The organism is Bradyrhizobium sp. TM239 (assembly GCF_036247985.1).
GTDB classification, from domain to species: Bacteria; Pseudomonadota; Alphaproteobacteria; order Rhizobiales; family Xanthobacteraceae; genus Bradyrhizobium; species Bradyrhizobium ottawaense.
The window spans coordinates 688469-744415 of sequence record NZ_BTIR01000005.1 but is presented as its reverse complement, the minus strand read 5'-3'; the positions used below and the strand labels follow the sequence as shown (position 1 = coordinate 744415).

Below are 55947 nucleotides of genomic sequence, written 5' to 3'. Positions count from 1 at the left end.
CGGCTGTTGGAAAGTCTGGCAGCCCGAACGGGTTCAGCAGGGAGAATGTCATGAATAAGACCGTCATTGCCGCCTTAGCGCTCGGTGCCGTTGCTTTTGCAGGTCCGGCCAGCGCCGAAAAGCTGAAAGCAACGCTCGACGGCAAGTCCGAGGTGCCGGCAACGACCAGCAGCGGCACCGGAACCGCCGATCTGGACTATGATGCCGCCAGCAAGAAGCTGTCCTGGACGGTTACCTATTCCGGGCTGTCCGGCCCCGCCACCGCCGCCCATTTCCACGGCCCCGCGGAGGCCGGCAAGAACGCCGGCGTCGCCCTCGCGATCCCGAATGCGACCGCCAGCCCCGTGAAGGGCGAAGCGACGCTGACCGACGCGCAGGCTGCCGATCTGCTCGGCGGCAAGCTCTACGTCAACATCCACACCGCGGCCAATCCGGGCGGCGAGATCCGCGGTCAGGTGACGAAGTAAGCCGCGACGCTGCTTCGTTGCGTGAAGGCCGGGCGCAGGAGGGGCGTCCGGCCTTTTCGATTCTGGCCGCGCCTAAAGCGCGATGCGATCAGGATGAATCGTCATCGCGCTTTAGGTTGTTGTTTAAGCATGATCTTTTCGGAAAACCGCTGCGCACTTTTCCGGATCATGCTTTAAGCCGCGTTCAGCGCCTGCGTGAGGTCGGCGATCAGGTCGGAGGGGTTCTCGATGCCGATCGAGAGCCGGATCGTGGAATCGAGCACGCCGATTTTCCGGCGGATGTCGGCCGGAACGCCGGAATGGGTCATGGTCGCGGGCAGGCTCGCGAGCGATTCCGTGCCGCCGAGACTCACCGCCAGCTTGAGGATCTGCAGCGCGTTGAGGAATTTGACCGCAGCGTCCTTGCCGCCGACGATGTCGAACGAGAAGGTGGATCCCGCCCCCAGGCATTGCCGCGCGAACACACGCCCGGCCGGCGAGGCCTCCTCGTGATGACCGAGATAGTGGACCTTGGCGACCTTGGGGTGATCGCGCAGATAATCCGCCACGAGGCGCGCATTGGCATCGGCTTTTTCCATGCGCAGGCTCAGCGTCTCGAGCGAGCGGTTGATCATCCAGCAGGAATGCGGATCGAGCTGGGTGCCGATGGCGCCGCGGAGCGCCTTGATGCCTTTCATCAGCGCCTTCGAGCCGAGCGCGGCACCCGCGATCAGATCGGAATGACCGCCGACATATTTCGTGAGCGAGTATAGGGAAATGTCGGCGCCATGCTCGATCGGCCGCTGAAATACCGGTCCGAGCAGCGTGTTGTCGCAGGCGATGATCGGCGTGTGTCCCTGGGCCTTTCCGATGGAATCGGCAATGCGGCGGACCATGGCGACATCGACCAGGCCGTTGGTCGGGTTGGCCGGGGTTTCGATCAGGATCATCGAAACGCGGCCCTTGCCCATGGCCTCCTCCGAGGCCTGCTTGACGGCGGCTTCGTCGATCCCATCGGCGAAGCCGACGGCGCCGATCGACAGGCGGGCCAGCGTGTTCGTCAGCAGCGTTTCCGTCCCGCCATAGAGCGGCTGGGAGTGCAGAATGACGTCGCCCGGGCGAACGAAAGCCAGGATTGTGGTGGCGATGGCCGCCATGCCGGAGGAGAACAGCGCGCAGCTCTCGGTGCGCTCGTAGATCGAGAGCCTGTCCTCGACGATCTCGCTGTTGGGATGATTGAAGCGCGAATAGACCAGGCCCGCGCCCATGCCTTCCGGCGGCTCGCGCCGGCCGGCGACGAAATCGAAAAAGTCCTGCCCGTCATCGGCGGTCCTGAACACGAAGGTGGAGGTCAGGAAGACCGGCGGCTTGATGGCGCCTTCCGACAGCTGCGGATCATAGCCATAGGTCAGCATCAAGGTTTCGGGATGCAGCATATGGTTGCCGATGTGGGTCTTCGACGGAAACGGTTTTGCCATGGCCTGTCTCGCTGTTCTGCTTGAAGCCGCGCCATGGAACTCCTGATGAGGCCGTCGGGAGCGAGATGCGCCAATTTCCAACAGCTCACGTCAATGCCGCGGCGACTGCAGCCAAGATAGCTGCTCTCACAGCGATCCGTCAGGCCTTGCGGACATAAATTCCTGCCGCGCTTCGCGCCGGCGCAAAAAAGCGGCTGCTTTCGCAACCGCCTTTTTCGATTCCTTATCGGCGCCGTAGCCCGGATGGAGCGAGAATTGCGCCTCGCTATTTCAGCTTGACCCGATATGTCTCGTGGCAATCGCTGCAGCGGTCATTGATTGCGGTATAGGCCGCCTTCAGGCTGGCGACATCCTTGATCTTGCCCTTGACATCGGCGATCGCCTTCTGCACGGGCGGGATCTTGGAGTCGAAATCGGCCTTGTTCTGCCAGACCTTTTGCGAGGCGCCATAGGTCGCGTTCACCACGTCCTGCTTGGGATTGACCTCGAAGGTCTTGGCGATCTTGCCAACATCGACCTCCATGCTGGCGATGGCCTGATCAACCGCTTTCTGGTCATAGGGGATGTCGCCCTTCGTCATCTTCTGGATGATGCCGTACTGGTTCTTGGCGATCCCGCGCATCAGATTGTCCTGCTGAACGGCGATCTCCTGCTGCGCCATCACGGCGCCCGCACCCAGCAGGATGGTCCCCGCGACAATCATCGTTCGCTTCATTGCTAATGTCTCCGGCTCGCAGAGGTGAGGATGGGCCCATTCATGGATAGAAACCCCGCAGCGAGCGTTTATTCCCGCCGCGGAAGAATCGCCGCCTAGAGGCTGTGACGGCGATGGTGCTCGCTGATGGCGATCCACACCCGCTCAGGCGTTGCCGGCATGTCGATGTGGTCGATCTTGTACTCGCGCCACAGCGCATCGACGATGGCGTTGACGATGGCCGGACAGGAGCCGATCGCGCCGGCCTCGCCTGCCCCCTTCACGCCCATCGGATTGGTCTTGCAGGGGACGTTGGCGGTCTCGAACACGAAAGCCGGACCGTCCGCCGCGCGCGGCAGCGCGTAGTCCATGAAGGTCGCGGTGATCAGCTGGCCGTCATTGGGCCCATAGACCACCTGCTCCATCAGCGCCTGGCCGATGCCCTGCATGGCGCCGCCATGCACCTGGCCGGCCAGCAGCAGCGGGTTGAGCGTCTTGCCGAAATCATCGACGATCACGTAGTTGACGATCTTGATGATGCCGGTGGCCGGATCGATCTCGACCTCCGCCACATGCGTGCCGTTGGGATAGGTGCCGTCGGCGCTGGCGAAGGTCGCGCTGCCGTTGAGCTTCGACGGATCGGCGCTTGCGCGCTTGGCAAGATCGGCGAACGAGATCGAACGGTCGGTCCCGGCGATGCGCACCACGCCTTCCGAGATCTCGAGGTCGCCGGCGCCGGCCTCCAGCGCCTGCGCCGCGATCTCCTTCAGCTTCGAGCCGAGCTCGCGCGTCGCCCGCTCGACGCTGACGCCGCCCGAGGGAATCGAGGCCGAGCCGCCGGTGCCGAGGCCGGTGGCGATCTCGTCGGTGTCGCCCTGGCGGACGTGGACGCGCTCCGGCGCCACGCCGAACTGCTCGGCGACGATCTGCGCATAGGCGGTCTGGTGGCCCTGCCCGCTCGACTGTGTGCCGATGAGGACAGTGACATCGCCATTGGGATCGAGGCGAACATTGGCCGTCTCTTCACCCATCACGCCGCAAATCTCGACATAGCTCGCGAGCCCGATGCCGCGGATCAGGCCGCTCTTCTTGGCAGCCTTGGCGCGCTTGGAAAACTCCTTCCACTCCGCGATCTCCATCGCGCGCTTCAGATGCGCGGCGAAATCGCCGGAATCGTAGACCTTGCCCGTGGCCGTCTTGTAGGGCAGCGCCTTCGGCGGAATGAAGTTCTTGCGGCGGATGGCGTCCGGCGTCATGTCGAGCTTTCGCGCGCACGCGTCGACCAGACGTTCGATGACATAGGCAGCTTCGGGCCGGCCCGCGCCGCGATAGGCATCGACCGGCACGCTGTTGGTGAAGATGGTGCGCACCCGGCAGTGGAAGGCCTGGATGTCGTAGAGGCCCGGCAGCATGCCGGCGCCGCCATGGGGAATGTAGGGGCCGAAGGTCGACAGATACGCACCCATGTCGCCCATCAGGTCGCAATCCATCGCGAGGAACTTGCCGTCCTCAGCCAGCGCCATCTTCGCGGTGGTGACGTTGTCGCGGCCCTGCGCATCGCCAAGGAAATGCTCGGAGCGGTCCGCCGCCCATTTCACGGCCTTTTTCAGTTTTCGCGCGGCGACCGCCATGAGGGCATATTCCCGATACGGAAACAGCTTTGTGCCAAAGCCGCCGCCGACATCGGGGCAGATCACCCGCATCTTGTCGGTCGGGATGTTGAGCACGTTCTGGCACAGGATGTCGCGCAGGCGATGGCTGCCCTGGCTGCCGACGGTCAGCGTCAGATGGTCGCGCTTGGCGTCGTATTCGCAAACGGCCGCGCGCGTCTCCATGAAGCTCGCGACCACGCGCGGATTGACGATGGAGATTTCGGCGACCGCATGCGCCTTGGCGAAGGCGGCTTCGGTTGCGGCCTTGTCGCCGATCGAGACGTCGAACAGCACATTGCCGGCCTTGTCGGGCCACACCTGCGGCGCGCCCTTCTTGACGGCATTGACGACGCCGGTCACTGCCGGCAGGGGCGACCATTTGACGTCGATCGCCTCGATCGCGTCGCGGGCCTGGTCGATGGTCTCGGCGACGACGAAGGCGACGGCATCGCCGACATGGCGCACCTCGCCCGCAGCGAGGATCGGGTATGGCGGGCCGGTGAACGGATCGGTCTCGAGATTGAACAGGCAGGGCAGATTGCCGAGATCCTTGACGTCGTCGGCGGTCAGAATCAGCGCGACGCCGGGCAGGCCGCGGGCGCGGCCCGCATCGATGGTGTATTTGGCATGCGCATGCGGGGAGCGCAGCATCAGGCAGCGCAGCGCGGCCTGCGGCGCATAATCGTCGGTATAGCGGCCCTTGCCGCGGATGAGCGCGTCATCCTCCTTGCGCAGCACACTTTGGCCAACGCCGAACTTGATGGGAGCCGCCATTTTTTCTTGTCCCGTCCTATGGTTGTTTTGCCGGCATATTGCCGTGGAAATACTGGCAAGGCAAACGGGTTTCCGGCGACGCGGGCCGCGAGGATTTGGCCCGAGCCAGGCCTGTCAGAGCGGGATGGGACGGAAAGGCCGCAGCTCGGTCATTTCCCTGTGAAGATCAATGATCCGGCGGGCGTCCTCAGCACGTTCGGTCTCAGCCAACTCTCCCGCATACGCCATGCGACGAACCACCGCTGAGGTCTGGAACGTCCAATATTGCGTCATCAGCGGGCTGATGAAGAGCTCGTTCCCGCTGGTCCGGCTGGTGGCATGATAGTTGCCAAACTCGCCCCGCAGTGCACTCGCGATCGAATTGCAGACGATGCTCGGGTGCTGCGGCTGGCGCTGGTTGGCATAATCGACGAGATCAAGGAAAGCATCGGCCTGCTTGCTGCCCTGCGACAGCGAAAACATACCGAGAAACCCTCCATCGCGAATCAGATGCGCGGCGTTCTCCAGAAAGGCGTGATGCGAGACGCCGTGATAGTGATCGACGCCGAAGCCGATAGCGGCCAGCAGTACGTTTTCGCCCGCAGCCTGATCGGCGGCAACGAGCGAGACCGCGTCCTCGACAACACTGCCGACGCCGGGCTCATCACCGAATACGATGCTGTCCGTACCGCCATCCACGAGAACGACCGTGTCGATGTCATGACGATCGATGATCGCGCGATACGCCGTTGCCAGCGGCCGCACACCACTCTTCGCAAAGGCATAGACCGGCACGAGTTGCTCGCGCCGGCCGAGCCATTCGGCCAGCCAATTCTCCGGGAAGTAAGGTATCTCGGCGGCGCGCTGATCGACCCGCCAAACCGTCTCTCCGACACGCTCGCCGCCGCACAACCACAAATTCGTGAAGGATAAGCTGGCGAACACCACCTGCTTGCCGCGTGCCGTCAGATGCTGAGCCAGCGAAGACGTCGAAGCCGCCGCCACAGCCCGCAATGAGCACGCTGGTTGCGCCGTTCAATCGTTCAAGAAACGGAATCATGTTTGAAACCCAAGGCATGGACAGAATAGGCGAACCAGATTGGTGCTAATGACCTAATTTCCTGACCATAAAGTACTTGTGGTAGGTGGCCTCTCCCATGCGGACGGCGGCGGGATCGGTACCGTAGATTTCAAAGCCGTTACGCTTGTAGGTGTTGATTGCAGCGGTCGATTCGAGCAGGACGGCGAGATGCACCTGCTCGACGCGTGCCTCGGCATGGGCAAGAAGCTCCTTGATGAGCCGATCTCCGACCCCTTTACCTCGGCCCTCCTCCCTCACGTAAACCGTGAAGATGTGGCCCCTGTGCTGCGATCGCCGATCTGGCGAGACATAGAAGCCCGCGACGCCCATTAAGCCCCCGCATTCGAATGCGCCGAGGACCATTCCATCCAGCCAACGGCGATAGGCCGCTAACATCGCTTCCCCGCCCTCATCCTCTTCAGGAGAACCGAACGTTTGAGGGTGCGTCCGAAGCGCTTCCGCGCGAATGTCGCGAAACAGGTCGAGATCATCGACCGTCAATCGTCGGATTTCCACGTCCGCCTGAGGGCGGGCAGCATGCGATATCATGATCGCCTCCTTTCCTTGTCGCAGCAATGGTCGGCAGGAATTGGTGGCCTGTCACATCCCACCGCGGCCCCACAGAGTCCTCGTGCTATCTCTCAACCTCTCGATGGCACGTTCAGGCGCGATGGCGTCGATCTCGCCGCGCGTCAGACCGATGTCCATCAGCTCCCTGTCGCTCAGGTCCCGCAAGGTGAGCCGCGCGCGCGGCCGCCACTCTTGAAACGCACGCCAGTAGCGCCTGAGCAGGCTCAGGACGATGGAGAAGTCGAGGCGAAGCCCTGCGGCATCGCGCTCCGTCGCGGATGTGATGTTCGTCTGTTGGGGTGGCATCGGATGCTCCTGCTATTGAGCCGGCAGGGAGCGTGGCCAAACAAAAGGCCCCGTCCGATGCCGGCGGGGCCTGGTGGAAAAGATGTCGTCGTCGAAATCCTAGCGCACGACTCCTTCCACGGCCCAGCCGAAGCGGGTCATGTGGTTGCGGTTGATGGTGCGCGAGCATTTAGTCATGAGCGCTTCCTATCACGGCGATCGCACAAAATCAAGAGATGTGCGAATGTCGGGTGCATCCTGGGGGCGAACCTCTCGCGCGCAGGCACTTTCCGAGGCTATGCGGACATGCCCCAAATTCTGCCCGAATGCTCACCTCCACTCGTGGAGCTTGTCTTCCGGGGCTTCATGATCAGCTTTCGAACCATCGCTGCCGCCGTTGTTATCGCGGTCAGTATGCCTGCGGGCGCCGAACCTTGGCGTCAGCACCTGGTTCTCAGAATGAGCCCGCCGGTGCGGATAGCGTTGCCTGACTTTGCCGCAGCCGGCCCTTCGGAGATTGCGCTCACCCAATCGCTCTCGCGGATCATTGCTTCTGACCTCGAGCAAAGTGGCGCGTTCGCCTTGGTTGATCAGGTCGCATTCCTGACAAAGAGCGTGAATGTCGAGGTGCCGCCTGAATTTACCGATTGGCGCAGAACCAGCACACAGGTGTTGCTCGCCGGACGTATCACCCGTCAGCCCGATGATCGCATCAAAGTCGAGTTTCGGCTTTGGGACGTATCCGGTGGCACACATCTCATGGGCCGCCGGTATATCGGCAGTCCCGGCGATCTAGGCGGCATTGGCCACATGATTTCCGGCGATATCTACGAGCGCATCACGAATGAGAAACGTACCTTCGAGTAGAGCACTGCTCCGATACAAGCGCAGGCAAGGCGGATGTGACGAACCTGTTGATCTCGCCTAGCCGCGCACCAGCGAAACCAGCCAGCTGCGGCCGAACAGGATGAGGATCGCAAGCGCGTAGACGATCGTGCCCCCAACCGCGAGCAGAACCAGCGCCAACTCGTCGTGGAAGCGCATCGAGGCGAGAGCTGAAGCGGTGAGGCGCGATCAGCAGAACGCTGCGGCGAGGATGATCCCGGTCAGCAGGAATTTGCCCAGCGACATCAGCCAGGCACGGTCAAGCACGAGAAAGCCGTGCCGCGCGGCAAAGAAGAGCACCAGCAGCAGAATGGTCCAGCTTCCCGTCGTACGCTCCGACGCCGTGCTTAGGCGATTGTCATGGCGAGCTAAGGGTTCTTCCGAGTGTTTCAGCATGTTGCCACTTTTAGGAGGACTTGTCGGGTGGGTTCAGATCGGCAACACTGCTCGGATTTCAAGTAATGCTTTAATGGGTGTCCTCATGCCCGAAACATTGGAAATCCTGTTGTGGTGTGCCGCGCTCGCGACGTGGCTGATGCTTTCCTTCAGGATAATAAGCGAGCGCCTGAAGCCGCTCTCGAATCTCGTCAGCCATCTGCTCGAGGTTGCTTTCAGGCACAAGACGAAGTGACGTAGTAACGGCCGCAAAGGCACGGCTTGGCAGCTGCCGAGCTGGCAGAGCTGCGCGTCGCGTTGATGGCGTCAAGACGAACGGACCAAGCGGCACATCGTGCGGCTGCAACCTCTCGCAACTCTGCTGGGGCCGACGATGCTCACTCGAAGCAAGCTCAAGTTATTGGCTATCAGGCTGAACAAGCGACTGAAACGAACAACGCTGCTAGCCTGCCAGCCTCCGATCGAGGGAGAACCGGCCCCCTCCGGTGACCAGGATCAACAGAGCGCCTCCTGATATCGAGATGTTCTTCAGGAAATTATTGTACTGCCCGATCTGCTGCGGACCGGCGGGATATTCCCAGTAACGATGTGCGATTGCAGTAGCCGACAATACAAATAGAAAAATCAAAATTGCGCAGTAGCGCGTACCAACGCCGAGTATCAAACCAACCGATATCAGTATTTCCAGGATGACGGTGGTCGTCGTGAACAGCTGCGGCGCTGGAAGGTTGAGCGAACGAAAATAACCCACTGAGCCACTGAAGTTGCCAAGTGCTCCATACGCGCTTCCAACAAACACCCATGCAAGCAGGATGCGGCCGATCAGGATCAACAGGTCGGCATTGCCGGTGGCGAACTGATCGATCCGAGATGTGGACCAGGGAGAGCGAAACGACATGGTCACTGCCTCATCGCGTTGCCATCTGAGGACGGCACCTGAATGTTGAGATCGTATCACGATTGGCGAACCGCATGAAGGCCGCCCGGCGGGGCATGAGGCGCTGGAGACCCCTGCTGCCTCGGAGACCCAACAAACGGTCCATCCGCTCACGGCGTTGGCCGCGTTCAAAGCGATTCTTCGGCGCGGCGACGGCGGGCTAGGCGTGCTGGCTTTCGGCACACGCCTAGCCGCGCACCAGCGAAACCAGCCAGCTGCGGCCGAACAGGATGAGGATCGCAAGCGCGTAGACGATCGTGCCCCCGACCGCGAGCAGAACCAGCGTCACCTCGTCCCGGAAATGCATCACGCCCAGCGCAGATCCACTGAAGCGCGCGATCAGCCAGAAGGCGGCGGCGAGGATGATCCCTGTCAGCAGGAATTTGGCCAGCGACATCAGCCAGGCGCGGTCCAGCACGAGAAAGCCGCGCCGCACGGCGAAGAACAGCACCAGCAACAGATTGGTCCAGACGCCGACGGCGGTTGCGAGCGCAAGTCCGATCTGGGCCAGCGATCCCATCAAGGCGACCTTCAGCGCGACATTGACCGCGATGCCCGTCAGCGACGCCCGCACCGGCGTTGCCGTATCCTTGCGGGCATAGAAGGTCGCAACCGCGCTGCGGATCAGCACGAAGGGGATCAGGCCGATGGCGTAGGCCGCGAGCGTGGCGCCGGCGGCGGCCGCATCGGCCTTGGAGAACGCGCCGCGGGCGAACAGCGCGCGCATGATCGCGTCGGGCACGGTGAGAAAGGCCGCAACGAACGGGATCGAGAACAGCAGCGTGAAATCGAAGGCGCGGCGCTGCGCCTTCATGGCGCCGTCATCGTCGTTGGCCGTGATCCGCCGCGACATCTCCGGCAGCAGGACGGTGCCGATGGCGATGCCGATCACGCCGATCGGGAGCTGGTTGAGCCGGTCGGCATAATAGAGCGCCGACAGCGCGCCGGCGGGCAGGAAGGTCGCGATGATGGTGTCGGCGAACAGCGCGACCTGCGTGCCCATCGAGCCCAGCGTCGCCGGGCCCAGCGCCTTGAAGAAGCTACGAACGTCTTCGTCGAGCTTCGGCGGCGCAAAGCGCGGCAGGCCGCCATGGCGGGCGAGATCGCCGGCGAGCAGGAAATATTGCAGGAAACCGGAGATCAGGACGCCCCAGGCCGCGGCATGGCCCGCGCTCGGAAACCAGACGGCGACCGCCAACGTCATCATCATCGAAACGTTGAGGAAGATCGAGGCGGCCGCGGCACTGGCAAAGCGCTGCATCACGTTGAGCATGCCGCCATAGAGCGTCACCAGCGTGATCAGGAGCAGATAGGGAAAGGTGATTCGGGTCAGCTCGATCGCGAGCTTGCGCTGCTCGGCGTCGTCACTGAAGCCCGGCGCCAGAATGCGCATGGCCTGCGGCATGAAGAGCCAGGCGACGATGAGCAGCACCACCTGCGAGGCCAGGAGCAGCGTGAAGATGCGGTCGGCGAACAAATGCGCTGCCTCCTCGCCCTTCTCGCCATGGACATGCGCATAGGCCGGCACCCAGGCAGCGTTGAAGGCGCCCTCGGCGAAGATCGCGCGGAAATGATTGGGCAGCCGCAGCGCCACGAAAAAGGCGTCAGCCACGGGGCCGGCGCCGAGGATCGCCGCGAGCATGATGTCGCGGGCAAATCCCGTCAGCCGCGAGAGCAGCGTGTATCCGCCGACTGTGAAGATGCGTCCGAGCATGCGGACTGTTCTAGAGCATGCCGGGAATAGGTCTAGGTGCAAACCGCGGCGAAGGTCCGCCCCCTCCCCCGCCTGCGGGGCAGGGTTGGGGAGAGGGTGTCTCCCCACGCGAGAACCCCCGTGAGGAGAGAGCCCTCACCCGCGCCTTCAGCGAAATCAGGCCGCAAGCGCACCGCGGACGGCGGCGACGATTCGCTCCTGATCGGCTTCGGTCAAATAGGCGTGCATCGGCAGGCTGATGACGTCCTGCGACAGACTTTCGCAAGCGGGCAGGCCGCCCTCGGCGACCGGATATTGCTTGTAGGCGGTCTGCTGATGCATCGACTTGCCGTAATAGATCGCGGTCGGCACGCCCTGGGCTTTTAGCGCGGCAGCAAAGCCGTCGCGGTCGGTGCCCTCAGGCAGGCGGATCGTGTATTGCGCCCAGACCGAGGTGTTACCGGGCGCCAGGCGCGGCACGGTGACCACGTTGGACAGGCCGCGCGCGTAGCGTTCCGCGACCTTGTTGCGGGCGGCGATCTCGTCGTCGAAGATCTTCAGCTTCTCGATCAGGATCGCGGCCTGCATGGTGTCGAGCCGACCGGTCAGGCCGAGGCGGACGTTGTCGTACTTGTCGACGCCCTGCCCGTGCACGCGGATGCTGCGCAAGATGGCCGCGAGCTCGTCGTCATCGGTGAAGATCGCGCCGCCGTCGCCGAAGCAGCCGAGCGGCTTTGCGGGGAAGAAGCTGGTCGTGGTGACGAGCCCGAAGGTGCCGAGCTTGCGGCCCTTGTAGCTTGCGCCAAAACCTTGCGCGGCGTCGTCGATCACGAACAGGCCTTCGGCCCGGGCGATCTCGGCGATGGCATCGTGGTCGGCGGGCTGGCCGAACAGATCGACCGGAATGACCGCAACCGGCCTCAGGCCTGCCTTGCGGGCGGTCGCGATGCCGCGCTTCAGAGACTCCGGGCTCATGTTGAAGGTCGTCTCGTCGACATCGACGTAGACGGGGGTCGCGCCCATCCGTGCCGCCGGCGACGCGGTCGCGATGAAGGTGAACGATGGACACAGCACGGCATCGCCGGGCCCGACGTTCTTTGCCATCAGCACCATGAGAAGCGCGTCGGTGCCGCTGGCGCAGCCGATCACATGCTTGGCACCGCTGTAGGCCGCGAGCTGCTTCTCGAGCTCGGCGACTTCAGGGCCATTGACGAACTGGCAGTGGTCCATCACGCGCTTGACCGCGGCATCGAGCGAGGCGCCGAGCCGGCGGCGCTGCGAGGCGACGTCGATGAAGGGAATGGGATCGGAACGCAGATGCTGGTTCATGGTCTGGTTCTTGGCGCCTTCTTGAGTGGTCGGCATGGAGAGGGTTCAGCCGGCGACGCGGCGCGGGCCCTTGAGGGCGGGCGATTTGGCCGCGGGCCGTGACGGCGTCTCCAGGCACTGCGTCGCGATCTCGAGGCTGGCAACGCCCTCGTCACCGGTGACCGCCGGCGTCTCGCCGTGGCGCACGGCCTTGAGGAACGCGATCAGCTCGGCGCGGAGCGGCTCGTCATGTCCAACCGGCAGATGCCGCATCGAATAGCTGCCGTCGGGCTTGAAGCCGAAGCACTCGGTGACCTGGCGCGTCAAGAGATCGCCCATCACGTATTTGCCGCGGGTCGCGACCGTGACGCTGCGCGCCTTGAACGGCGTCAGCCAGTTGGTGTTGATGTGGGCGAGCACGCCGTTGGCGGTGCGGAACTGCAGCAGCGCGATGTCTTCGCGCTCGGCGATCGCGCTCGACAATTGCGGCTGTACCTCGACGATGTCGGATTCGGTGAACCAGCGGATCAGATCGATGTCGTGCACGGCGAGGTCGATGACGACGCCGACATTGGACATGCGCGGCGGGAACGGACCGACGCGGGTGATCGCGATGGAAAGAATGTCTTCGCCAGCGATCGCCTGCTTGACGGCGGCGACCGCCGGATTGAAGCGCTCGACGTGGCCGACCATCAGCGTGACGCCGGCCTTTTGCGCGGCAGCGACGATCTCGCGGCCCTCCTCCACCGTGGATGCGATCGGCTTCTCGACCAGAACATGAATGTTCTTGGCGATGCAGGCGAGCGCGACCTCGTGATGCAGGTGGGTGGGAGCTGCGATGGTGACGGCATCGATGCCTTCGGCGAAGAGCTGGTCGAGCGTCTCGAAACTCGCGCAATTGGCAAGTTCGGTCGCGCGTGTGCGATGGGCCGGCGAAGGATCGACGACGCCGACGAGGCTGACGCCGGGAAGACCCGCCAGCACGCGCGCATGGTTGCTGCCCATCACGCCGGCGCCAATGACGCCAACGCGCAAGCCGGCCTTTGCCGGTGCAGATCCTTTGGAACTCATTTGAGCAAACCCCGATTCAACGCAAATCCCCGGCGCGCTTCTAGCACGGACGCCACATTTGTGGCGAATGCCGCCTTGGCGGCCCGGACACGATTTGATTCAAAAAGTTACACGTTCCCCGGGCCTTAAGCCGAAAAATATCGCCTATTTGGCCCGGGTCGCGTGATTCGGAGTTTGCTGGTTACGACCTTTGATAGTCGTCTTCAATCCGGATGATGTCGTCTTCCCCGAGATAGCTGCCAGTCTGGACCTCGATCAGTTCCAGCATGATTTTACCGGGGTTCTCCATCCGGTGCACGGCGCCCATCGGGATGTAGATCGACTCGTTCTCGTGCACGGTCTTCACGGTCTCGTTGACGGTGACGCGGGCGGCGCCGCGAACCACGATCCAGTGCTCGGCGCGATGATGGTGCTTCTGCAGCGACAGCCGCCCGCCCGGCTTCACCACGATGCGCTTGACCTGGTGGCGCTCGCCATTGTCGACCGACTGATAGCTGCCCCAGGGCCGATGCACCTTGAGATGCTCCTCGGTGACCTTCGGCGCGACCGCCTTCAGCTTCGTGACGAGACGCTTCAAGCCGTTGGCATCCTTCTGGCGCGAGACCAGCACCGCATCGGCGGTCGCGACCACGACGAGATCGTCGACACCTTCGAGCGCGACCAGCGCGGAATCGGTGGTGACGTTGCAGTTGCGGGAATCCTCGAACACCGCAGCGCCGTGCGACGCATTGCCTTGCGCGTCCTTGTCGGAGAGCTCCCACACCGCGTGCCAGGAGCCGACGTCGGACCAGCCGCACGACACCGGCACCACCGCGGCGCGCGAGGTCTTCTCCATCACGGCATAGTCGATCGAGATCGCCTTGGCCGCGCCGAACGCCTCCGGCTCCAGCGTCACGAAGCCGAGATCGCGGCCGGCATTGTTGACGGCGCTGGTGACGGCCTCGACGCTTCCCGCATCGACCCTGCGATATTCGTCGAGCAGCACGCTGGCCGGAAACATGAAATTGCCGCTGTTCCAGAGATAGCCCGAATTGACGTAGTCGGAGGCCTTCACCGCGTCCGGCTTCTCGACGAAGCGCGCGACCGCATGCACCTCGCCGGAGATGACCTCGCCCGGGTTGATATAGCCGTATTCGGTCGCCGGCCGCTCCGGCTTGACGCCGAAGGTGACGATGCGCCCGGTGCTCGCGGCGTTACGGCCCTCGCGGCAGGCGGCGACGAAAGCGGCATTGTCCTGCACGACGTGATCGGCGGCGAGCGCGAGCACGATGGCTTCACTGGCGCGGTTCTGCGCGAACACGGCGCCGGCTGCGATCGCAGGTCCGGAATCGCGCCGCATCGGCTCGAGGATCACGTCGGCCTCGATGCCGATCTCGGCGAGCTGCTCCAGCACCATGAAGCGATAGGACGCATTGGTGATGACGATCGGACGATCGAACAGGGAGGGATCGGAGACGCGCAGCAGCGTGTCCTGGAAGGTCGAGCGGGTGCCGAACAGCGGCAGGAACTGTTTTGGCCGCACCTCGCGCGAAGCCGGCCACAGCCGCGTGCCGGCGCCGCCGCACATGATCAGGGGGATAATGCGTTTGTCCATCGTCATCTCAAACCTTGAAGTAGTCCCGATACCAGGTGACAAAATTATGGACCCCATGCTCGATCGGCGTTGACGGTGCAAAGCCGGTGTCGCGCATCAGATCCTCGACATCCGCGAACGTTTCCAGCACATCTCCCGGCTGCATCGGCAGCAATTCTTTGATCGCCGTCCGGCCCAGCTCCCGCTCCAGAAGACCGACGACGTGCATCAGTTCCTCCGGATGGTGATTGCCGACATTGTAGAGCTTAAACGGCGCATTTGCGGCAGCCGGATCGTCCGCAGGCACAAGATCGATCAGCTTGGATACTACACGTGTGACATCATCAACATAGGTGAAGTCGCGACGCATTCGGCCATGGTTAAACAGCCGGATCGGCTTGCCCGCCATGATGGCGTTTACGAACAGAAACATGGCCATGTCGGGCCGTCCCCATGGCCCGTAGATGGTAAAGAAGCGCAGGCCCGTGACCGGCAGGCGATAGAGATGGCTGTAGGACTGCGCCATCACCTCGTTCGCCTTCTTGGTCGCAGCGTAGAAGCTCACGGGATGATCGGTCCGGTCCGCAACCGCAAATGGCAATTTTGTGTTGGCGCCATAAACGGAGGATGACGAGGCGTAGACGAGATGACGACAGCCGTTGTTGCGGCAGCCCTCGAGCACGTTGAGAAAGCCAACCAGATTGGAATCGGCATAGGCGTGCGGCTGCTCGATCGAGTAGCGCACGCCGGCCTGCGCCGCGAGATGCACGACCTCCGTAAAACGATGTTGCGCAAACAGCGCCGCCATCGTCTCGCGGTCGGCAAGATCGGCCTCGACAAAGGAGAAGCGGGGGTCGCTCTGCAACAGCGCCAGGCGCGCCCGCTTCAGTGCCGGATCGTAATAGCTGTTGAGATTGTCGAGCCCGACGACGGACCGGCCTTCGCCCAGGAGCTGCCGGGCGACGTGAAAGCCGATGAAGCCGGCGGCCCCGGTGACCAAAATCGCCTGATCCGTCATCCTGTTCCCTGGGGATCCCTAGCCCGATCCTGTTTAGCCGCCACCTCAAGGTGATCGCAATAGGCCCGCCGCGGCTCATGCGCTCCATCACGGCCCTCCACGAGAGGCTCACGAGGGGCTCATGAGGGCTATTGCAAGATCGGCGCCAAAACCATACCAAAGCGGCCGAATTCGGCGCTCGCGTCGGGTTGCCTCAAATCTTCGCAAACCCTGTTCATGCGGGCGAGATGCGCCGAATCCTGCTGTCGACGGCCAAAATCCTGATTTCCGCGGCGCTGCTCTATCTGGCGCTGCGCAAGGTCGATCTGTCCGAACTGTTTTCGCGCTTCACCGTGACCAGCCTGTTCTGGATCGGCGCTGCGATCGCGATCACCTTCCTGCAGATCTTCGTCGGCGTGCTGCGCTGGCGCGAGATCAGCGCCGTCTGCGGCGCGCCGCTCGAGCTCGGCCGCGCCATGCGCTACAACGTGATCGGCTCCTTCTTCAATCAGACCCTGCCGTCGGCGATCGGCGGCGACGCGGTCCGGCTGTGGTTGGTCGCGCGCGCCGGCGCCGGCTGGCGTGCGGCGACCTACTCGATCTTCGTCGACCGTGCGATCGGCTTGATCGCGCTCGCGATTCTCATCGTCGCGAGCCTGCCCTGGAGCTACACCCTCATCACCGATCCGCACGGGCGCTCGGCGCTGCTGCTGATCGATTTCCTGGCACTCGCCGGCGGCCTCGGCTTCCTGGTTTTCGGCGCGCTGAAATGGCGCTGGCTGAAGACCTGGTGGGCCACGCATCACATTCACGCCTGTGCCGTGATCGCGAACCGCGTGATCTTCAGCCGCAGCCGCGGACCGATCATCGCAATCCTGTCGGTGCTCGTCCACGTGCTCGCCGTCGTCATCGCCTGGTGCGTCGTGCAGTCGATTGCGGCCCCGGTTCGCTTCAGCGACGTCTTCCTGCTGGTGCCGCCCGTGATGCTGATCACGATGATGCCGATCTCGATCGCCGGCTGGGGCGTGCGCGAAGCGACGATGGGCCTGGCGTTCGGCTTCGCCGGACTTGCCGCCAACGAAGGCGTCAACGTCTCGCTGCTGTTCGGCGCCGTGTCCTTCATCGTCGGCGCGTTCGGCGGCCTGGTCTGGATCCTCAGCGCGGAGAAAGCCGCGCAGGGGTCGGCGCCGATCGGAGTGCCGGAGTGACGACGCTCGTCGCGGGTCCGGGCCTTGCGGCCGGACTGGTGCTGTTCGCGCTTGCGCCGGCCGTGCTGGCTGCGCTGATCTCCGCCTGCATCACCTGGTGCAGCATGCCGCTGCTGCAGCGTTATGCACTGGCGCGTCCGAACGCTCGCTCGTCACACAAGATTCCGACTCCGCAAGGTGCGGGCATCGCGGTTGTCGCGGCCACGCTGCTGGTGGCTGCGTCCTGGGCGGCCTGGACGTACGGCGCGATTCCCTTGCCTCTGATCGGCGCCGCCGTCCTGATCGCGATGGTCGGGCTCGTCGACGACATCAGGCCCCTGCCCGTGCTGCTCCGCCTCGTGCTGCAGGCGGGAGCCGTGGCGGCCGTCGTGTTCACGACACCGGAGACCGCGCGCATCGTGCCGGCCCTGCCGCTGGCGCTGGAGCGCGGCCTCATCCTGCTCGCCGGAATCTGGTTCGTGAACCTCGTCAATTTCATGGACGGGCTCGACCTCATGACGGTGGCGGAGGTGGTGCCTGTCACCGCCGCGCTCGGATTGCTCGGATGGTATGGCGACCTCTCGCCGTCCGCCGCGCTGCTCGCCACGGCGCTGTGCGGGGCCATGCTCGGCTTTGCGCCGTTCAACCGACCAGCCGCAAAGGTCTTCCTGGGCGATGTCGGCAGCCTGCCGATCGGCCTCTTGCTCGGCTGGTGCCTGCTGGAGCTCGCCTGGCGCGGACAGCCCGCCGCGGCGCTGCTGCTGCCCGCCTATTATCTTGCGGATTCCACCATCACGCTGTTTCGGCGCATCGCGCGGCGCGAACCATTCTGGTCGGCGCACCGCACGCACTTCTATCAGCGCGCCACCGACAACGGCTTCACGGTCAAGCAGGCGATCGGCGAGGTGTTCGCGCTCAATCTCGTGCTGGCATTGCTTGCCGTCGTCGTCGTTCGCGCCGGCTCGACAACGGTCACGGTCGTCTCCCTGATCGCAGGTGTGGTCGCGGTCGCCCTCGTGCTGCGGCGGTTCTCCCGCCCTCAGGCATCCTGAGCCGACAGCGCCAGCCTCAACCCCTCGTCGAGCGAGACCTGCGGCTGCCAGCCGGTCGCCAGCGCCTTGGAGATGTTGAGCTCGAGCGAGCCGATCAGGCTGTCATGCGTATCCTGCCGGCCCATGACGCTGAGCAGCGTGCTGAGCAGACCCGGCGGCACGCCGAACAGCCGCAGGTTCTTGCCGGATGCTTCGGCCAGACGAGTGATGAATTCGGGCGTCGAGACCTGCTCCCTGTCGGCGACGAGGAATATCTCGAAATTGCTGGCGGGATCGGGATGGCCGAGCCGGCGCAGGATGAACGACGAGAGGTTCTGCACGGCAAGGAAGGCGCGCTGGTTGCGGATCGCGGCAAACGGCAGCGGCAGCCCGAGATGGACCGCGCGCGTCAGCAGCGCGAAATTGCCCTTGGCGCCCGCGCCATAGACCAGCGGCGGCCGGATCACCGAGATCTTCATGTCGTTGTCGCGCGCCAGCGTTCTCAAGCCCGCCTCGGCCGCAGCCTTGGACATGCCGTAGAGGCCGCGCGGCGTCAGGATGTCGCTCTCGTTGAACGGGGCGCGGCCCTCGTTGCTGCGGCCGTGCACCAGCACGGTGCTGACGAAGACGAACTGGCGCACGCCGGCCGTCGCCGCGCAGCGCGCCAGATGCAGCGTGCCGGCGATGTTGACGTTGCGGTAGAGCTGGACCGCATGTTCCTCGTGCTTGTGATGCACGCGCGCGGCGAGATGGACGACGGCGTCGACGCCTTCCAGCGCGGCCTGCCAATCGGTCTCGGGACCGATCGTTTCGATCACGACTTCGTCGTCGGCACCTTCCGCGCGGCGGACCGCGCGGCGAACCGACCATCCCTCGCGCCGGAGCGCCGGCACGACATGATGGCCGACGAACCCGCTCGCTCCCGTCACCAGCACGACCGGTTTCTTCTCGCTCATCGTTGCTCCGAAAGGTCCGGGGTGCGCAACAATTCGTCGATCACACCGGCATAGGCGTTCATCGCCGTCGTCCGGTCGAATCGCAATGCCGTCTTCACCGCGCGCTCCGTCATCGCATCGTCGTTGGAGCGGGACGCCGCGCGGATTGCCGCGGCGAGCTGGTCCGGGCGGCCCGGCGTCACGACCCAGCCGAGCCCGCTCTCCACCACCGTCAAGGCGGCCTCGGCCTCCGGCTCGGACACCAGCACAACGGGACGGCCGACCGCCAGCAGATTATAGAACCGGCTCGGTACCGACACGCCCGCAACGTCCTTCCGGTACGGAATGATCCAGAGATCGGCGGAGGCGAGGAACGCCTCGAGCTCGGCATCCTCGACCCGCCCGACAAAGGAGACATTGGGCAGGTTCGCCGCCGCCTGCAACTGCTTCAGCCGTTCGAAGCCGATGCCCCAGCCGGACAGCAGGAAGTGAATGTCGGCCTCGTCCTTCAGAAGCCGCGCCGCCTCGAACACGATCTCCGGATCGTGGGTGAAGCCGAGATTGCCCGACAGGCCGACGATGAAGCGCGCCGAAAGCGCCTTGCGGAACGGGTTGTCCGAATTGACCGGCCGCGGCGCGGGCACGAGCGTCGCCCAGTTCGGGATGAAGCGGATCTTGTTCCGCCTCATTCCCGAATAGCTCAGCAGCGGCCGCTCTGCGTCGCGGCCGATGGTGATGACGGCATTGAGCGCGCGGAACATCAGGCTGTTGGCGGCGCGCATCGTCCGCGTCACGAGCGAGCCCGGCTTCAGCAGACCCGCCATCACCAGCACGTCGGGAAAGAGGTCGTGCATGATCAGCGCCGAGCGTGCGCCCTTGAGCCTGGCTGCCGCCGCCACCGCATAAGGCAGCATGAATGGGGCGGTGACGGTGAGCACGACGTCCCCTGCCTTAAGCTCCCGCATCAATGCGAAGAACGTGCGCGCCGCGAACAGCAATTCCGAGGCCCCACGCCGCACCAGCGCCGCCTTGCCCGCCATGCGGTTCTTGATCGCGACGACGCGCGGCTTGCCCGGACCGGTCTGCAAGTCCGGCAATGCGCCCGGCCAGCCGGAGAGCACGACCACCTCGTGCTCGGCAGCAAGATGGCAGGCGATCTCGGCCATGATCGCAGCCGTCGTGCTCGTATCCGGCGGATAATGCTGGCTCGCGACGACGATCTTGCCTCGAGGCTGCATGGTCAGGCCGCGGTCGACCCGAATTCGGGCACCGCATCCTTCAGGATGGTCCTGATGGTGGCGCGATCGTCGCGCGCGATCGCCTGTTCCAGCGCCGCGATCCATTTGCGCAGCGTCTGCATTGGCGGCTCGTTCGGCTGCGCGGCCATGATGCCGGCAACACCGATCTCGCGGGTCGGCTCCTCGGTGGCGAACAGGATCTCGTGCAGGCGTTCGCCCGGCCGCATGCCCGTGAACACGATCTCGATGTCGTAGCCGGGCTGCAGTCCGGATAGGCGGATCATGCGCTCGGCGAGGTCGACGATCTTCACCGGCTGGCCCATGTTGAGCACGTAGACCGAGACGTCGGGACGGTGCGTTCCGAGCGCATGCGTGGCCGCGGTGATGACGAGATCACAGGCCTCGCGGATGGTCATGAAGTAGCGGACCATGTCGGGATGCGTCACCGTCACCGGGCCACCGGCCTCGATCTGGGCCTTGAATTTCGGAACCACCGAGCCGTTCGAGGCCAGCACGTTGCCGAACCGGACCGAGATCAGCCGCATCGGCGGCCTGGCGCCGTGCGCCCCGGCTGCGAGGTCGTGATCCAGCGCCTGGCAGTACATCTCCGCAAAGCGCTTGGTCAGGCCGAGCATCGATACCGGCTCGATCGCCTTGTCGGTCGAAATCATCACCATGGCTTCGGCGCCGGCGGCAACGGCGGCATCCGCGACGTTGATGGAGCCGAAGATGTTGGTCTTGACGCCCTCGCTCCAGTCACGTTCGAGGATCGGCACGTGCTTGAGCGCGGCGGCGTGGAACACGATGTCCGGCTTGAATCCGGCCATCAGGCGCATGATGCGCTCGCGGTCGCGGATGTCGGCGATGCGCCCTTCGATCTCGGCGGCCGCGCCTCGCGCGGCGAGCGCTTCCGTGATGGCGTAGAGCGCGGGCTCGGAGTTTTCCACGATCAGGAGCCGCGCGGCGCCGAAGGCGACGACACGCTCGCAGATCTCGGACCCGATCGAGCCGCCGCCGCCGGTGACGATCACCGCCTTGCCGTTGATCAGCGCCTCCAGGCGCGCATAGTCGATCGTCTCGCTCGGCCGCAGCAGGAGGTCCTCGACCGCGACGGCCGTGAGTCGCGGCGTATCGCCGCTCTCGAGCGAGGGCATCCTGTTGACGATCACACCCAGCTTGCGCGCCCGCATCAGGATCGATTCCGGGCGCGCTTCCGGCTCGAATGCCGACGGCGTCATGATGAGGCGCGCGATCGCCTTGTTGCGCTTGGCGAAGTCGGCAATGACGTCCTCGACGTCGTCGATGCCGCCCAGCACCGGCACGTTGCGAATGAACTGGCCCCGGTCCGAGCTCGACGGCGACAGCACGCCGACAGGCCAGATGCGCTTGATCGCCCCGCTCTCGATGCCGCGCAGGAGCACCTCGGCATCCGCGGCGCGGCCGATCAGCAGCGTCGGCGCGGCCTCCTCGCCCCTGGCGTGACGCCGCACCCGCGTATAGCGGAAATAGCGGTAGGTCATGCGCAGCGCGCTGAGGAAGGAGATCTCGAGGAACCAGTAGAGGACGATCGTCACCTTGCCGAGGAAGAAGGCGCCGCGGACGTTGGGGGCGACGAAGATGTAGTCGAGCACGAGCAGGGCGACCGTGAGCACGGTCGCGACGCGGATGATGTTCAGCGCGTCAGGCAGCGAAATGAAGCGCCATTTCGTCGTGGTCAGGTTGAAGATGAAGAACACGACCACGCTGAAGGCGAGGAAGTAGGGCAGGATCTGGAACAGCAGCGGCAGGCGGTCGAAGAAGCCGTCGCCACCCTCGAATCGCAGATAGAAGGCGGCAAAAAGCGCCGCCGCGGTCGCCAGCAGGTCGTGGAGCGCGATCAGGAAATTGCGCAAGGTGAGATGCGAAAGACGCGTCATCCGCCGACCGATGAAAACCCAGTTAGATGCAACCTGACCGCGCTGATAGCCCATCTGGACAGGACTTGCCAGCACAAGACTTCCCAGCACGGGACTTCCCAGCACAGGACTTGCCCGCAAGACTTACCCGCAACATTTGCCGGACGGGCGGCCTTTCAGGAACCGGCTTCCCCCGTCTTCGCCTCGGCCTGTTGCGCCCGGATCACCATGCCGCCGGCAACGCCGACGCCGATGACGTACATCCAGCCCTCGTGGAAGTCGAACAGATGGGAGTTGAACAGCGAGGTGAAGACGTTCTGCACCACCACCAGGAGCCCGATCCAGTTGGCGAGGCCGTCGCCGCGAAACAGCCGCAAGTGCAGGATCCAGATCGCGTAGAGAACGGCGATGCCGATCACGCCCCATTGCACGGCAACGTTGAGCGTCTGGTTATGCGGGTTGCCGATCACCTCGGCGGAGGCCTGGTACAGCCCGCCGGGCGTCGCGACGCGTTCGAACAATCCGCGCGTCGATCCGGTGCCGTGCCCCTTGATCGGCGCCTCCGCGAAGAAGCCAAGCGACTTCCGCCAGAATTCGAGGCGCAGGCCGAGCGAGGTCGGCTCGCCCTTTTCCACATAACGCGTGTAGTCGTCGGAAAACCTCTCGGCGGTATGGCGCAAATGCGGCGAGGCCTGCCAGGCAAGAACGGCGCCGACGAGCAAAGCGGCGGAGATGAGCCCGATGCTGCGCCATTTGAGATGAAGCAGCGCGAACACACCGAACATGATCGGAACGGTGACCAGCGCGGTGCGTGACACCACCACGAAGGTCATGTTGACGAAGAAGCTCAGCGCCAGCGCCGTCAGCAGCCCGGCGAACCAGTATCGCTTCTCGCGCAGCAGCAGCACGATCGGATAGGCGAGCGCGACCGCGCAAAGCGCGAATTCCTGACTCTGGTCGATGTAATTCTTGACGAAGATGCCACGCTCGGCCGGATCGTTCTTGAGCGCGAGGTTCGGGTAGAAGGCGACCAGCCAGGACATCACCGACAACAGGGCGCAGGACACCAGGAAGGCGATGAAGATCCAGCGGCCGCGCGGCGAGCGCTCGAAATGATAGAGCAGGACCGGCAGCACCAGCAGCTTGACGGTCGGATTGACCGCATAGAAGCGGGCGCCCCAGGTCGCGTCCGACCACAGTGTCCCCACCAGCGCGAGCAGGACCAGCGCGATCGGCGCAATGCAGATCGGACGCTTCAGGGATTGCAGGAACGCACGGACGTCGAGGAACGGCACCATGCAGAGCAGCATCAGTGCGTTGAAGATCCCCGCCAGCGAGGTCGACCAGGGCAGCGAGGCCGCGGTCAGCACCGCAAATATATCGACGGTCTCGCGCCAGGCGGCCGGGCTGCGCAGGCGGCGAAGCAGCATTTCGCCGGTCGTCTCGCGTGCCAACGCCGTCACTTGCCCCCTCCCCGCGCGCGATGCACCAGCGCCGTGGTGCTGAAGCCCTGGAGGATGTCGACCAGCACGACCGTGCCGCCGGCTTCCTCGACGACCTCATGGCCGACCACCTGCTCGCGGGTATAGTCGCCGCCCTTCACCAGCACGCCGGGCTTGATCCGGGTGATCAGGTCGATCGGCGTGTCCTCATCGAAGATGACGACGAGATCGACGGCCTCGAGCGCGGCGAGCACCTCGGCACGCGCGCGCTCGTCCTGGACCGGCCGCTCGGCACCCTTGAGCCGCCGCACCGAGGCGTCGCTGTTGAGGCCCACGATCAAGCGGTCGCAGGCGGCGCGCGCCGCGGTCAGCACCTTGACGTGGCCGGGATGCAGGATGTCGAAGCAGCCATTGGTGAAGCCGACGCGCTGGCCCTGCCTTTTCCATTCGGCGAGTTGCGCCTCGAGTGCGGCCGGCTCGAGCACGATCTTCTCCTCGGCGGCGAGCGTGGCATGCGGCAGGATCTTCCGGCGCAGTTCGGCCGCACTCACGCTGGCAGTGCCTTGCTTGCCGACGGCGACGGCGGCAGCGGCATTGGCGATGCGCAGCGCCGTGTCCCAGTCCGCGCCTGTCGCAAGCGACACCGCGAGCGCGGCGGCGACGGTGTCACCGGCGCCGGAGACGTCGCGCACTTTGACCGGAAAAGCCGGAACGTGAACCGCCGAGCCGTTGCGCGGCACCAGGGTCATGCCGTGCTCGCCCTGGGTGACCAGGATCGCCTCGCAATCGGCGAGCCGCATCACGTCCTCGCTGGCCTCGACGATGCTCTGCACCGTCTCGGCGCGGCTGCGGGTGGCTTCAGAGAATTCCTTGCGGTTGGGCGTCAGCAGCGTGGCGCCGCGATAGATCGCCCAGTTCAGGCTCTTGGGATCGACGATCACGGGCTTGCCGAGCTTTCGCGCGGCGTCGATGGTGTGGCGGATGACGCGCGCCGTCAGCACGCCCTTGGCGTAGTCCGAGAGCAGCACGATGTCGGCGCGCGCGATCTGCGGCAGGATCGCCTCGATCAGCTTCGTCTCGATGTCATCGGAAGCAGGCGCCGCCTGCTCCCAATCCGCGCGCAGCATGTGCGTGGAAAAATGCTCGGAGACGAAGCGGACTTTTCGCGTGGTCGGACGCGAGGGATCACACACCAGCACGTTTTCGATTGCAGCGTGCTCATCCAGCGCCACCTTGAGCCGTGCACCGGCATCGTCCTCGCCGACGAGCCCGACGAAGATGCAGCGCGCGCCGAGAGAAGCGACGTTGCGCGCGACGTTGCCGGCGCCGCCGATATGGATTTCGCTGCGCTGCGCCGCGATGACGGGCGCCGGCGCTTCCGGCGAGATCCGCGACACCTCGCCATAGACGAACTCGTCCAGCATGATGTCGCCGATGCACAGTACCGTGCGGCCCGAGATGGCCTGCGCGAGGGCGTCAAAGTCGAGAATGGGCGTCGGCATTGTCCTGCAGCCTCAGATCCCTGGAGCCTCAGCGGAAGCGGTCGGGCCGGTCGAGGTAATCCCCGACATAGGCCTTCACCGCGTCCTCGAGCGTCGTGAAGCCGCCGTTATAGCCGGCGCGGTGGAGACGATCGACCTCGCTCTGGGTGAAATACTGGTAGCTATCGCGGATCTGCTCGGGCATGTCGATGTACTCGATGTTGGGCCTGGCGCCGAGCGCCGCATAGGCAGCCAACATCAGATCCCTGAAGCTGCGCGCCTTGCCGGTTCCGACATTGAAGATGCCGGACACCGACGGCGTCGCCAGCAGCCACGTCACGACACGCACGACGTCGTCGACATAGATGAAATCGCGGCGCTGATCGCCGTCGGCGATGCCCTCGCGATGCGACTTGAACAATTGCACGACGCGGCCGGCCTTGACGTCGTCGAAGCGGCGCGCCAGCACGCTCATCATCGAGCCCTTGTGGTATTCGTTGGGCCCGAACACATTGAAGAATTTCAGACCCGCCCATTGCGGCGGGAGCTTCTCGCCGCGCGCGGCACGTTCGGCGACCGCGAGATCGAACATGTGCTTGCTCCAGCCGTAGAGATTCATCGGCCGCAGTTTCTTCAGCGCCGGCAGCGAGTCGTCGTCGTCAAAACCCGCCTCGCCGTCGCCATAAGTCGCCGCCGAGGAGGCGTAGATGAACGGCACCGCGTTCATCGTGCACCAGTCCAAGAGGCGCATCGACAAGCGGAAATTGGTCTCGAACACGAGGTCGCCGTCGGTCGCAGTGGTCGCGGAAATCGCCCCGAGATGGATCACGGCATTGAGCTTGCGACCCTTCAGCCAGTCCATCAGCTCGGCGGGCGGGACGACATCCACAAGCTGGCGCTTGGCGAGGTTCCGCCACTTGCCCTCGTTACCCAGGAAATCGCAAACCACGACGTCGCTGCGGCCCGCGTCATTGAGCGCAGCCACGACATTCGACCCGATAAAACCGGCCCCGCCGGTCACCAGCAACATTCCGAAATCCCTGCCCGATCTTTGCGGCCCGGCCCTGCCGTAGCGCATGAGCCGCCAAAGTGTAAGCGGTTTTGGGATTGAGCGGTCTGCCCGCTTTACCTGCCGGCCCGGAGCGGCTACCGAACCGCCACAATCAGATTGCCCGGCCCCATCAACGAATGAACAAAGATTCGCAACTTAGCGGAGCTGCAGATCGGAGCGACACCCGCCCGATTCTGATTATTCCCTACATGTGGATCGGCGATTTCGTCCGGAATCACACTGTCGTCCGGGTCCTGAAGGAGCGCTGGCCGAGCCGGCCGGTCGATCTCCTCACCACCTCCCTGTGCGCCCCGCTGGTCGATTACATGCCCGGCGTGCGCAAGGGCATCGTCTGGGACCTGCCGCGCGGCCGCCTGGCCGTCGCCCGCCAGTTCGCCCTGGGGAAGCTGCTGCGCGAGCGGAACTACGGCACGGCCCTGGTGCTGCCCCGAACCTGGAAGGCGGCCATTGCGCCCGCCCTTGCCGGTATCCCTGAACGGGTCGGCTTCGTCGGCGAATTCCGGTTCGGCCTGCTCAACCGCTGGCGCTGGGGCGAGAAGAAGCTGCCGCGCTTCATCGACAAGAACGCCGCCCTGGCCCAGCCCGACGGCGCCCCGCTGCCGGCGGAATGGCCGGTGCCGCAATTGCGGGTCCCGGCCGAGGACATCGTCCGCTGGCGGCAGGCCAACGGCCTCGGCGCCGGCGCCGCGGTGGCGCTCGCCCCCGGCTCGGTCGGCGCCTCAAAACGATGGACCTACTATCCGGAGACCGCCCGGCTGCTGGTCGAGCGCGGGCTGGAGGTCTGGGTGGTCGGCGGCCCCGCGGAAAAGGGACTAGCCCAGGAGATCGTCGCGGCGGGCGGCTCGGGGACCGCTGGCGGACCGGGGGTCCGCGACCTCACCGGCAACGATTTGCGCAACGGCGTGCTGGCGATGGCGGCGGCCGGCGTCGCCATCTCCAACGATTCCGGCCTGATGCACATCGCAGCAGCGCTGGGCACGCCCACCATGGGAATCTTCGGCCCGACCAGTCCCTATCTCTGGGCGCCGCTGAATGGCCTTGCCGCGACCGTGGTGCAGGACAAGGAAAAGCTGTCCTGCCAGCCCTGCCAGAGCACGATCTGCAAGATGAACGATCATCGCTGCATGCGGAATATCGCAGCGAGCGAGGTGGTGGGGATTGCCGAGAGGGTGCTGGGTGAAGCTGCGCGGGCGGGGGACTAGCCGTCGCCCGCGGGCGCGGCCCGCATCGTCGCAAGAGAGCGGCCGATGAGGCCAAGCCTGTGCACGCGCCAGCTCATAGGGAGCTGTCAGAGCACCGACTGGAATGTTCCCTTCCTTGCTGATGGCCCGGATCATTTCCAGCGTCAGGGGACGGACGCGATTCAAAATTTCAGACGCCCGGATCGATTCAAATTCCCAAAACGGGAACTAAACTTTCGCCTGCCGACGCGTCAAATGAGATTCGTAAAATCCGCATTTCGCCACACAGGCCTCCAAGCCATTGATTCTGCTCGTATCGCCTACTGTGCATGGGGTTGTTTTCGCAAATTTTGTCTCACAGCAGGGGTCGATAGACCTCCCCGATCCGCGCCGCTTCCGCGTCGAGGCTGAACTTTGCCAGCACCCGTGCCCGCCCCCGCTCGCCCATCTCGGTCGCGGCATCCACATCGCGCATCAGCGGCTCCAGCGCCGCGGCCAGCGCATCCGCATCACCGGTCGGAATCAGCACGCCGCTCACGCCATCCTCGACCACGAGCTCGGCTGCACCGGCGCGTGCGGCGACCAGCGCGCTGCCGGCCGCCATCGCTTCGATCAGCGTCAACCCAAAACCCTCATTGCGCGAGGTGAAGGCGTAGATCGTCAGCCGCTGATACCAGCGCTGCACCGCTTCGATCGGCAGCTCGCCGGTGATGACGATGCGCGATTGCAGGCCGGCGGCTTCGATCCGCTTTTTCAGGTCATTGGCAAAAGACGTCTGCTCGGCCGTGACCTGGCCGACGATCACGGCGGTGAAATCGGGATAGCGCGGCAACAGGCGGCACATCGCATCGACGAACACATCGGTGCCCTTCTGCGCGCGCACGCGGCCGAAGCAGCCGATGGCGTAGCGGCCCGGCAGCGCGGCCTCCGCGAACGCCGCAGCGCGGTCGATCGGCGGCGCATAGATGTCGGTGTCGACGCCATGCGGGATCACGGTCGCCTTCACCTTCAGGAACGAGGCCGAAAGATCTGACGTCGCGATGATCGCGTCCATGCGCCGGATCAGCCAGCGCGTGATCCAGCTATGATGCCGCTGCGCCGCCGAGGTGAAGACGAGCTTCAACGGCCAGCCGAGCGCGCGCAGCGCGACGCCCGCGATCATCTCGTTGTTGCGCCGCGCATGCCAGATCAGCGGCGCCTTGCGGCGCCATAGCTTGAGGAAATCCGCACCGCTCAGCCGCGCGATCCCCGCGGGCGCATCAGATCCGAACCACGCCGCGCGGTACAGTTTGGCCAGCCGCGGCGCCACCATCCGGTTGGTCGCGGTGACCCCGGAATAGCGCCTGTGCAGATTTGGCACGATCACTTCGAGATCGCCGGGAAAATTCGCCACGTCATGCTCCGTTTCGCAAAGTCCCTATACGCAACATTAAGCATAGTGACCAGTTCAGCCGCGCCGAAACCCCCTCTTCACCGCGCAAACGTTAACTTGGCGCGTTGATCGAAGACGGGTGAGATCATGACTGTGCTTGTCACCGGCGGCGCCGGCTATATCGGAAGTCACACGGTCCTCGCGCTGGCGGAAGCCGGCGAGGACGTCGTCGTGATCGACGATCTCTCGACCGGTTTCTCCGCGTATCTGCCCGAGGGCGTGCCGCTGTTCATCGGCGATGCCGGCGACGAGAACCTGCTCGAAGGCGTGATCGCGCAGCACAACATCGAGAGCATCATTCATTTCGCCGGCTCCGTCGTCGTGCCGGATTCGATGCGCGATCCGCTCGGCTACTACCGCAACAATTTCACGACGGCGCGCAACCTGCTCAACGTCGCCGTCAAGCGCGGCATCGGCCGCTTCATCTTCTCCTCGACCGCCGCCGTCTACGGCAATCCGGACCAGGTGCCGGTGCCCGAGCACGCGCCGACGCGGCCGCTGTCGCCCTATGGCTCGTCCAAGCTGATGACCGAGATCATGCTGCACGACGTCGCCGCCGCCTACGGCATGCAATACGTGACCCTGCGCTATTTCAACGTCGCCGGTGCCGATCCGCAGGCGCGCATCGGGCTTGCCACCGTCGGCGCCACGCATCTGCTCAAGATCGCGGTCGAGGCCGCGACCGGCCAGCGCGCCAAGATCGACGTGTTCGGCACCGACTATCCGACCCCCGACGGCAGCTGCATTCGCGACTTCATCCACGTCACAGACCTCTCGCAGGCGCATCGTTCGGCGCTGGCCTATCTGCGCAACGGCGGCGCCTCGACGACGCTCAATTGCGGCTATGGCCGCGGCTATTCGGTGCTGGAGACGATCGACGCGGTGCGCCGGGTGTCCGGCCGCAGCTTCGCCGTGCAATACGCCCCGCGCCGGCCCGGCGACATCATGACCATGGTCGCCGACACCAGCCGCATCCGCGGCCTGCTCGACTGGAAGCCGCAATACGACGACCTCGAGACCATCGCGGCCCACGCTTTGGCGTGGGAGGACAAGCTGTTCCACGAGCGCCACGGCGAGCTCCGCCACGCCGTCTCGGCCTAGATTCCATCTGAGCGCAAGCCCTTAATTGGGCTTGAAAAACGCCGCTTGAGCGGGCACAGAGGCCACTCGATCCCTGACGCGCGGGCAGGCTTTGTCCTGCGCCGTCAATGGACACCGGATGGCCCAGTTTCCAAAGAAAATCACCGACGATCCCTATGCGGCAGCGGTCCTGATTCGCCGCCTGGTCACGGAACAGGGGGTCGTCTATTGGCGGCGCTACCTCGTCGCCTTCGCGCTGATGGCGGTCGCCGCAGGCGCAACGGCAGGCGCGACCTATGTGCTCGGCCAGGTCATCAACCAGGCCTATGTCGACAAGAACATCCCGGGCATCGCGATGTTCTCCGGGATCACGGTGATCCTGCTGTTCATCAAGGGCGTGGCGACCTACGGCCACATGGTGATCCTGACTAAGATCAGCAACGCCATCCTCGCCACCAACCAGCGCCAGCTGTTCGCAAAACTGATGCGCGAAAGCGTCGGCTTCTTCTCCGAGCGGCATTCGTCCGAATTTCTGGCGCGGCTGACGGCCGGCGCCAAGTCGATTACGGACGTGCTCAACATGCTGGTCAACGCCGTCGGGCGCGACCTCATGATGCTGCTCGCCATGATCGGCGTGATGGTGTGGCAGGACCCGGTGATGTCGTTCATCGGCCTCGTCGTGGTGCCGCCGGCGATGCTGGTGCTGCGCAAGCTGGTCAAGCGCATCAAGGGCCTCGCCTACAACCAGTTCACCGGAACCGCCGACATCATGGAGACCATGCAGGAATCGCTGCAAGGCATCCGCACGGTGAAGGCGTTCACGCTCGAAGACACGATGCAGAGCCGCATCGACGAGAACATCGCCATCGTCGAGCGCAACGCCAACAAGATGGCGCGCGTCGCCAACCGCTCCAACCCGCTGATGGAAATGCTCGGCGGCTTCGCGGTCGCCGGCTGCCTGCTCTATGGCGGCTACAGCGTGGTCGCGCTCAACGCCACGCCGGGCGCGTTCTTCTCCTTCATGACCGCGTTCCTGATGGCGACCGAGCCCGCCAAGCGGCTGGCGCGGCTCAACATCGACTTGAACAGCCAGCTCGTCGGCGCGCGCATGCTGCTCGAAGTGGTCGACAGCCCGGCGAGCGAGCACTCCGACGACGACAAGCCGGCGCTGAAGCTCTCCGACGCCCGGATCGAGCTGCGCGATGTCAGCTTCTCCTATCGCGCCAACGAGACCGTGCTCAACCGCATGAGCTTCGTCGCCGAGCCCGGCAAAGTCACCGCGCTGGTCGGGCCCTCCGGCGGCGGCAAGTCGACCGTGCTGGCGCTGCTGCTGCGCTTCTATGAGGTGACGCAAGGCGACATCGTGATCGACGGCCAGTCGATCGGCGCAATCTCACGCAAATCGCTGCGGGCGCAGACCGCCTATGTCGGGCAGGACGTCTATCTGTTCCGCGACACCATCCGGAGCAACATCGCCTTCGGCCGGCCCGGCGCGAGCGCGGACGAGATCACCGAGGCGGCGAAGGCGGCTTGCGCGCATGATTTCATCATGGGCTTCCCGCTCGGCTACGACACGCCGGTCGGCGAGCACGGCACGCAGCTTTCAGGCGGCCAGCGCCAGCGCATCGCCGTGGCGCGCGCGCTGATCAAGAACGCGCCGATCATCCTGCTTGATGAAGCCACCGCAGCGCTCGATTCCGAATCCGAGCGGCAGGTGCAGGAGGCGATCGAGCATCTCTGCCACAACCGCACCACCATCGTGATCGCGCATCGCCTGCACACCATCATGCACGCCGACAGCATCCTGGTAATCGAGGGCGGCGAAATCGTCGAGCAGGGCCGGCATGACGAGTTGCTCCGCCGCGGCGGCCGCTATGCCTCGTTCTTCCGCCTGCAACACCACGATGCCGGCGCTCTGGCGCCGATCAGCGCAACCGCATAGAATTTCCTTCACCTCAAGAGCAGCGAGACCCGCATGAACGCCGCCTCCTACGTCATCCCGCTTCCGCCCCAGGCTTCGCTTCCCGTCGTCGGCGAAAGCGGCCGCTATCCGGTGCGCCGCATCTGGTGCGTCGGCCGCAACTATCTCGAGCACATCCGCGAGATGGGCAATGACGAGCGTGCCCCGCCGTTCTTCTTCGCCAAGCACGCCGATATGCTGGTGCCCGACGGCGCCACCATTCCCTATCCGCCGCTGACCAAGGATTTGCATCACGAGGTCGAGCTGATCGTCGCGATGAAGAGCGGCGGCCTGAACATTCCCGCCGAGAAGGCGCTGGATCACGTCTACGGCTATGCCGTCGGCATCGACCTCACCCGCCGCGACCTCCAGATCGCCTCGCGCAAGAAGGAGCGCCCCTGGGAGATCGGCAAGTCGTTCGATGGCTCCGCTCCGTGCTCCGCGATTCAGCCGGCCTCGAAGATCGGCCATCCCGCCAAGGGCAAGATCTGGCTCACGGTCAACGGCAAGGAGGCCCAGAAGGGCGATCTCACCGAGCTGATCTGGAACGTGCCCGAGATCATCTGGCAGCTCTCGCAGCAGGTGAAGCTCGCCGCCGGCGACATCATCATGACGGGCACCCCGGCCGGCGTGTCGCAGCTCCAGCCCGGCGACAAGCTCGAATGCGGCGTCGACGGTGTCGGCGGGCTGAAGGTGTCGATCGGCCAGCCCGAGTAAGCTGCGCCACATCCCGAAATCGAAAGGCCCCGGACGTGTCCGGGGCCTTTTCTATTCGGATCGGACTACCATGCCTTCACCGGCCGATTGGCGTGGCTCACCTGCGGCACACCGCGATTGAGCGACATGTGCGAATGCACACATAGCCAGCCATTGCCATCCCTCGAAAAGATCATGGTCGCTCGCCCGGGCCGCGCAAACGCGCTGCCATCGGGATGATAGCCCGTGCTCGTCCACGGCGCGATCACGGTTGCCATCGTGCCGTCGGGAGATGCCAGAATCGAGGTCTGGTCGACGACGAAACGGAAGTCGCTCGTCTTCGGCCAGACGTTGTCCCATTGCGTTGTGACCCATTGGTCGAGGCCAGGGATGACATCGTTATGCGTGCCGAAGGCAAGCACATCCGGATGGAAGAGCGGCCGCGCCGAGGCGTAGTCGACCTCGCGGACGTAGCCGGCGAAGGTCTCCAGCCACGCCAGGAAGAATTGCTTCGTCTCGCTGTCGGCGGTCGGCAAGAGGGCCATCACCTGCTCCATCTTCGGCACCTCGATCACGGCAAGCTTTGTTGCCATGGGAGAGACCTTCCAGCAAGATGTGGACCACGAGAGCCCCCCCGGTGGAGATCGATCGACCAGCCGGCCTGATTTCATGGAGCCAGACTCATGAGACGCCTTCTCCTGCTTGCGGCCACGCTTGTGGTCACCTGCAACGCTGCCAGCGCGCAGTCCAGCAAACCCTATGCGGGCCTCGAGCAGCGTCCCGTCAAGGCGTTGTCGCACCAGCAGATCGACGATCTCCAGAGCGGACGCGGTATGGGCCTCGCGCTTGCCGCTGAGCTCAATGGATATCCCGGCCCCAGCCACGTTCTCGAGCTCGGTGATCGCCTCGAGCTGACCGCGGATCAGCGCGCCGAGATTCAGCACCTCTTCGATTCGATGAAGCAAGAGACGGTCCCGCTGGGCAACAAGCTCGTCGAGCAAGAGAGGGAGTTGGACAACCTGTTCTCCGCCCGCGCCGTGACGCCGGAGTCGCTCAAGGCAACCATCGTTGCCATTTCGGAAACGCAGGGCCGGCTCCGCGAGAGCCACCTCAAGTATCATTTATCGACCGCGGCCTTGCTCGATCAGAGCCAAATGCAACGATACGCAGAGCTGCGAGGCTACCAGCGCCCTGATAGCTCTGCAGGGCACAAACACCATCACTAGACGGTGCTGACAGCCTGCTTCGCTGCAATCCGCTAATCAGCGGAGCGCAATCCGCCAACGCATCGCGCCACATCACGTGGCGTCAATTGCCGATGCACCGAATGGTGGATTAGGCTTTCGCTAATCCACCCCACGCATCTACGTCACCACAACGCCGACAACACGATCAAGCCGAGGACCAGCGCGGTCAGCGAGTATTTCAGCGTGTAATAGACGTTGCGATTCCATGCCTTGACCTTTCGGCTGGCGAGATGGATCTCATAGAGCTTGCCGAACACCTTGTTGAGCATACCGACATTCTCGCCGTCGACGTTCTGGGTCGCCGACGCCTTGACGATGTGACGGCTGACCCAGCGGTTGACCGCGGTCATGAAGCCGTACTTCATCGGGCGCTCGACGTCGCAGAACAGGATGATGCGGTTGACGTCGGTCGCGTTCTCGGCGCTGTGGATGAAGGTCTCGTCGAACATGAAGGCCTCGCCGTCGCGCCAGACGCATTCGACGCCGTCGACCAGGATGCGGCACTTGCTGGAGTTCGGCGTGACCAGCCCGAGGTGGTAGCGCAGCGAGCCGGCGAAGGGATCGCGGTGCGCCCCTAACTTGCCGCCCGGCGGCAGCATCGCGAACATCGCGCCGTGCACGCTCGGGATCGCATTGAGCAGCTCCACCGTCTTCGGGCACAGCGTCCGCGCCGAGGGCAGGAAGTCGTCATACCATTTCAGGTAAAAGCGCTTCCAGCCGCTCTTGAAGAACGAGTAGAAGCCCCAGTCGTTGTTCCTCGCGGCCGCGCGGATGAAGCCTTCGTCGAACAGGCGCACGGCCTCGTCGCGGATCGTCTCCCAGTTCGCACTGAGCGGCTTCAACTCCGGAAATTGCTCGACCGGGATTACCGGCTTGTTCGGCACCGCCGAGCCCGCATACATCAGCACATTGTAGGGCGCGAGGTAGGTCGAGTGATCGCCGAGCTGGCGCGCAAAGCGCAGTCGCTGCTTGCCGCGGAAGTGAACGTAAATCGTCGAGGCCGCAAGCACATAAAGGACGACAAGTTGGGGTGCAAAAAGCTGTTTCAGCATATCCCCGTTCCCCAGAGACTTAGCTGAGGACGTCATCTACCTTGAGCCAGGCCGAGCGGCAATATATTCACCGCTGCGTTGCGGTCACACTGGCGAGAGCACAGGGATGGCCCGCCGAAACCCAGCCGCTCACGCCCGCGACAGCGCCTGCAGACCCTTGAAGGTCAAACGCTTGGGGTCGGTCACCCCGGCGAGATAGAGCTGGCGGATAAAGGCAACGACAGCGTTGCGGTCGCAATCGGTCAGCGCGACGAGGGCGTCGACCGCGATCTTCTGGGCTTCCATTGGGCTCACCTCGGCCTTGCGAGTAACCCCGGCCGAGACAGGCTAGGAGTCCGCGGTTAATCCGACGTTAACCGTTTGGACAGAGTGGCCGATTCACCCCGATGACCGAATACGCAAAACAACGCATTGGCGGCAGCGATGCTCAGCGTGCAGCGACGCTCTTCTTGAGCTGCGCAAAGTGCTTTTTCAGCCGCGGCACGGCAAAGTCGGTGAAGGCCCGCACCTTCGGCACGGAGAGCCGGCCCTGCGGGCAAATCAGGTGCGCCGGCATCTCCGGATCCTTCTCGCCGGCCAGAACGATCTCGAGCTCGCCGCGCGCAACCTGCTCGGCCACCTGGTACGAATACATCCGCGCGACGCCGCGGCCGGCAACGGCGGAGGCTACGGCCGCGTAGGTGCTGTTGACGATGAGACGCGGCGTGAACTGGACCGTACGCGGCACCGAGCCATCGGCCTGCGGCGCGAAGGTCCAGGAATTGGGCAGATGCGCCATCGCCACGATCTGATGCTTGGCGAGATCGCCGGGCTCATTGAGGCGGGGATGCTGCTTCAGATAGCGTGGGGCTGCCACGACCACACGGCTGATCTCGCCGACCCGCATTGCCACCATCGCCGAATCCGCGAGGGGACCGATGCGAAGCGCGATGTCGATGCCCTCCTCGATCAGATTGACCGCGCGATCGAACAGCAACAGCTTGGCCGACACCGTCGGACAGGCATCGAGAAACGCATCCAGGATCGGCCTCAGCACCATCTCGCCCGACACCACGGGAGCGGTGATCGTGAGCAGGCCGCGCGGCGCCGAGCGCGGTCCGGCCGCGATGTCGTCGGCCTCCTCCAGCTCGGTGAGCACGCGGCGGCAGATCACGACATAGCGCTCCCCCTCCTCACTGAGCTTGATCGAGCGCGTCGTCCGATGCAGCAGCTCGGCGCCGACCCGCTCCTCGAGAAAGGCGATGGCGCGGCTCACCGCCGCCGGCGAGCGGCCGAGCTTGCGGCCGGCGGCAGCCAGGCTGCCCTCGTCCACCGCAAGGACGAACACTTTCATCGCATCCAGACGATCCATGCCTACCCGCCGCCCCTCTCAGACACCGGCCGCAGGCTAGGCGTTCCCCTCCGCGGCGACAACCGTCGCCAGGCGCCGCCCCGGCATTCGTACGCGCCGCGAAAGAGTGTCTGCCGGACGGCGTGTCTTCGCGGCCGGGCTACCGCGGCGTACCTCATGACGCAAGCCAGCTGAGTGCTGGCGCAGGTTCTGAAGGTCAACAACAGGAGCCCGTCATGGGTATCGAGCAGAAAGTCGCCATCATTACCGGTGCTTCGCAGGGCATCGGCGCCGCCCTGGTCCAGGGTTTTCGCGATCGCAACTACCGCGTCGTCGCAACCGCACGCTCCATCAAGCCGTCGGGTGACGACGACGTCCTCGCCGTGGCGGGCGATATCGCCGACCGGAGCACCGCCGAGCGTGTGGTTTCGCAGGCCGTCGCCCGCTTCGGGCGCGTCGACACGCTGGTCAACAATGCCGGCATCTTTGTCGCAAAGCCGTTCACGCAGTACACGGCCGAGGATTACGCGGCGGTGATGGGCACCAACGTCGCGGGCTTCTTCCACATCACGCAGCTCGCCATCGCCGAGATGGAGAAGCAGGGTTCGGGTCACGTCGTCCAGATCACGACCACGCTGACCGATCAGGCCAATTCCAACGTCCCCTCGGTGCTGGCCTCGCTGAGCAAGGGAGGCCTGAACGCCGCGACCAAGTCGCTCGCGATCGAATACGCCAGGCGCGGCATTCGCGTGAACGCGGTCTCGCCAGGGATCATCAAGTCGCCGATGCACCCGGCCGCGACACATGCCCAGCTCAACGCACTGCACCCCGTGGGCCACATGGGCGAGATGTCCGACATCGTCGGTGCCGTCCTTTATCTCGAGGGCGCCTCCTTCGTCACCGGCGAGATCCTGCATGTCGACGGCGGCCAGAGCGCCGGCCACTGAGCGTGAGAGGAAGGCCACAATGCCCATCGTCACAATCCAGGTGACCCGCGAAGGAACGACGCCGCGAGCGGCGTCGCTCACCGCGGAGGAGAAAGCCGCGCTGATCAAGGGATCGAGCCAGCTGCTGCTCGACGTGCTCGGCAAGCCGCTCGATTCGACCTTCGTCGTGATCGAGGAGGTCGACCTGGACAATTGGGGCTGGGGCGGCCTGCCCGTGCCGGAATTCCGGCGGCGCCGCGCCCAGACCGGATGATCCGCGCGCCATTGAGCGCAGGAGGATGACATGACCAACGCAGATATGAAGCAACAGGTCGAGACCCGGCTGCACCCGCAGCCGGGATCAAACTCAGGGTCAACGTCCCAAAGAACCTGGCGATATGCCGTGGCAGGATTGTCCGCATCACTGGTCGGCCTTGGCCTCGCCCGCTTTTCCTATACCCCGCTGATCCCGGCCCTGATCGCGGCAAAATGGTTCAGCGCATCAGACGTCGTCTATCTCGGTGCGGCGAACCTTGCCGGCTATCTCGCCGGCGCGCTCGCGGCGCGGAGTGTCGCCAGCCGCATCGGCGCGGTTCGCGCGTTGCGGGCGATGATGCTGCTTGCCACCCTCTCCTTCTTCGCCAGCTCGTCGCCGGTGTCGTTCACCTGGTTCTTCGCCTGGCGCTTCCTCTCCGGCCTCACTGGCGGAATCATCATGGTGCTGGCGGCCTCCGTCATTCTGCCGCACACCTCAGCTGCGAGGCGCGGCATCATCGGCGGCGTGATCTTCGCCGGCGTCGGCCTCGGCGTCGCCGCATCGGGCACGCTGGTGCCGCTGCTGCTGCAACAGGGCTTGCAGCAGAGCTGGTATGGGCTCGGCGTGCTCTCCGCCGTGCTCACGCTCGCGAGCTGGTGGAACTGGCCCGCCGAAGCGAACAGCGATACTCCGCCCGCTCAAGCCAAGCACCATCAAACCTCGGCCATCGCCCGCGCGCTGCTGATCCAGTACGGCCTCAACGCGGTCGCCCTGGTGCCGCACATGGTCTTCCTCGTCGATTTCGTGGCGCGCGGCCTCGGCCAGGGTATTGCCGCGGGATCGCGCTATTGGGTGCTGTACGGTCTCGGCGCCATCGTCGGCCCGCTCGCCACCGGCCATCTCGGTGACCGCGCCGGCTTCGGTCCGGCGCTACGCGCGGCCTTTCTGATCGAGGCGGCCGCCGTGCTGCTGCCGACCGTCAGCACCGCACCTCTTTCGCTGATCGTATCGAGCATTGTGGTCGGCGGCTTCACGCCCGGCATCGTGCCCCTGGTGCTCGGGCGCATCCACGAGCTCGTGCCACATTCGGCCGAACAACAGCGCGCGACCTGGAGCCACGCCACTACGAGCTTTGCGCTGTTCCAGGCGGCAGCGGCCTACGGGTTCTCGTGGATCTATGCGCAGACCGGTGGCGACTATCTGGTCCTGTTCGGACTCGGCGGTGCGGCGGTGGTGCTGGCACTGGCGATCGACCTTGGCCTCGCGCTCACTACGCGCAAGGCATAGATGCAGCCCGCGGCGTGATCAGGAATATCGCATCACGCCGTCGTCGATCCGGCCGAAGCGCAAGGAGACGATGTCGAGCGCGTAGTTCTGGTACAGCCGCCACGGCTGCTTCGAGCCCTGCTTCGGCATCTTGGCAACCGAGCGCTGCACGTATCCCGAGGTGAAGTCCAGCGACGGCTGCGCGGTGATCTCGGGGTCGTCGTTGTGCGGCATGCACTGGCGGAAATTGTGCCGGTCCATGTAATTGATGAGCCGGCAGACATATTCGCAGGTGAGGTCGCATTTCAGCGTCCAGGACGCATTGGTGTAGCCGAAGGCCGAGGCCATGTTGGGCACGTCGGCATACATCATGCCCTTGTAGGTCAGCGTGTTGGCGAAATCCACGGCACGGCCGTCGACACTGACGTCGAGACCGCCGACGACCTGGAGCACCAGCCCGGTCGCCGTCACGATGATGTCGGCGGCAAGCTCGCTGCCGTCCTTCAGGCGAATGCCGTCGCGCGTGAACGTGTCGATCTCGCTCGTGACGACGGAGGCGCGCTGCTCGCGGATCGCCTTGAACAGGTCGCCGTCAGGCACCAGGCACAGCCGCTGGTCCCAGGGATTGTAGCGCGGCGTGAAATGGGTGGCGACGTCGTAGTCGGGGCCAAGCGCCATCTGCACGCCCTTGAGGACCAGCTCCTTGACCTTCGCAGGGCGGCGCCGGCTGAGCTGGAAGAAGAACATCCCCCACATCACGTTGCGCCAGCGGATGACATGATAGGCAAGCCGCGTCGGCAGGTTACGGCGGATCTTGTTGGCGACCGGATCCTGCGCAGGGCGCGACACCACGTAGGTCGGAGAGCGCTGCAGCATGGTGACCTGCGCCGCCTTCTTGGCGAGCTCCGGCACCAGCGTCACCGCGGTCGCGCCCGAGCCGATCACCACGACGCGCTTGCCCGCGTAGTCGATGTCCTCGGCCCATTTCTGCGGATGGACGATGCGGCCGGCGAAATCAGCGGCGCCCTTGAACTCCGGCGTGTAGCCCGCCTCGTATTTGTAATAGCCCGAGCACATGAACAGGAAATTGCAGGTGAAGCGCACCACCTCGGTCGCGCCCTCGCCCGTGATGCGCTCGGCCTCGATGGTCCAGCGCGCGTCCGGCGTCGACCACGACGCGCGCTTGACGCGATGGCGGAAACGGATGTGCTTCTCGATGCCGTTCTCGGCCGCGGTCTCGCGCACATAGTTCAGGATCTGCGGCCCGTCGGCGATCGCCTTCGGATCGGTCCACGGCTTGAACGAATAGCCGAGCGTGAACATGTCGCTGTCGGAGCGGACGCCGGGATAGCGAAACAGGTCCCAGGTCCCGCCGATGCAGTCGCGCCCCTCCAGGATGACGTAGCTCTTGGCCGGGCACTTGCTCTGCAGATGATAGCCGGCGCCGATGCCGGATAACCCGGCACCGACGATGAGGACGTCGAAATGTTCTTGTTGCATGGTTTCCTCCGCCGGCGAGGATTGTCGGACCGTCGCCGCTGGCCGTCAATTGGCAATCGGCCGTGCAGCAACTGCAAAGCGAGTTGAATTCCATGCGCCGAAACAACAAAGCCCCGGATCACTCCGGGGCTTTGCGTCGATGCTCAGTCGAACCGGCAGATCAGTAGCGGTAGTGGTCCGACTTGTACGGACCTTCCTGCTTGACGCCGATGTAGTCGGCCTGGTCCTTGCGCAGCTCGGTGAGCTTGACGCCGATCTTGGCGAGGTGCAGGCGCGCGACCTTCTCGTCGAGCGACTTCGGCAGCACGTAGACTTCCTTCTTGTACTTGCCGTCCTTGTTGTTGGCGAACAGCTCGATCTGCGCCAGCGTCTGGTTGGTGAAGGACGCCGACATCACGAAGGACGGATGGCCCATCGCGTTGCCGAGGTTCACGAGGCGGCCCTCCGACAGCATGATGATGCGGTGCTTGTCGGGGAATTCGATCTCGTCGACCTGCGGCTTGATGTTGGTCCACTTCAGGTTACGCAGACCCGCGATCTGGATCTCGTTGTCGAAGTGACCGATGTTGCAGACGATGGCGCGATCCTTCATCGCGCGCATGTGCTCGATGGTGATGATGTCCTTATTGCCGGTGGCGGTGACGAAGATGTCGGCGCGGGGAGCGGCGTCTTCCATCGTCACGACCTCGTAGCCCTCCATCGCCGCTTGCAGCGCGCAGATGGGATCGACTTCCGACACCATGACGCGGCAGCCGGCCTGGCGCAGCGAGGCCGCCGAACCCTTGCCGACGTCGCCGAAGCCCGCGACCATCGCCACCTTGCCCGACATCATCACGTCGGTACCGCGGCGGATGCCGTCGACCAGCGATTCACGGCAGCCATAGAGGTTGTCGAACTTCGACTTGGTGACGCTGTCGTTGACGTTGATGGCGGGCCACAGCAGCGTGCCGGCCTTCTGCATGTCATAGAGACGATGCACGCCAGTGGTGGTCTCTTCGGAAACGCCCTTGATGCTCTTGGCGATCTCGGCGAAGTAGCCCTTCGGCTTCTCCTTGAGCTGCTTCTTCAGAAGCGCGAAGAAGACTTCCTCTTCTTCCGAACCCGGCTTGTCCAGGAACGCGGCGTCGCCGTTCTCGGCGCGCAGACCGAGATGGACGTACATGGTGGCATCGCCGCCGTCATCGAGGATCATGTTCGGGTGACCGCCGCCGTGCCAGTCAAACAGCTTGGCGGTGTAGTCCCAGTAGTCTTTCAGCGTCTCGCCCTTGACGGCGAAGACGGGAATGCCGGCGGCTGCGATCGCAGCGGCGGCGTGGTCCTGGGTCGAATAGATGTTGCAGGAGACCCAGCGAATGTCGGCGCCGAGCGCCGCCAGCGTCTCGATCAGCACGCCGGTCTGGATCGTCATGTGCAGCGAGCCGGCGATGCGCGCGCCCTTCAGCGGCTGCTTCGGGCCGTACTCCTCGCGGGTGGCCATCAGGCCGGGCATCTCGGTCTCGGCCAGCGAGAGCTCCTTGCGGCCGAAATCGGCGAGCGAAATGTCCTTGACGATGTAATCGGTGAAGCCGGGCTTCGCGTTCATAGTGGGTTCCTGTTTGTTTGGCTCGTCATTCCGGGACGCTCGTGAAACGAGCGAACCCGGAAACCAGCAGTTCGAGATTCCGGGTTCGCCGCTGTTGCGGCGCCCCGGAATGACGCAAGTGACTTAGAGTGCGCGCTTGAGCTGCTCGACGAGGTCGGTCTTCTCCCAGGAGAAGCCGCCCTCGTTGTCGGGCGTGCGGCCGAAATGGCCGTAGGCCGAGGTGCGCGCGTAGATCGGGCGGTTGAGGTCGAGATGGCTGCGGATGCCGCGGGGCGTCAGATCCATCGCCTGCGCCGCCGCCTTCTCGAGCTGCTCCTCCGGCACCTTACCGGTGCCGTGGGTGTCGATGTAGATCGACAGCGGACGCGCCACGCCGATGGCGTAGGCGAGCTGGAGCGTGCAGCGGTCGGCAAGGCCGGCAGCGACGATGTTCTTGGCGACGTAGCGCGCGGCATAAGCCGCCGAGCGGTCGACCTTGGTCGGATCCTTGCCGGAGAACGCGCCGCCGCCATGCGGGGCCGCGCCACCATAGGTGTCGACGATGATCTTGCGGCCGGTCAGGCCGGAGTCGCCGTCGGGACCACCGATGAAGAACTTGCCGGTCGGGTTGATGTGCCAGATCGTCTTCGGCGTGATCCAGTCCTTCGGCAGCGCCTCGCGCACATACGGCTCGACGATGTCGCGGATCTGCTTGGACGAGATGTCCTCGACCAGGTGCTGATGCGAGACCACGATCTCGCGCACGCCGACCGGCTTGCCGTTCTCGTACTGCACGGTGACCTGGCTTTTGGAGTCCGGACCGAGCACCTTCTCCTTGCCGGAGTGACGGGCTTCGGAGATCAGGCGCAGGATCTTGTGGGCGTAGAAGATCGGCGCCGGCATCAGATCGGGCGTCTCGTTGGTGGCGTAACCGAACATGATGCCCTGGTCGCCCGCGCCCTCTTCCTTGACCTCGCCCGGCTGAAGCGCATCGACGCCCTGGGCGATGTCGGCCGACTGCGGATGCAGCAGGATCTCGATGTCGCAGGTCTTCCAGTGGAAGCCTTCCTGCTCGTAGCCGATGTCCTTGATCGCACCCCGGACGACGCCCTCGATCTGCTCGTTGGTCACCGACTTCGGACCGCGGGTCTCACCGGCGATCACCACCTTGTTGGTGGTCGCCAGGGTCTCGCAGGCGGCGCGAATCTGCCAGGGGTCGATGCCGGCCTTGGGCCCTTCGCGGTAGAACAGATCGACGATCTCGTCGGAGATCCGGTCGCACACCTTGTCCGGATGGCCCTCGGACACGGACTCGCTGGTGAAGAGATAGGACGCGCGCATCAGTAACCCCTTGTTCCGCCGCTAAACCGGCGGGCGTTTGCGATGTTTACCTGTGGATGGTGTCAATCACGCCGGCGCGAGATGACGTAGGATTCGTCGAGAAACCAGAGCCCATTGTACTTCCGCAGCACGTCCCTGGCGGCATCCAGAGTGCGGCCGTTTTGAGTCATTTCTGTCAACCGGTCGTCCTCAATCTGAGCGACATACACCGCCGCATTCCACGCTGCAAAGGCTGTCGAGGTTCCGATGGTGCCGGTTACCTCGTTGGGCAGCGCTTCCATATCATACCTGAAGATCGAGCGGTTATCCGCATATGCATTAAAATTTAAGTCGCGGCCCAACGAACCAAGTTCATACTTAACGGCGCGCAATAGCTCATGACGGCTCACAGCGAAAGGATTTTCTCCGGGCCAGATTGCCTGGATCATTTCCATGCCCGGATCCTGGCCATGGGAGTGGATTCCGATCAGCCGGCCTCCCGGCCGAAGCGCCCGCGCCAGCGGGGCGATGATCCGCTTGGCCCGGAAGTTGACCGAGGACAGGGCCCGGTAGGGCTGGGATGCGATGACGAGGTCGAAATTGGCCTCGGTCTGGCCCGGCCGCGGAATGGTCGAATCCAGCAGGAATCTGTGGTCCTCGCGATAGAGCACCAGGACGACCGGCCGTTCGTACAGCGGCATGGCGGTGCGTGGGCTGATCGCGGCGCGCCAGTTCTGCTCCAGGAACGGTCTCAGCTCCGCGATCTGCTGCTCGAACTCACCTGAAGAGGCGCCCCGCAGCGGGACCTCGTGCCAGACGGTCGCAGCCGCCGCCGCAGGCGATGACGGCGTGAGCCAGGGCGCCTCCGAGTAGAACATGTTGGTGAAGACGAAAACCGACGCCGGATGCTCGAAAATGCGGTCCGGCACCTTCTCCAGCGTCAGGCGCAGGTCCTCGAGGCTGAGCTCCTTGCCGGCGACGTAGAACGGCATGTGCGGGTAGCGCTGATGCGTCGCGCGCAGCACCCGCGCCAGAACCGTGCCGTCGCCGACGCCGGCGTCGAACACGCGCAAGGCCGGCGGGCGCGGATGGATGGAGGAAAGCTCCAGTGCGACCCTGTCGGCGACCACCCGCTTCTCGCTGCAGGTGTGGACGAACAGCAGGTACTTCTGGCGATTCTCGAAGAAACGGAAATTGCCGCGTGGATCGCGCTTTTCGGGCGGCACCTGAAGCCCGCGCGGCGGCGGCACGCCGCCGGCCATCGATGCCGCCATATAGGCCTGGATCCGGTCCAGCGTATCGATGGTGATGCGCTTGCCCTCGCGCAGGCGATGCACCAGCTTCCCATCGTTCACCGCGCGCCGGCCGAACGTCGATTCCGCCATGTCCGCCTTGCGGCAGAACTCGGTGATTTGGCTCAGAATTTCGTCGTTTTTCATGGGTGGGACGCGGTGGGCAGAAAAGTTGGGCTTCGCCTCCTAGCAAAATCTGCCCACTAAGGGAATAGAGGATCAAGGCGTCTCCCCACCGTTCGCGCCGCCGCGAGCCGTGAACCCATGCACCCCGCCGGGCAACAAACAGGCGCTTCTCTCCGATGGGGCCATCGCCATGCGCCGCCTGCTCGTCGCGCTCAGCCTGCTCGCCGTAACCCTGTGGTCCGCGCCCGCTGTCGCGCAGGCGCGCAACCAGCTTGGGCCGCTCTGCACCACCGACACGACGCCAGCGGACAAGATGATCGACGCCTGCACCAAGATCATCGCCTTGAAGGTGTTTCGGGGCGAGCAGCTTGCGACGATCCATTTCTGGCGCGCGGTGGGCTGGAACAAGAAGGGCGACTACGCAAAAGTCATCACCGACGCCACCGAAGCGATCCGGCTCCAGCCGAGCCAGGCGGCCTACAACCTGAGGGGATCGGCCTTTTACGACAAAGGCGACTACGATATCGCGATCGCCGATTTCGACGACGCGCTGAAGCTCGGCGCGCCCAGCGGCATCATCTTCCACAACCGCGGCAATGCCTGGCGCGGCAAGCACGACTATGCCAAGGCCATTGCCGATTACGACATGTCGATCAAGGCCGATCCGAAATCCGCGTTCTCGTTCCAGAACCGCGGTATCTCGAAGGAGGCGCTCGGCGATCTCGACGGCGCGCTCGCCGACATCAACCAGGCGATCCGCTTAGACCCCTCGCTGCCCCAGCCGCTGATCAACCGCACCGCGATCTGGCGCGCCAAGGGCGATCTCGATCGCGCCATCGCCGACGGCAGCGAGGCGATCCGGCTCGCCAGGGACAAGCCGCCGGCCAACATCATGACACCGCCGAACAGCGTGCTGATCTCCGGCTACACCCATCGCGCGCTGGCCTATGAAGCGAAGGGCGACTACGCAAGCGCGCGCGAGGACTACAAAGCGGCGCTCGCGATCGTGGCGTCGGACGCCGGCAGCAAGGCCAGCCAAGCCACCGCAAAGGTGCGGCTGTCGCTGGTGACGGATACGAGCGCCCCGATCCCCCGCGATGCGCCCTCGCCGGCGACGCAGCCGACCGCGGCCCCTGCCCCGCAGCAGAGGACGGGCGCAGCGCAGATCCCCTCGCCCGCTCGCGGTGCACGCATGGCGCTCATCATCGGCAACGGCGCCTATGCGCATGTCAAGGCACTGCCCAATCCGGCCAGCGATGCACGCGCTGTCGCCAAGAGCCTGCGCGACATCGGCTTCACCGTGTCCGAGGGCGTCGATCTCGACCGCGCCGCGATGCAGAAGATGACGCGCGACTTCTTGCGGGAGGCCGCGCGGGCGCAGGTTGCGGTGGTCTATTATGCCGGCCATGGCGTCCAGGTCGACGGCCGCAACTACCTCATTCCCGTCGACGTTGAGCTCAAGCCCGGCACTGATATGACCGAGGCGATGATCGACATGGACACGATCATGGCGGGCCTCGACGACCAGGTTCGCACCAACATCCTGATCTTCGATGCCTGCCGCAACAATCCCATGGCGCAGCAGGTCGCATCCGCCGGCAGCAGTCGCGGCATCGAGGGCGCTTCGGGTCTCGCTGCACCGACGAGCCTCGGCAGCGGCGCGACGTTAGGGGCCGGCACGCTGATCGCATTCGCTACCGCGCCGGGCCAGGTCGCGCTCGACGGCGAAGGCGCGAATTCGCCGTTCTCCGCCGCGCTGTCTCGCCATCTCGGCACCCCGGGGTTGGAGGTGCAGCAGATGCTGACGCGGGTGCGGGCGGAGGTGGTCTCGAGCACCAAGAACAAGCAGGTGCCGTGGTCGAACTCGTCGCTGCTGGGCGAGGTCTATCTGGCGGAGAAGTGAGGGTGGGCTTGCGCGCTGGTTTTGAACAACGCGCTGTTCGCCCAACACTCAGGTGTCATCGCCCGGCTTGCCCGGGCGATCCGGTATTCCAGAGACTGTCGTGGGATACGGAGAAGCCGCAGCGTACTGGATTCCCCGCTTTCGCGGAGAATGACAGCAGCCACTTGGTATCTCAGTTGCCCCACACTTCCTTCGCGATCTCGACCGCAAGGCTCAGCTTCGCCCACTGCTCTTCCTCGGAGAGAACGTTGCCCTCTTCCGTCGAGGCAAAGCCGCATTGCGGCGACAGCGCGAGCTGCTCCAGCGGGGCGAACTTGGCGGCTTCTTCCAGACGGCGCTTGATGTCGTCCTTCTTCTCGAGCTCGCCGAACTTGGAGGTGATGACGCCGACCACCACGACCTTGTTGCCCTTGGGCAGGAAACGCAGCGGCTCGAAGCCGCCGGCACGGTCGCTGTCATATTCGAGGAAGTAGCCGTCGTAATTGGTGCCGGCGAGCATGGTCTCCGCGACCGGCTCATAGCCGCCCGAAGAAATCCAGGTCGAACGGAAATTGCCGCGGCAGACATGCGTCGTCACCACCATGTCGGCGGGCTTCTCGGCCAGCGCGTAGTTGATGATGCGGGCATAGATCTGCTGGAGACCGTCCGGATTGTCGCCGCGCTCGCGCGCCTTCTGCAGTTCATCCTGCGAGCAAAGATAGGCCCACACGGTGTCGTCGAACTGGAGATAACGGCAGCCGGCGTCGTAGAACGCCTTGACGGCTTTCCGGTAGGTCTTGCCGAGGTCTTCATAGAAGGCCTCGAGATCGGGATAGATGTCCTTGGAAATCGACTTGCGGCCGCCGCGGAAGTGCAGCACCGCCGGCGAAGGTATCGTCATCTTGGCGGTGACGTGGGCCTGGTCGGCGACCTTCTTCAGGAAACGGAAGTGGTCGAGCATCGGGTGGTTGTCGGGGAAGTCGAGCTTGTCGATCACCCGTACCGCGTCGTGGCGGGTCTGCACGCCTGCGAACTGGATGCCGGCGTCAGGATGAAACAGCTCGCAGCCGGTGAGCTTGGCGAGGAAGTCGAAATGCCACCAGGAGCGGCGGAATTCGCCGTCGGTCGCGAGCTTGAGACCGATCGAGGCCTGCTTGTGCACGACCTTCTCGATCTCCATGTCCTCGATCTTGCGCAGATCGTCGGCCGAGATCTCGCCCTTCTCGAGACGGCTGCGGGCTTCCTTGATCTTGGCCGGACGCAGGAGGCTGCCGACCTCGTCGGCGCGGAAAGGGGCTTTGGTTCGCTGCATGTCTTACTCCCTGGACATTTTAGTTTAGTGAGCCGCCGCCCCGGCGACGCCGAGATGGCGTTCCAGGACCGAGGGATCGGTTTTCAGCGCGGCGCTCGGAGCGTCGTGGACGATCGTCCCGCGCTCCAATATCACAACGCGGTCGGCCAGCCCCAGAATCTTTTGGGCGTTCTGTTCGACGATGATCGAGCAGATGCCGCCGGCCCGCGTGATGCTGCCGATCGCCTTCAAGAGCTCCTCGACGATGATGGGGGCAAGGCCCTCGGTCGGCTCGTCCAGCAGCAGCACTTTCGGGTTGAGGGTCAGCGCCCGGCCGATCGCCAGCATCTGCTGCTCGCCGCCGGAGAGCTGGTTGCCAAAGTTGCTCCGGCGCTCCTTCAGCCGCGGGAACATCTCGTAGACCTTCTCGACCGTCCAGGGACCGGGCTGAGCCACCGCGGTCATGTTTTCTTCCACGGTGAGCGAGCGAAAGATGTTGCGCTCCTGCGGCACCCAGCCGATGCCGGCGCGCGCCCGTTGGTCGGGCCGGAGCGAAGTGACATCGGTGCCGGCGAGCGCCACGCTGCCGGAGAAGCGACGGGTGACGCCGACGATCGAATTGATCAGCGTGGTCTTGCCGGTGCCGTTGCGGCCCAGCAGCGCCAGCACCTGGCCCTCGGCGAGGCGCAGGGACATGTTGGGCAGCACCACCGCCTCGCCATAGCCGGCGCGCAACGCCTCGATCGCGAGCAGGTCAGACATTGACCGCCTCCTCGCCGAGATAGACGGCCTTGACCTGCGGATCGCGCGCGACCTGCTCGGGCGGCCCCTCGGTGAGCAGCGCGCCCGAAACCAGCACGGAGATGCGATCGGCGAAGGAGAATACGAGGTCCATGTCGTGCTCGATCAAGAGCACGGTGACGTCGCGCGGCAGGCTGCCGACGACCGCGAGGATGTCGTGGCGCTCGCTCTCGGGCACGCCGGCGGCGGGCTCATCGAGCAGCAGCACGCGCGGCTTGGCGGCGATCGCGACCGCGATCTCGAGCAGGCGCTGCTTGCCGTAGGGCAGTGTCACGGTCTGTTCGTTCATGACGTCGAGCAGATGGAAGCGCGCGAGCAGATCGGCGATCTCGCCGTTGACGTCGCTGCGCGTCCCCATCCGCCGCCACCAGTCGCCGCCATGGCCGAGCCGCTCGGAAACGGCAAGGCCGATGGTCTCGAGCGGCGTCAGGTCAGGATAGAGCTGGTTGATCTGGAAGGTGCGCGACAGGCCGCGCAGCACACGCTTGTGCACGGGAAGATCGGTGATGTCCTGGCCTTCGAGCAGGATACGGCCCGAATTCGGCTTGAGCACGCCGGTGAGCTGGTTGATGACCGTGGTCTTGCCGGCGCCGTTCGGGCCGATCAGCGCGTGGCGGGCGCCCTGCTCGATCTTCAAGGACAGATCGCGGGTGACGCGCAGGCCGCCGAACTGCTTTTCGAGATTTTGGGTTTCGAGCACGATGGTCATGCGTCGCTCTCCGGCACGGCGACGACGGCCTTGCGTCCCGCAATCTGCCTGATGACCAGATTGGGCACATACAGCACCCAGCGGTGCAGGCGCTGACGGCCGACCAGCACGATCACGACCAGCACCAGGCCGATCCAGAACTGCCAGTATTGCGGGGTGATGGTGGAGAACACTTCCTGGAGCATGCGGAAGATCACCGCGCCAACCAGTCCGCCGTAGAGGTAACCGGTGCCACCGATGACGAGCACAAGCATCAGGTCGGCGGAGCGCTCGAAGGCAAACACGTCGAGCGAGGCGATCGCAGTGGTCTGGGTGAACAGCGCGCCCGCGACGCCAGCATAGAACGCCGCGAGCGTGTAGATCGCGATCAGGCGACGGTTGACGGGAATGCCGATCGCGGCGGCGCGCAGCGGATTGTTCTTGATCGCGCGCAGCGACAGGCCGAACGGCGAGTGCACGACGCGGCGGGCGAACAGGAAGAGCAGGAACAGGACAGCCAGTGAATAGAAGAAGCCGGCCTTGCCGAACATATCGAAGGGAATCTGGCCGAAGATCGGCTGCATCTCGATGCCCTGCAGGCCGTCGGTGCCGCCGGTGATGTTGGAGAAGCGCTCGGCGAGCGCTTCCAGCAGCAGCGCGATGCCGAGTGTCACCATCAGGCGCGTCAGATCGACGCCGCGGATCACCAGGAAACTAGTGGCAAAGCCGAGCACCATCGCGGCAAGGCCGGCGACGATCAGCGCCAGCACGGGCTCGTTCACGATACCGTGAAGCGCGAGAAGCCCCGCGGCATAGGCGCCGACGCCGAAGAAGGCGGCATGCCCGAGCGAGACGATGCCGGCATAACCGAGAATGAGATCGAGCGACATCGCAAACAGCGCCAGCCGCAGGATGTCGGTCATGATCAGATAGCGCGTGGGAAATGCAAAGCCGCAGGCCAGCACGATCAGCCAGAAGGCGACTTCGCCGTAGTGCCATCGCGCGTGGCGCTGGGCGTGATGACCGACGTCGGAGGAAGCGCTCATCGGCGAACTCAACGCGCGGCCGTGCGGCCGAACAGGCCGTTCGGACGCCAGATCAGGATCACGATCATCATGGTGTAGATCACGAAGGGGCCCATCTTCGGCACGTAATATTTGCCGGCGACGTCGCCGATACCGAGCAGGAGCGAGGCGAGGAACGGGCCGGTGATCGAGGACGAGCCGCCGACGGTGACCACGATCAGGAAGTAGATCATGAACTTCAGCGGGAAGTACGGATCGAGGCCGAGGATCTCGGCGCTGAGCGCGCCGCCGAGGCCGGCGAGCCCGCATCCAAATGCGAAAGTGAAGGCGAACACCTGCGGCACGTTGATGCCGAGGCCGCTGGCGGCGCGGGGATCGTCGACGGCGGCGCGCAAGCGGCTGCCGAAACGGGTCTTCGCCAGCACCATCTGAAGCGCGATGGTGAGCAGGCCGCAGATCACGATGATCATCAGCCGGTAACGGCCGATGCCGACGCCGAACAGGTCGAACTGCCCCTGAAGCGCCGCCGGCAGGTTGATGAAGACCCGTGATGACCCCTGGATATAGTCGACGGCGGCGACCGACATGAAGGTCAGGCCGATGGTGAACAGCACCTGATCGAGATGGCTGCGTGCATAGAGGTGGCGGTACAGCGTCCGTTCGAGCGCGATGCCGATCGCGGCGGAGGAGACGAAAGCGAGCGGCAGCGCTGCGAAGAACGGCCAGCCCATCCGGTTGACCAGCACCATGCAGACATAGCCGCCGGCCATGGCGAAGGCGCCATGGGCGAGATTGACGAAGTTCATCAATCCGAGCGTGACCGCAAGCCCGCAGGCGAGCACGAACAGCAGCATGCCGTAGGCGACGCCATCGAACAGGTTGGTGAGGATAGAGGTCATCGCGCGTCGATAATCATCTCAAGTGTGGCCGAGGGTCGTGCTGCGCTCCCTCTCCCGCTGGCGGGAGAGGGTTGGGGAGAGGGTCTCTCCGCTGAGAGACTCCCGACGAGGAGAGAGCCCTCACCCGGCGCGGGACGATGCTTCGCATCGCCCGGATTGCGCTGACCTCTCCCGCAAGCGGGAGAGGTGTGCAGAGAGAGCCCGGGATGACGCGCTTTCGCGGGTCACTTCTTGGTCTTGCCGAGATCCTTGACGGCCTCGAAGGTCGCGAACTCGACGTTGTAGAGCTCGCCGTCGACCTTCTCGACCTTGCGGATGTAGATGTTCTGCACGATGTCGCGGGTCTCGGGGTCGATCGAGATCGGGCCGCGCGGGCTCTCCCACTTCTGGCCCTTCATGGCCTCGATCAGCTTGGTGCCGTCGGTGTCGCCATTCGTCTTCTTGAGCGCCTCGTAAATCAGGTGGATGCCGTCATACCCGCTCACCGCCATGAAGCCCGGACGATTGCCGAACGCCTTCTTGTAGGCTGCGACGAAATCCTTGTTCATCTGCGAGGGGTGCGCCGCGGAGTAGAGATGCGCGGTGACCGTGCCGAGCACGGCGTCGCCCATGTTGTTGAGCAGGTCGTCGTCGGTGACATCGCCCGGCCCGATCACCTTGATGCCGGCCTTATCGAGGCCACGCTCGGCATACTGCTTCATGAAGTTGCCGCCCTGGCCGGCCGGCACGAACACGAAGATCGCGTCCGGCTTGGCATCCTTCATGCGCTGCAGGAACGGCGCGAAGTCGGGATTGGCGAGCGGCGTCTTGACTTCTTCGACCACCTCGCCGCCGCCTGCGGTGAAATTCTGCTTGAAGAAGTTGAGCGCGTCATTGCCCGGCGCGTAGTCGGAGGTGAGCGTCGCCACCTTCTTGATGCCGTTCTTCACCGCCCAGTCGCCGATGATGGTCGAGGACTGCGCCAGCGTGAAGCTGGTGCGCACGATATAGGGCGAGCGCTCGGTGATGATGGAGGTGCCGGCCGCCATCACGACTTCCGGGATCTTGGCTTGCGTCGCCAGCGGCGCGGCCGCCAGCGCGGCCGGCGTCACGCCGAAGCCGGCGATGAAGTTGACCTTGTCGTTGACGATCAGCTCCTGCGCGGCGGTCTTGGTCTTGTCCGGGATCGCGGCGTCGTCCTTGAGGATGATCTCGATCTTCTTGCCGGCGACGGTGTCGCCCTTCTGCTGCATGTAGAGCTTGATCGCGTTCTCGATCTGCTTGCCGGTCGAAGCCTGGCCGCCGGTCATCGGCAGGATCAGGCCGACCTTGACGCTGTCCTCGGCCTTGGCAGACGCAAGGCCTGCAACGCCCGCGATGGCGGCTGCTGCTACGGTGCGTGAAAAAATTCTGCGTTCGAACATCAGATGTCCCTCCCCTTCATTCCTGACCTGTTGTGCGCCAGACCGAGTACCCGGTCCTTGCCGCGCTCTAACCTACGGACAAGCCATGCCGCGCAGCCACATGGCGTCCTCTGCAACCCCGTTGTCAATCGGACGTTGGGCGACCATTCGGCGCAAGCCGCGCGATCGGATCGACGGCGGAGGAGATATTTGTACGATTGTACAAATAAAATGGCCCTGTCAACAAGAAAGCCTTTCGCTGTGCGAGCCGGGTCCCTCCGGGTTGATACTGCACGGTAAGAGCGCCCGGCGGCGACGTGGCTGGAGAAATCCGCCGCCACTTTGCAGAATTCGAACATACGCCGGACGACGAGATCGAAATTCCCAACTTCGATTGCCCCCGCCGAAAATACGGACTGTATACCGTACCACCTAGAGATACCCAATCAACGCCTAAAATCGCGTATTATTTTACCATTCTGTATACAAAGAAATCCGTCGTCGAATAGGCCAATTTTACTTGTTGAGGACTAGAGTGCGCCGCTGGCGCCCATCGGGCGCCGGTCATCCGCGCCCGGTCCAGCTCGACCCAGAAGATGCTCATGCGTATCCGTTTGCCTTCAATCGCTGCCGTCGTTGCCTTGCTGGCTTCCAACCTTGCCGGCTGCGGCACCGTCAACGAAAGACTCTCCGCCGGCATGGGCGACTCCATCCCGCAATGGGCCGGCGGGCTGCCGGCCGATGCCCCGCCGCGAGCGGGCACGCCGCAATACGACGCCTACATGAAGGAGCGCGAACGCAAGCGGCTGCTGCCGGCGGCGGATCGCGAGAAGGAAGAGCAGGCGCAGAAGGGCACGACCGGGACCGCGCCGGCTGGCGCGGTGCGCTAAGGGAGCGAATGGCGAATAGGGAGTGCCGAATATAGCCACCCCTTCCACTCGCTACTCGCCACTCCCTATTCGCTAATCCACAAACACCACGGTCTTGCGGCCGTTGAGAATGACGCGGTCGTCGAGGTGGTAGCGGATCGCGCGGGCCAGCACGCGACGCTCGATGTCGCGGCCCTTGCGGACGAGATCCTCAGGCATGTCGCGATGGCTGATGCGCTCGACGTCCTGGTCGATGATCGGACCTTCGTCGAGATCGCGCGTGACGTAATGCGCGGTGGCGCCGATCAGCTTGACGCCGCGCTCATGGGCCTGGTGATAGGGCTTTGCGCCCTTGAAGCCCGGCAGGAACGAGTGATGGATGTTGATGCAGCGCCCCGAAAGCTGCGCCGATAGATCGTCCGACAGGATCTGCATGTAGCGGGCGAGCACGACCAGATCGGTCCTGGTCTTGGCGACGAGGTCGAGGATCTGTGCCTCCTGCTCGCGCTTGGTCTCCTTGGTCACAGGCAGATGGTGGAACGGAATGCCGCCGAAATCGAGCCCGCCATAGACTTCGCGCGGATGGTTGGAGACGATGGCGGCAAGCGTCATCGGCAGTTCGCCGGTGCGCCAGCGATAGAGGATGTCGACCAGGCAGTGGTCCGACTTCGACACCAGCAGCATCACCTTGCGATGTGCAGCCCGGTCGCGCATCTGCCAGTCCATGCCGAAACGCTCGGCGATCGCGGCAAAGCCGGTCTGCAGTGCCGACAGTTCCACGGCTAGATCGGCCGCGGTGAACACCACGCGCATGAAGAACTTCTTGGTCTCGATGTCGTCGAACTGCTGAGCATCGAGAATGTTCTGTCCGTTGTGGGCGAGAAACGTCGACACCGCCGAGACGATGCCGGGACGATCCGGACAGGACAGGGTCAGGACATATTGATGATCGGGCATGTTGATGAACAGGCTTGGCTCTTGATGAAGGTTTGGGCAAATGAGGCGGAACGGCCCACGATTTGCGCCCTGCTCTATCACCGACGTCCCCTTGCGCCAATCCCAAGACTTGCTTCGACCTGAAGCGCGGAGTCAGGATGAACGGACGATTGCTTTGACTGACCGGAGTACGCCCATGGCCGAGCGCTTGAACGGCTACCGCATCCTGATCCTGGAAACGCGCGAGGAGGCGCAGTTCTCGAAGCTTCTGGCCGAGCAAGGCGCCGATGTCGTGCAATGCCCGATGTTTACCATCCAGGATGCACCGGACCCTGCCCCGATCGAGGCCTGGATCCGCCGCGCCATCGACAGGCCCCTTGACGACCTTGTGCTGATGACCGGCGAAGGCCTTCGGCGGATCATGAAGCTCGCGCGGGCGCGTGGGCTCGACGGCGCGTTTGTCGCGGCCCTCGCCGGATCGCGAAAATTCACGCGCGGGCCGAAGCCCGGCAAGGCGCTGCGTGAGGTCGGCCTCGAGGCGCAGCAGACCACGGAGAAGCCGACCACGGAGGGCGTGATCGAGATGTTGGGCAAGCTCGACCTGAAGGGCCGGCGCCTTGGCCTTCAGCTCTATCCCGACAAGGACCATGGCGCGCTGATCGGCGCCCTTGCCGCGCAAGGCGCCGAGGTCGATGCCGTGTTGCCCTATGCCTACGATTCCAAGGCGGCGGATGCCAACATCGTCACCGCCATCGACGACATGGCCGCGGGGCGGATCGATTCGGTCGCGCTCACCAATCTCGGCCAGGTCCGCCGCCTGATCGAGGCCGCGAAGGCGCATGGCAGCGAGGCGAAGCTGCGTGCCGGCTTCGACCGGACGCTGATTGCGTCGGTGGGCCCGGCGGTTTCGGGTGAGCTTGCTGCGCATGGACTGCGGACGGACGTCTCGCCGGCCGATGAAGCCTATTTCATGCGGCCGCTGATCTCGGCGATGGCAGCCGCGCTGGCAAAGAAGCTGCCCCGGCAAGGGACGTAAGGGTCCACCCCGGGCACGACACGATACACGCCGGCATTTCCCTCAGCGCCGCGAAGAGGAGCTTCAAACACTGCGATTGCATGTCCGGAAGCGATAGATCGCGCTCCTGATGAGCGTTTTGAATTTGGAGATCACGCGGGGGCTCCAGGATCGGGCCCGCTCGATCTCGGTGATCTTGCTTTCGAGGAGCCTTTCCTGAATGTCGGTCATTGTGGGCTCGAATTAATGTGCGCTCGGATTAATCGTTCGTCACGCGCAGGCGTGGTCGGGGAAACGGCGGCACCACCTCGAGCGCACCGACTCGTGCCCTCTGCGGTCAAGGGCACCACGCCCGCGCGACGATGTCTAGCTCGCCACCTGCGAGGCTGCCGACATCAACTCACCCGGGCTCGGCATCCCGAACATGCGCTGGCCGCCTTCCGGAACTTCTGTAAAGCTCCAGCGCACGACCCCTTCCCGATCGAGCAGGAACTGGCCGAATAGCTGGCCCTGGCCGGTTGCAGCCATGCGCTGATCGGCCTCCATCATCTCGTAGCCATCCTTGTTGTTGAGCTGCTCGGCGGCCGCCAAACGATTCATCGGCCCGGACAATTCTCCGGGAATGTCCACTTGCATGCTCATGACGACATCCATGCCCACCTTGCGCGGCCACTCGGTTTCCTTCTCGGTGAATTCGAGATTGGGCAGGCCGAACGCGCGGTGCGAGACCCGCTCGGGATCGGACGCGGCAAGCAGATTGGGCAACGGGTGATAACGGAAGTAGAGCCGAGCGCGCTCGATCGGCGTATTGACCACCGTCAGACTTTCGACGCC

At 64.5% G+C, this 55947-nt stretch carries 52 protein-coding genes (1 of these 52 running past the window's edge); 16 read left to right on the top strand and 36 right to left on the bottom strand.

The window, feature by feature from the left end; genetic code table 11:
• Positions 1 to 50 precede the first annotated feature (50 nt).
• Positions 51 to 467, top strand: coding sequence for a CHRD domain-containing protein (locus tag AABA84_RS12210; RefSeq protein WP_028143311.1), 417 nt, complete (start codon positions 51 to 53; stop codon positions 465 to 467).
• A 173-nt stretch (positions 468 to 640) separates the two neighbouring features.
• Here AABA84_RS12210 and AABA84_RS12205 read toward each other — a convergent pair whose 3' ends face one another.
• From AABA84_RS12205 to AABA84_RS12180, 6 genes are all read right to left on the bottom strand, one after another.
• The gene (locus AABA84_RS12205) at positions 641 to 1924 is read right to left on the bottom strand and encodes a cystathionine gamma-synthase family protein (RefSeq protein WP_338312167.1); all 1284 of its coding nucleotides are present in this window, start codon (positions 1922 to 1924) and stop codon (positions 641 to 643) included.
• A gap of 265 nt (positions 1925 to 2189) precedes the next feature.
• On the bottom strand, positions 2190 to 2639 hold the full coding sequence (locus AABA84_RS12200) for a cytochrome c (RefSeq protein ID WP_212250577.1): 450 nt from the start codon (positions 2637 to 2639) through the stop codon (positions 2190 to 2192).
• 95 nt (positions 2640 to 2734) lie between these two features.
• Positions 2735 to 5044 (bottom strand): xanthine dehydrogenase family protein molybdopterin-binding subunit, encoded by a 2310-nt coding sequence (locus AABA84_RS12195; RefSeq protein ID WP_338312166.1) that lies wholly within the window; start codon positions 5042 to 5044, stop codon positions 2735 to 2737.
• A 114-nt stretch (positions 5045 to 5158) separates the two neighbouring features.
• Positions 5159 to 6028 carry a DUF1152 domain-containing protein gene (locus tag AABA84_RS12190; protein ID WP_338312201.1) on the bottom strand — a complete coding sequence of 290 codons (870 nt, stop codon included), beginning with the start codon at positions 6026 to 6028 and terminating at the stop codon, positions 5159 to 5161.
• A gap of 100 nt (positions 6029 to 6128) precedes the next feature.
• Positions 6129 to 6653, bottom strand: a complete 525-nt coding sequence (locus AABA84_RS12185) for a GNAT family N-acetyltransferase (protein WP_338312165.1) — start codon at positions 6651 to 6653, stop codon at positions 6129 to 6131.
• Between the two features lie 51 nt (positions 6654 to 6704).
• Positions 6705 to 6980: a DUF1127 domain-containing protein gene (locus AABA84_RS12180; protein ID WP_338306572.1), complete on the bottom strand. Its 276-nt coding sequence runs from the start codon at positions 6978 to 6980 to the stop codon at positions 6705 to 6707.
• Between the two features lie 285 nt (positions 6981 to 7265).
• Between AABA84_RS12180 and AABA84_RS12175 the strand changes: the two genes are divergently transcribed.
• The gene (locus AABA84_RS12175; RefSeq protein WP_212250585.1) at positions 7266 to 7826 is read left to right on the top strand and encodes a hypothetical protein; all 561 of its coding nucleotides are present in this window, start codon (positions 7266 to 7268) and stop codon (positions 7824 to 7826) included.
• 207 nt (positions 7827 to 8033) lie between these two features.
• On the opposite strand, the gene AABA84_RS12170 is transcribed toward AABA84_RS12175, so the two are convergent.
• Complete coding sequence (locus AABA84_RS12170; RefSeq protein WP_246550638.1) at positions 8034 to 8240, bottom strand: hypothetical protein; 207 nt, start codon at positions 8238 to 8240, stop codon at positions 8034 to 8036.
• Positions 8241 to 8325: 85 nt separating this feature from the next.
• Between AABA84_RS12170 and AABA84_RS12165 the strand changes: the two genes are divergently transcribed.
• Complete coding sequence (locus AABA84_RS12165) at positions 8326 to 8475, top strand: hypothetical protein (protein ID WP_212250773.1); 150 nt, start codon at positions 8326 to 8328, stop codon at positions 8473 to 8475.
• A gap of 207 nt (positions 8476 to 8682) precedes the next feature.
• Here AABA84_RS12165 and AABA84_RS12160 read toward each other — a convergent pair whose 3' ends face one another.
• From AABA84_RS12160 to AABA84_RS12135, 6 genes are all read right to left on the bottom strand, one after another.
• Positions 8683 to 9138, bottom strand: a complete 456-nt coding sequence (locus AABA84_RS12160) for a DoxX family protein (protein ID WP_338306731.1) — start codon at positions 9136 to 9138, stop codon at positions 8683 to 8685.
• 226 nt (positions 9139 to 9364) lie between these two features.
• A complete protein-coding gene (murJ, locus tag AABA84_RS12155) occupies positions 9365 to 10891 on the bottom strand; it encodes a murein biosynthesis integral membrane protein MurJ (RefSeq protein ID WP_338312164.1) in 1527 nt (508 codons plus the stop codon).
• A gap of 156 nt (positions 10892 to 11047) precedes the next feature.
• A complete protein-coding gene (locus AABA84_RS12150; protein ID WP_338306575.1) occupies positions 11048 to 12235 on the bottom strand; it encodes a DegT/DnrJ/EryC1/StrS family aminotransferase in 1188 nt (395 codons plus the stop codon).
• 9 nt (positions 12236 to 12244) lie between these two features.
• The gene (locus tag AABA84_RS12145; RefSeq protein ID WP_212250588.1) at positions 12245 to 13249 is read right to left on the bottom strand and encodes a Gfo/Idh/MocA family protein; all 1005 of its coding nucleotides are present in this window, start codon (positions 13247 to 13249) and stop codon (positions 12245 to 12247) included.
• Between the two features lie 181 nt (positions 13250 to 13430).
• The gene (locus AABA84_RS12140) at positions 13431 to 14843 is read right to left on the bottom strand and encodes a mannose-1-phosphate guanylyltransferase/mannose-6-phosphate isomerase (protein WP_338306576.1); all 1413 of its coding nucleotides are present in this window, start codon (positions 14841 to 14843) and stop codon (positions 13431 to 13433) included.
• Positions 14844 to 14850: 7 nt separating this feature from the next.
• Positions 14851 to 15840 carry an NAD-dependent epimerase gene (locus AABA84_RS12135; protein ID WP_338306577.1) on the bottom strand — a complete coding sequence of 330 codons (990 nt, stop codon included), beginning with the start codon at positions 15838 to 15840 and terminating at the stop codon, positions 14851 to 14853.
• A 227-nt stretch (positions 15841 to 16067) separates the two neighbouring features.
• On the opposite strand from AABA84_RS12135, the gene AABA84_RS12130 reads away from it, so the two are divergent.
• Both AABA84_RS12130 and AABA84_RS12125 read left to right on the top strand, forming a co-directional pair.
• Positions 16068 to 17027 carry a lysylphosphatidylglycerol synthase transmembrane domain-containing protein gene (locus AABA84_RS12130; protein WP_338306578.1) on the top strand — a complete coding sequence of 320 codons (960 nt, stop codon included), beginning with the start codon at positions 16068 to 16070 and terminating at the stop codon, positions 17025 to 17027.
• Positions 17024 to 18058 carry an MraY family glycosyltransferase gene (locus AABA84_RS12125; RefSeq protein ID WP_445083408.1) on the top strand — a complete coding sequence of 345 codons (1035 nt, stop codon included), beginning with the start codon at positions 17024 to 17026 and terminating at the stop codon, positions 18056 to 18058. The genes AABA84_RS12130 and AABA84_RS12125 overlap by 4 nt, the downstream gene beginning before the upstream one ends.
• Here AABA84_RS12125 and AABA84_RS12120 read toward each other — a convergent pair.
• The 6 genes from AABA84_RS12120 to rfaD form a co-directional block, all read right to left on the bottom strand.
• On the bottom strand, positions 18046 to 18993 hold the full coding sequence (locus AABA84_RS12120) for an NAD-dependent epimerase/dehydratase family protein (RefSeq protein WP_212250596.1): 948 nt from the start codon (positions 18991 to 18993) through the stop codon (positions 18046 to 18048). The genes AABA84_RS12125 and AABA84_RS12120 overlap by 13 nt on opposite strands.
• Positions 18990 to 20210 carry a glycosyltransferase family 4 protein gene (locus AABA84_RS12115; RefSeq protein WP_338306579.1) on the bottom strand — a complete coding sequence of 407 codons (1221 nt, stop codon included), beginning with the start codon at positions 20208 to 20210 and terminating at the stop codon, positions 18990 to 18992. Before AABA84_RS12115 ends, AABA84_RS12120 begins: the two co-directional genes overlap by 4 nt.
• Before the next feature lie 2 nt (positions 20211 to 20212).
• Positions 20213 to 22126, bottom strand: coding sequence for an SDR family NAD(P)-dependent oxidoreductase (locus tag AABA84_RS12110; RefSeq protein WP_212250600.1), 1914 nt, complete (start codon positions 22124 to 22126; stop codon positions 20213 to 20215).
• 155 nt (positions 22127 to 22281) lie between these two features.
• Entirely contained in the window at positions 22282 to 23568 is a 1287-nt protein-coding gene (locus tag AABA84_RS12105) for an O-antigen ligase family protein (RefSeq protein WP_338306580.1), read from the bottom strand.
• Positions 23565 to 25049, bottom strand: a complete 1485-nt coding sequence (gene rfaE1, locus AABA84_RS12100) for a D-glycero-beta-D-manno-heptose-7-phosphate kinase (protein ID WP_338312163.1) — start codon at positions 25047 to 25049, stop codon at positions 23565 to 23567. Before rfaE1 ends, AABA84_RS12105 begins: the two co-directional genes overlap by 4 nt.
• Before the next feature lie 28 nt (positions 25050 to 25077).
• Complete coding sequence (rfaD, locus tag AABA84_RS12095) at positions 25078 to 26058, bottom strand: ADP-glyceromanno-heptose 6-epimerase (RefSeq protein ID WP_338312162.1); 981 nt, start codon at positions 26056 to 26058, stop codon at positions 25078 to 25080.
• 158 nt (positions 26059 to 26216) lie between these two features.
• Here rfaD and waaF point away from each other — a divergent pair, with 158 nt between their 5' ends.
• Positions 26217 to 27302, top strand: a complete 1086-nt coding sequence (gene waaF, locus AABA84_RS12090) for a lipopolysaccharide heptosyltransferase II (protein ID WP_338312161.1) — start codon at positions 26217 to 26219, stop codon at positions 27300 to 27302.
• 334 nt (positions 27303 to 27636) lie between these two features.
• Here the strand turns inward: waaF and AABA84_RS12085 are convergent, their stop codons facing one another.
• Positions 27637 to 28674 carry a glycosyltransferase family 4 protein gene (locus tag AABA84_RS12085; protein WP_338312160.1) on the bottom strand — a complete coding sequence of 346 codons (1038 nt, stop codon included), beginning with the start codon at positions 28672 to 28674 and terminating at the stop codon, positions 27637 to 27639.
• A 126-nt stretch (positions 28675 to 28800) separates the two neighbouring features.
• Here AABA84_RS12085 and galE point away from each other — a divergent pair, with 126 nt between their 5' ends.
• From galE to AABA84_RS12070, 3 genes are all read left to right on the top strand, one after another.
• Positions 28801 to 29814, top strand: a complete 1014-nt coding sequence (gene galE, locus AABA84_RS12080) for a UDP-glucose 4-epimerase GalE (protein ID WP_338312159.1) — start codon at positions 28801 to 28803, stop codon at positions 29812 to 29814.
• Positions 29815 to 29932: 118 nt separating this feature from the next.
• Positions 29933 to 31735 carry an ABC transporter ATP-binding protein gene (locus AABA84_RS12075; RefSeq protein ID WP_212250607.1) on the top strand — a complete coding sequence of 601 codons (1803 nt, stop codon included), beginning with the start codon at positions 29933 to 29935 and terminating at the stop codon, positions 31733 to 31735.
• A gap of 33 nt (positions 31736 to 31768) precedes the next feature.
• Positions 31769 to 32470 carry a fumarylacetoacetate hydrolase family protein gene (locus AABA84_RS12070; protein ID WP_338312158.1) on the top strand — a complete coding sequence of 234 codons (702 nt, stop codon included), beginning with the start codon at positions 31769 to 31771 and terminating at the stop codon, positions 32468 to 32470.
• 65 nt (positions 32471 to 32535) lie between these two features.
• Here the strand turns inward: AABA84_RS12070 and AABA84_RS12065 are convergent, their stop codons facing one another.
• Positions 32536 to 32994, bottom strand: a complete 459-nt coding sequence (locus tag AABA84_RS12065) for a YybH family protein (RefSeq protein WP_338312199.1) — start codon at positions 32992 to 32994, stop codon at positions 32536 to 32538.
• Between the two features lie 138 nt (positions 32995 to 33132).
• On the opposite strand from AABA84_RS12065, the gene AABA84_RS12060 reads away from it, so the two are divergent.
• Positions 33133 to 33675 carry a Spy/CpxP family protein refolding chaperone gene (locus AABA84_RS12060; RefSeq protein ID WP_338306587.1) on the top strand — a complete coding sequence of 181 codons (543 nt, stop codon included), beginning with the start codon at positions 33133 to 33135 and terminating at the stop codon, positions 33673 to 33675.
• A gap of 143 nt (positions 33676 to 33818) precedes the next feature.
• Here AABA84_RS12060 and AABA84_RS12055 read toward each other — a convergent pair whose 3' ends face one another.
• The 3 genes from AABA84_RS12055 to AABA84_RS12045 all read right to left on the bottom strand — a co-directional run bounded on the left by AABA84_RS12055 (position 33819) and on the right by AABA84_RS12045 (position 36099).
• Positions 33819 to 34748, bottom strand: coding sequence for an aspartyl/asparaginyl beta-hydroxylase domain-containing protein (locus AABA84_RS12055; protein WP_338312157.1), 930 nt, complete (start codon positions 34746 to 34748; stop codon positions 33819 to 33821).
• Positions 34749 to 34877: 129 nt separating this feature from the next.
• Complete coding sequence (locus tag AABA84_RS12050) at positions 34878 to 35033, bottom strand: hypothetical protein (RefSeq protein WP_212250613.1); 156 nt, start codon at positions 35031 to 35033, stop codon at positions 34878 to 34880.
• Between the two features lie 142 nt (positions 35034 to 35175).
• Positions 35176 to 36099, bottom strand: coding sequence for a LysR family transcriptional regulator (locus AABA84_RS12045; RefSeq protein WP_338312156.1), 924 nt, complete (start codon positions 36097 to 36099; stop codon positions 35176 to 35178).
• A gap of 215 nt (positions 36100 to 36314) precedes the next feature.
• Between AABA84_RS12045 and AABA84_RS12040 the strand changes: the two genes are divergently transcribed.
• The 3 genes from AABA84_RS12040 to AABA84_RS12030 are packed head-to-tail and all read left to right on the top strand — an operon-like array spanning position 36315 to position 38547.
• Positions 36315 to 37025 (top strand): SDR family NAD(P)-dependent oxidoreductase, encoded by a 711-nt coding sequence (locus AABA84_RS12040; RefSeq protein ID WP_212250617.1) that lies wholly within the window; start codon positions 36315 to 36317, stop codon positions 37023 to 37025.
• A gap of 19 nt (positions 37026 to 37044) precedes the next feature.
• The gene (locus tag AABA84_RS12035) at positions 37045 to 37278 is read left to right on the top strand and encodes a tautomerase family protein (RefSeq protein WP_338312155.1); all 234 of its coding nucleotides are present in this window, start codon (positions 37045 to 37047) and stop codon (positions 37276 to 37278) included.
• A 30-nt stretch (positions 37279 to 37308) separates the two neighbouring features.
• On the top strand, positions 37309 to 38547 hold the full coding sequence (locus AABA84_RS12030; RefSeq protein WP_445083407.1) for a YbfB/YjiJ family MFS transporter: 1239 nt from the start codon (positions 37309 to 37311) through the stop codon (positions 38545 to 38547).
• An 18-nt stretch (positions 38548 to 38565) separates the two neighbouring features.
• Here AABA84_RS12030 and AABA84_RS12025 read toward each other — a convergent pair whose 3' ends face one another.
• The 4 genes from AABA84_RS12025 to AABA84_RS12010 all read right to left on the bottom strand — a co-directional run bounded on the left by AABA84_RS12025 (position 38566) and on the right by AABA84_RS12010 (position 44346).
• A complete protein-coding gene (locus AABA84_RS12025) occupies positions 38566 to 40026 on the bottom strand; it encodes a flavin-containing monooxygenase (RefSeq protein ID WP_338312153.1) in 1461 nt (486 codons plus the stop codon).
• 160 nt (positions 40027 to 40186) lie between these two features.
• Positions 40187 to 41608: an adenosylhomocysteinase gene (ahcY, locus tag AABA84_RS12020; RefSeq protein ID WP_212250625.1), complete on the bottom strand. Its 1422-nt coding sequence runs from the start codon at positions 41606 to 41608 to the stop codon at positions 40187 to 40189.
• A 123-nt stretch (positions 41609 to 41731) separates the two neighbouring features.
• Positions 41732 to 42928, bottom strand: coding sequence for a methionine adenosyltransferase (gene metK, locus AABA84_RS12015; protein ID WP_028143345.1), 1197 nt, complete (start codon positions 42926 to 42928; stop codon positions 41732 to 41734).
• Between the two features lie 62 nt (positions 42929 to 42990).
• Positions 42991 to 44346 carry a hypothetical protein gene (locus tag AABA84_RS12010; RefSeq protein WP_212250627.1) on the bottom strand — a complete coding sequence of 452 codons (1356 nt, stop codon included), beginning with the start codon at positions 44344 to 44346 and terminating at the stop codon, positions 42991 to 42993.
• Positions 44347 to 44515: 169 nt separating this feature from the next.
• Between AABA84_RS12010 and AABA84_RS12005 the strand changes: the two genes are divergently transcribed.
• Entirely contained in the window at positions 44516 to 46228 is a 1713-nt protein-coding gene (locus tag AABA84_RS12005; RefSeq protein ID WP_212250629.1) for a caspase family protein, read from the top strand.
• Positions 46229 to 46400: 172 nt separating this feature from the next.
• On the opposite strand, the gene AABA84_RS12000 is transcribed toward AABA84_RS12005, so the two are convergent.
• The 6 genes from AABA84_RS12000 to AABA84_RS11975 form a co-directional block, all read right to left on the bottom strand.
• Positions 46401 to 47519, bottom strand: coding sequence for a cobalamin-independent methionine synthase II family protein (locus tag AABA84_RS12000; protein ID WP_338306594.1), 1119 nt, complete (start codon positions 47517 to 47519; stop codon positions 46401 to 46403).
• A 24-nt stretch (positions 47520 to 47543) separates the two neighbouring features.
• Positions 47544 to 48260: an ABC transporter ATP-binding protein gene (locus AABA84_RS11995; protein WP_092261064.1), complete on the bottom strand. Its 717-nt coding sequence runs from the start codon at positions 48258 to 48260 to the stop codon at positions 47544 to 47546.
• Positions 48253 to 49008 (bottom strand): ABC transporter ATP-binding protein, encoded by a 756-nt coding sequence (locus AABA84_RS11990; protein ID WP_212250633.1) that lies wholly within the window; start codon positions 49006 to 49008, stop codon positions 48253 to 48255. Before AABA84_RS11990 ends, AABA84_RS11995 begins: the two co-directional genes overlap by 8 nt.
• Positions 49005 to 50033: a branched-chain amino acid ABC transporter permease gene (locus AABA84_RS11985; RefSeq protein WP_095425617.1), complete on the bottom strand. Its 1029-nt coding sequence runs from the start codon at positions 50031 to 50033 to the stop codon at positions 49005 to 49007. The genes AABA84_RS11990 and AABA84_RS11985 overlap by 4 nt, the downstream gene beginning before the upstream one ends.
• An 8-nt stretch (positions 50034 to 50041) precedes the next feature.
• Positions 50042 to 50911 carry a branched-chain amino acid ABC transporter permease gene (locus AABA84_RS11980; RefSeq protein ID WP_212250637.1) on the bottom strand — a complete coding sequence of 290 codons (870 nt, stop codon included), beginning with the start codon at positions 50909 to 50911 and terminating at the stop codon, positions 50042 to 50044.
• Between the two features lie 224 nt (positions 50912 to 51135).
• On the bottom strand, positions 51136 to 52314 hold the full coding sequence (locus AABA84_RS11975; protein ID WP_338306596.1) for an ABC transporter substrate-binding protein: 1179 nt from the start codon (positions 52312 to 52314) through the stop codon (positions 51136 to 51138).
• Between the two features lie 575 nt (positions 52315 to 52889).
• Here AABA84_RS11975 and AABA84_RS11970 point away from each other — a divergent pair.
• Positions 52890 to 53183, top strand: coding sequence for a hypothetical protein (locus AABA84_RS11970; protein WP_212250641.1), 294 nt, complete (start codon positions 52890 to 52892; stop codon positions 53181 to 53183).
• A gap of 72 nt (positions 53184 to 53255) precedes the next feature.
• Here the strand turns inward: AABA84_RS11970 and purU are convergent, their stop codons facing one another.
• Positions 53256 to 54119 (bottom strand): formyltetrahydrofolate deformylase, encoded by an 864-nt coding sequence (gene purU / locus AABA84_RS11965; RefSeq protein WP_212250643.1) that lies wholly within the window; start codon positions 54117 to 54119, stop codon positions 53256 to 53258.
• Positions 54120 to 54294: 175 nt separating this feature from the next.
• Here purU and AABA84_RS11960 point away from each other — a divergent pair, with 175 nt between their 5' ends.
• Positions 54295 to 55134 (top strand): uroporphyrinogen-III synthase, encoded by an 840-nt coding sequence (locus tag AABA84_RS11960; protein ID WP_338312152.1) that lies wholly within the window; start codon positions 54295 to 54297, stop codon positions 55132 to 55134.
• A gap of 345 nt (positions 55135 to 55479) precedes the next feature.
• Here AABA84_RS11960 and AABA84_RS11955 read toward each other — a convergent pair whose 3' ends face one another.
• Positions 55480 to 55947 carry the 3' portion of a redoxin domain-containing protein gene (locus AABA84_RS11955; protein WP_212250648.1) on the bottom strand. 213 nt of this gene lie beyond the right edge of the window, so the window shows 468 of its 681 coding nt (coding positions 214-681); its start codon lies beyond the right edge, outside the window; the stop codon is at positions 55480 to 55482.

Excerpts from the sequence above, each read along its gene's own strand:
- AABA84_RS12210 (WP_028143311.1), top strand. The coding sequence starts at position 51 with ATGAATAAGACCGTCATTGCCGCCTTAGCGCTCGGTGCCGTTGCTTTT.
- AABA84_RS12205 (WP_338312167.1), bottom strand. The coding sequence starts at position 1,924 with ATGGCAAAACCGTTTCCGTCGAAGACCCACATCGGCAACCATATGCTG.
- AABA84_RS12200 (WP_212250577.1), bottom strand. The coding sequence starts at position 2,639 with ATGAAGCGAACGATGATTGTCGCGGGGACCATCCTGCTGGGTGCGGGC.
- AABA84_RS12195 (WP_338312166.1), bottom strand. The coding sequence starts at position 5,044 with ATGGCGGCTCCCATCAAGTTCGGCGTTGGCCAAAGTGTGCTGCGCAAG.
- AABA84_RS12185 (WP_338312165.1), bottom strand. The coding sequence starts at position 6,653 with ATGATATCGCATGCTGCCCGCCCTCAGGCGGACGTGGAAATCCGACGA.
- AABA84_RS12180 (WP_338306572.1), bottom strand. The coding sequence starts at position 6,980 with ATGCCACCCCAACAGACGAACATCACATCCGCGACGGAGCGCGATGCC.
- AABA84_RS12175 (WP_212250585.1), top strand. The coding sequence starts at position 7,266 with ATGCCCCAAATTCTGCCCGAATGCTCACCTCCACTCGTGGAGCTTGTC.
- AABA84_RS12170 (WP_246550638.1), bottom strand. The coding sequence starts at position 8,240 with ATGCTGAAACACTCGGAAGAACCCTTAGCTCGCCATGACAATCGCCTA.
- AABA84_RS12165 (WP_212250773.1), top strand. The coding sequence starts at position 8,326 with ATGCCCGAAACATTGGAAATCCTGTTGTGGTGTGCCGCGCTCGCGACG.
- AABA84_RS12160 (WP_338306731.1), bottom strand. The coding sequence starts at position 9,138 with ATGTCGTTTCGCTCTCCCTGGTCCACATCTCGGATCGATCAGTTCGCC.
- murJ (WP_338312164.1), bottom strand. The coding sequence starts at position 10,891 with ATGCTCGGACGCATCTTCACAGTCGGCGGATACACGCTGCTCTCGCGG.
- AABA84_RS12150 (WP_338306575.1), bottom strand. The coding sequence starts at position 12,235 with ATGCCGACCACTCAAGAAGGCGCCAAGAACCAGACCATGAACCAGCAT.
- AABA84_RS12145 (WP_212250588.1), bottom strand. The coding sequence starts at position 13,249 with ATGAGTTCCAAAGGATCTGCACCGGCAAAGGCCGGCTTGCGCGTTGGC.
- AABA84_RS12140 (WP_338306576.1), bottom strand. The coding sequence starts at position 14,843 with ATGGACAAACGCATTATCCCCCTGATCATGTGCGGCGGCGCCGGCACG.
- AABA84_RS12135 (WP_338306577.1), bottom strand. The coding sequence starts at position 15,840 with ATGACGGATCAGGCGATTTTGGTCACCGGGGCCGCCGGCTTCATCGGC.
- AABA84_RS12130 (WP_338306578.1), top strand. The coding sequence starts at position 16,068 with ATGCGCCGAATCCTGCTGTCGACGGCCAAAATCCTGATTTCCGCGGCG.
- AABA84_RS12120 (WP_212250596.1), bottom strand. The coding sequence starts at position 18,993 with ATGAGCGAGAAGAAACCGGTCGTGCTGGTGACGGGAGCGAGCGGGTTC.
- AABA84_RS12115 (WP_338306579.1), bottom strand. The coding sequence starts at position 20,210 with ATGCAGCCTCGAGGCAAGATCGTCGTCGCGAGCCAGCATTATCCGCCG.
- AABA84_RS12110 (WP_212250600.1), bottom strand. The coding sequence starts at position 22,126 with ATGACGCGTCTTTCGCATCTCACCTTGCGCAATTTCCTGATCGCGCTC.
- rfaE1 (WP_338312163.1), bottom strand. The coding sequence starts at position 25,049 with ATGCCGACGCCCATTCTCGACTTTGACGCCCTCGCGCAGGCCATCTCG.
- rfaD (WP_338312162.1), bottom strand. The coding sequence starts at position 26,058 with ATGTTGCTGGTGACCGGCGGGGCCGGTTTTATCGGGTCGAATGTCGTG.
- waaF (WP_338312161.1), top strand. The coding sequence starts at position 26,217 with ATGAACAAAGATTCGCAACTTAGCGGAGCTGCAGATCGGAGCGACACC.
- galE (WP_338312159.1), top strand. The coding sequence starts at position 28,801 with ATGACTGTGCTTGTCACCGGCGGCGCCGGCTATATCGGAAGTCACACG.
- AABA84_RS12075 (WP_212250607.1), top strand. The coding sequence starts at position 29,933 with ATGGCCCAGTTTCCAAAGAAAATCACCGACGATCCCTATGCGGCAGCG.
- AABA84_RS12070 (WP_338312158.1), top strand. The coding sequence starts at position 31,769 with ATGAACGCCGCCTCCTACGTCATCCCGCTTCCGCCCCAGGCTTCGCTT.
- AABA84_RS12065 (WP_338312199.1), bottom strand. The coding sequence starts at position 32,994 with ATGGCCCTCTTGCCGACCGCCGACAGCGAGACGAAGCAATTCTTCCTG.
- AABA84_RS12060 (WP_338306587.1), top strand. The coding sequence starts at position 33,133 with ATGAGACGCCTTCTCCTGCTTGCGGCCACGCTTGTGGTCACCTGCAAC.
- AABA84_RS12055 (WP_338312157.1), bottom strand. The coding sequence starts at position 34,748 with ATGCTGAAACAGCTTTTTGCACCCCAACTTGTCGTCCTTTATGTGCTT.
- AABA84_RS12050 (WP_212250613.1), bottom strand. The coding sequence starts at position 35,033 with ATGGAAGCCCAGAAGATCGCGGTCGACGCCCTCGTCGCGCTGACCGAT.
- AABA84_RS12045 (WP_338312156.1), bottom strand. The coding sequence starts at position 36,099 with ATGGATCGTCTGGATGCGATGAAAGTGTTCGTCCTTGCGGTGGACGAG.
- AABA84_RS12040 (WP_212250617.1), top strand. The coding sequence starts at position 36,315 with ATGGGTATCGAGCAGAAAGTCGCCATCATTACCGGTGCTTCGCAGGGC.
- AABA84_RS12035 (WP_338312155.1), top strand. The coding sequence starts at position 37,045 with ATGCCCATCGTCACAATCCAGGTGACCCGCGAAGGAACGACGCCGCGA.
- AABA84_RS12030 (WP_445083407.1), top strand. The coding sequence starts at position 37,309 with ATGACCAACGCAGATATGAAGCAACAGGTCGAGACCCGGCTGCACCCG.
- AABA84_RS12025 (WP_338312153.1), bottom strand. The coding sequence starts at position 40,026 with ATGCAACAAGAACATTTCGACGTCCTCATCGTCGGTGCCGGGTTATCC.
- ahcY (WP_212250625.1), bottom strand. The coding sequence starts at position 41,608 with ATGAACGCGAAGCCCGGCTTCACCGATTACATCGTCAAGGACATTTCG.
- metK (WP_028143345.1), bottom strand. The coding sequence starts at position 42,928 with ATGCGCGCGTCCTATCTCTTCACCAGCGAGTCCGTGTCCGAGGGCCAT.
- AABA84_RS12010 (WP_212250627.1), bottom strand. The coding sequence starts at position 44,346 with ATGAAAAACGACGAAATTCTGAGCCAAATCACCGAGTTCTGCCGCAAG.
- AABA84_RS12005 (WP_212250629.1), top strand. The coding sequence starts at position 44,516 with ATGCGCCGCCTGCTCGTCGCGCTCAGCCTGCTCGCCGTAACCCTGTGG.
- AABA84_RS12000 (WP_338306594.1), bottom strand. The coding sequence starts at position 47,519 with ATGCAGCGAACCAAAGCCCCTTTCCGCGCCGACGAGGTCGGCAGCCTC.
- AABA84_RS11995 (WP_092261064.1), bottom strand. The coding sequence starts at position 48,260 with ATGTCTGACCTGCTCGCGATCGAGGCGTTGCGCGCCGGCTATGGCGAG.
- AABA84_RS11990 (WP_212250633.1), bottom strand. The coding sequence starts at position 49,008 with ATGACCATCGTGCTCGAAACCCAAAATCTCGAAAAGCAGTTCGGCGGC.
- AABA84_RS11985 (WP_095425617.1), bottom strand. The coding sequence starts at position 50,033 with ATGAGCGCTTCCTCCGACGTCGGTCATCACGCCCAGCGCCACGCGCGA.
- AABA84_RS11980 (WP_212250637.1), bottom strand. The coding sequence starts at position 50,911 with ATGACCTCTATCCTCACCAACCTGTTCGATGGCGTCGCCTACGGCATG.
- AABA84_RS11975 (WP_338306596.1), bottom strand. The coding sequence starts at position 52,314 with ATGTTCGAACGCAGAATTTTTTCACGCACCGTAGCAGCAGCCGCCATC.
- AABA84_RS11970 (WP_212250641.1), top strand. The coding sequence starts at position 52,890 with ATGCTCATGCGTATCCGTTTGCCTTCAATCGCTGCCGTCGTTGCCTTG.
- purU (WP_212250643.1), bottom strand. The coding sequence starts at position 54,119 with ATGCCCGATCATCAATATGTCCTGACCCTGTCCTGTCCGGATCGTCCC.
- AABA84_RS11960 (WP_338312152.1), top strand. The coding sequence starts at position 54,295 with ATGGCCGAGCGCTTGAACGGCTACCGCATCCTGATCCTGGAAACGCGC.